Source organism: uncultured Polaribacter sp., assembly GCF_947495205.1.
Classification (GTDB): domain Bacteria; phylum Bacteroidota; class Bacteroidia; order Flavobacteriales; family Flavobacteriaceae; genus Polaribacter.
Window position 1 is genome coordinate 1 of the sequence record NZ_CANLXV010000002.1, and the last position, 57,671, is coordinate 57,671.

The 57,671-nt window shown below is 30.8% G+C and carries 49 protein-coding genes, 4 tRNA genes, 1 pseudogene and 1 riboswitch (1 of these 55 running past the window's edge); of the genes and pseudogenes, 18 read left to right on the plus strand and 36 right to left on the minus strand.

The annotated features are described in order from the left end of the window. Window positions 1-210 (plus strand): annotated as a pseudogene (locus Q0762_RS02145) (transposase); the annotation flags it as partial. 296 nt (window positions 211-506) lie between these two features. Here Q0762_RS02145 and odhB read toward each other — a convergent pair. Both odhB and Q0762_RS02155 read right to left on the minus strand, forming a co-directional pair. Continuing rightward, on the minus strand, window positions 507-1,724 hold the full coding sequence (odhB, locus tag Q0762_RS02150) for a 2-oxoglutarate dehydrogenase complex dihydrolipoyllysine-residue succinyltransferase (protein ID WP_298763172.1): 1,218 nt from the start codon (window positions 1,722-1,724) through the stop codon (window positions 507-509). A 161-nt stretch (window positions 1,725-1,885) separates the two neighbouring features. Then, entirely contained in the window at window positions 1,886-4,621 is a 2,736-nt protein-coding gene (locus Q0762_RS02155; RefSeq protein WP_298763174.1) for a 2-oxoglutarate dehydrogenase E1 component, read from the minus strand. 186 nt (window positions 4,622-4,807) lie between these two features. On the opposite strand from Q0762_RS02155, the gene Q0762_RS02160 reads away from it, so the two are divergent. The 3 genes from Q0762_RS02160 (at window position 4,808) to Q0762_RS02170 (ending at window position 5,083) form a co-directional block, all read left to right on the plus strand. Beyond that, a tRNA-Asn gene (locus tag Q0762_RS02160) sits at window positions 4,808-4,881 on the plus strand. Between the two features lie 22 nt (window positions 4,882-4,903). Continuing rightward, window positions 4,904-4,975 (plus strand) — tRNA-Gly (locus Q0762_RS02165). 22 nt (window positions 4,976-4,997) lie between these two features. Then, window positions 4,998-5,083: transfer RNA gene (locus Q0762_RS02170), tRNA-Leu, on the plus strand. Window positions 5,084-5,318: 235 nt separating this feature from the next. Here the strand turns inward: Q0762_RS02170 and Q0762_RS02175 are convergent. The 9 genes from Q0762_RS02175 to pdxA form a co-directional block, all read right to left on the minus strand. Further along, complete coding sequence (locus tag Q0762_RS02175) at window positions 5,319-6,029, minus strand: LytTR family DNA-binding domain-containing protein (protein ID WP_298763176.1); 711 nt, start codon at window positions 6,027-6,029, stop codon at window positions 5,319-5,321. Between the two features lie 12 nt (window positions 6,030-6,041). Then, window positions 6,042-6,359 (minus strand): Hpt domain-containing protein, encoded by a 318-nt coding sequence (locus Q0762_RS02180; protein WP_298763177.1) that lies wholly within the window; start codon window positions 6,357-6,359, stop codon window positions 6,042-6,044. A gap of 3 nt (window positions 6,360-6,362) precedes the next feature. Continuing rightward, window positions 6,363-6,812 (minus strand): Lrp/AsnC ligand binding domain-containing protein, encoded by a 450-nt coding sequence (locus Q0762_RS02185; RefSeq protein WP_298763178.1) that lies wholly within the window; start codon window positions 6,810-6,812, stop codon window positions 6,363-6,365. 85 nt (window positions 6,813-6,897) lie between these two features. Beyond that, window positions 6,898-8,238, minus strand: a complete 1,341-nt coding sequence (accC, locus tag Q0762_RS02190) for an acetyl-CoA carboxylase biotin carboxylase subunit (protein WP_298763179.1) — start codon at window positions 8,236-8,238, stop codon at window positions 6,898-6,900. A gap of 81 nt (window positions 8,239-8,319) precedes the next feature. Continuing rightward, window positions 8,320-8,802, minus strand: coding sequence for an acetyl-CoA carboxylase biotin carboxyl carrier protein (accB, locus tag Q0762_RS02195; RefSeq protein WP_298763180.1), 483 nt, complete (start codon window positions 8,800-8,802; stop codon window positions 8,320-8,322). A 26-nt stretch (window positions 8,803-8,828) separates the two neighbouring features. Then, window positions 8,829-9,824, minus strand: coding sequence for a beta-ketoacyl-ACP synthase III (locus tag Q0762_RS02200; protein WP_298763181.1), 996 nt, complete (start codon window positions 9,822-9,824; stop codon window positions 8,829-8,831). A 154-nt stretch (window positions 9,825-9,978) separates the two neighbouring features. After that, window positions 9,979-10,173: a 50S ribosomal protein L32 gene (gene rpmF / locus Q0762_RS02205; RefSeq protein WP_036826951.1), complete on the minus strand. Its 195-nt coding sequence runs from the start codon at window positions 10,171-10,173 to the stop codon at window positions 9,979-9,981. A gap of 1 nt (window position 10,174) precedes the next feature. Beyond that, a complete protein-coding gene (locus tag Q0762_RS02210) occupies window positions 10,175-10,717 on the minus strand; it encodes a DUF177 domain-containing protein (RefSeq protein ID WP_298763184.1) in 543 nt (180 codons plus the stop codon). Between the two features lie 84 nt (window positions 10,718-10,801). Continuing rightward, window positions 10,802-11,839 carry a 4-hydroxythreonine-4-phosphate dehydrogenase PdxA gene (pdxA, locus tag Q0762_RS02215; protein WP_298763186.1) on the minus strand — a complete coding sequence of 346 codons (1,038 nt, stop codon included), beginning with the start codon at window positions 11,837-11,839 and terminating at the stop codon, window positions 10,802-10,804. Between the two features lie 58 nt (window positions 11,840-11,897). Here pdxA and Q0762_RS02220 point away from each other — a divergent pair, with 58 nt between their 5' ends. Next, a complete protein-coding gene (locus Q0762_RS02220; RefSeq protein WP_298763188.1) occupies window positions 11,898-12,485 on the plus strand; it encodes a riboflavin synthase in 588 nt (195 codons plus the stop codon). Window positions 12,486-12,501: 16 nt separating this feature from the next. On the opposite strand, the gene Q0762_RS02225 is transcribed toward Q0762_RS02220, so the two are convergent. The 3 genes from Q0762_RS02225 to Q0762_RS02235 form a co-directional block, all read right to left on the minus strand. Next, complete coding sequence (locus Q0762_RS02225; protein WP_298763189.1) at window positions 12,502-12,699, minus strand: PID-CTERM protein-sorting domain-containing protein; 198 nt, start codon at window positions 12,697-12,699, stop codon at window positions 12,502-12,504. A gap of 168 nt (window positions 12,700-12,867) precedes the next feature. Continuing rightward, window positions 12,868-12,941, minus strand: a tRNA-Ile gene (locus tag Q0762_RS02230). Between the two features lie 60 nt (window positions 12,942-13,001). Continuing rightward, window positions 13,002-13,973, minus strand: a complete 972-nt coding sequence (locus tag Q0762_RS02235; protein WP_298763190.1) for a polyprenyl synthetase family protein — start codon at window positions 13,971-13,973, stop codon at window positions 13,002-13,004. 127 nt (window positions 13,974-14,100) lie between these two features. Between Q0762_RS02235 and Q0762_RS02240 the strand changes: the two genes are divergently transcribed. The 5 genes from Q0762_RS02240 to Q0762_RS02260 all read left to right on the plus strand — a co-directional run bounded on the left by Q0762_RS02240 (window position 14,101) and on the right by Q0762_RS02260 (window position 21,151). Beyond that, window positions 14,101-14,700, plus strand: a complete 600-nt coding sequence (locus Q0762_RS02240) for a TetR/AcrR family transcriptional regulator (protein WP_298763525.1) — start codon at window positions 14,101-14,103, stop codon at window positions 14,698-14,700. A gap of 7 nt (window positions 14,701-14,707) precedes the next feature. Next, window positions 14,708-16,039 (plus strand): TolC family protein, encoded by a 1,332-nt coding sequence (locus Q0762_RS02245; RefSeq protein ID WP_298763191.1) that lies wholly within the window; start codon window positions 14,708-14,710, stop codon window positions 16,037-16,039. A 7-nt stretch (window positions 16,040-16,046) separates the two neighbouring features. Continuing rightward, window positions 16,047-17,213 carry an efflux RND transporter periplasmic adaptor subunit gene (locus Q0762_RS02250; RefSeq protein WP_298763193.1) on the plus strand — a complete coding sequence of 389 codons (1,167 nt, stop codon included), beginning with the start codon at window positions 16,047-16,049 and terminating at the stop codon, window positions 17,211-17,213. A 38-nt stretch (window positions 17,214-17,251) separates the two neighbouring features. Next, entirely contained in the window at window positions 17,252-17,560 is a 309-nt protein-coding gene (locus Q0762_RS02255; RefSeq protein ID WP_298763195.1) for a four helix bundle protein, read from the plus strand. 126 nt (window positions 17,561-17,686) lie between these two features. Next, complete coding sequence (locus tag Q0762_RS02260) at window positions 17,687-21,151, plus strand: efflux RND transporter permease subunit (protein WP_298763196.1); 3,465 nt, start codon at window positions 17,687-17,689, stop codon at window positions 21,149-21,151. Window positions 21,152-21,233: 82 nt separating this feature from the next. Here the strand turns inward: Q0762_RS02260 and Q0762_RS02265 are convergent, their stop codons facing one another. Then, a complete protein-coding gene (locus Q0762_RS02265) occupies window positions 21,234-26,411 on the minus strand; it encodes a choice-of-anchor D domain-containing protein (protein WP_298763197.1) in 5,178 nt (1,725 codons plus the stop codon). A gap of 162 nt (window positions 26,412-26,573) precedes the next feature. On the opposite strand from Q0762_RS02265, the gene Q0762_RS02270 reads away from it, so the two are divergent. Next, on the plus strand, window positions 26,574-27,053 hold the full coding sequence (locus tag Q0762_RS02270; RefSeq protein WP_298763199.1) for a regulatory protein RecX: 480 nt from the start codon (window positions 26,574-26,576) through the stop codon (window positions 27,051-27,053). 168 nt (window positions 27,054-27,221) lie between these two features. Here the strand turns inward: Q0762_RS02270 and Q0762_RS02275 are convergent, their stop codons facing one another. The 11 genes from Q0762_RS02275 to Q0762_RS02325 form a co-directional block, all read right to left on the minus strand. Beyond that, the gene (locus tag Q0762_RS02275) at window positions 27,222-27,797 is read right to left on the minus strand and encodes a bifunctional precorrin-2 dehydrogenase/sirohydrochlorin ferrochelatase (protein WP_298763201.1); all 576 of its coding nucleotides are present in this window, start codon (window positions 27,795-27,797) and stop codon (window positions 27,222-27,224) included. A gap of 10 nt (window positions 27,798-27,807) precedes the next feature. Further along, window positions 27,808-28,626: a uroporphyrinogen-III C-methyltransferase gene (gene cobA, locus Q0762_RS02280; RefSeq protein ID WP_298763202.1), complete on the minus strand. Its 819-nt coding sequence runs from the start codon at window positions 28,624-28,626 to the stop codon at window positions 27,808-27,810. Between the two features lie 2 nt (window positions 28,627-28,628). Beyond that, window positions 28,629-30,731 carry a HEPN domain-containing protein gene (locus Q0762_RS02285; RefSeq protein ID WP_298763203.1) on the minus strand — a complete coding sequence of 701 codons (2,103 nt, stop codon included), beginning with the start codon at window positions 30,729-30,731 and terminating at the stop codon, window positions 28,629-28,631. An 82-nt stretch (window positions 30,732-30,813) separates the two neighbouring features. Further along, window positions 30,814-32,061: a GTP-binding protein gene (locus tag Q0762_RS02290; RefSeq protein WP_298763205.1), complete on the minus strand. Its 1,248-nt coding sequence runs from the start codon at window positions 32,059-32,061 to the stop codon at window positions 30,814-30,816. Window positions 32,062-32,137: 76 nt separating this feature from the next. Next, window positions 32,138-33,043 (minus strand): sulfate adenylyltransferase subunit CysD, encoded by a 906-nt coding sequence (cysD, locus tag Q0762_RS02295; RefSeq protein WP_298763207.1) that lies wholly within the window; start codon window positions 33,041-33,043, stop codon window positions 32,138-32,140. Between the two features lie 112 nt (window positions 33,044-33,155). Then, window positions 33,156-33,770 carry a phosphoadenosine phosphosulfate reductase family protein gene (locus Q0762_RS02300; RefSeq protein ID WP_298763208.1) on the minus strand — a complete coding sequence of 205 codons (615 nt, stop codon included), beginning with the start codon at window positions 33,768-33,770 and terminating at the stop codon, window positions 33,156-33,158. Then, window positions 33,770-34,033 (minus strand): DUF2061 domain-containing protein, encoded by a 264-nt coding sequence (locus Q0762_RS02305; protein WP_298763528.1) that lies wholly within the window; start codon window positions 34,031-34,033, stop codon window positions 33,770-33,772. The genes Q0762_RS02300 and Q0762_RS02305 overlap by 1 nt, the downstream gene beginning before the upstream one ends. Window positions 34,034-34,255: 222 nt before the next feature. Beyond that, entirely contained in the window at window positions 34,256-34,669 is a 414-nt protein-coding gene (locus Q0762_RS02310; RefSeq protein ID WP_298763210.1) for an Rrf2 family transcriptional regulator, read from the minus strand. A gap of 24 nt (window positions 34,670-34,693) precedes the next feature. Continuing rightward, window positions 34,694-35,857 (minus strand): aminotransferase class I/II-fold pyridoxal phosphate-dependent enzyme, encoded by a 1,164-nt coding sequence (locus Q0762_RS02315; protein ID WP_298763212.1) that lies wholly within the window; start codon window positions 35,855-35,857, stop codon window positions 34,694-34,696. 74 nt (window positions 35,858-35,931) lie between these two features. Then, window positions 35,932-39,333, minus strand: coding sequence for a bifunctional aspartate kinase/homoserine dehydrogenase I (thrA, locus tag Q0762_RS02320; RefSeq protein ID WP_298763531.1), 3,402 nt, complete (start codon window positions 39,331-39,333; stop codon window positions 35,932-35,934). A 56-nt stretch (window positions 39,334-39,389) separates the two neighbouring features. Next, entirely contained in the window at window positions 39,390-40,664 is a 1,275-nt protein-coding gene (locus Q0762_RS02325; protein ID WP_298763214.1) for an O-acetylhomoserine aminocarboxypropyltransferase/cysteine synthase family protein, read from the minus strand. A 196-nt stretch (window positions 40,665-40,860) separates the two neighbouring features. Further along, a riboswitch (SAM riboswitch) is annotated at window positions 40,861-40,985 on the minus strand. A gap of 463 nt (window positions 40,986-41,448) precedes the next feature. Between Q0762_RS02325 and metK the strand changes: the two genes are divergently transcribed. Next, complete coding sequence (metK, locus tag Q0762_RS02330) at window positions 41,449-42,705, plus strand: methionine adenosyltransferase (RefSeq protein WP_298763216.1); 1,257 nt, start codon at window positions 41,449-41,451, stop codon at window positions 42,703-42,705. Window positions 42,706-42,861: 156 nt separating this feature from the next. Here metK and Q0762_RS02335 read toward each other — a convergent pair whose 3' ends face one another. Then, window positions 42,862-43,563 carry a crotonase/enoyl-CoA hydratase family protein gene (locus Q0762_RS02335; protein ID WP_298763218.1) on the minus strand — a complete coding sequence of 234 codons (702 nt, stop codon included), beginning with the start codon at window positions 43,561-43,563 and terminating at the stop codon, window positions 42,862-42,864. 128 nt (window positions 43,564-43,691) lie between these two features. Between Q0762_RS02335 and Q0762_RS02340 the strand changes: the two genes are divergently transcribed. After that, window positions 43,692-44,999 carry a voltage-gated chloride channel family protein gene (locus Q0762_RS02340; protein ID WP_298763219.1) on the plus strand — a complete coding sequence of 436 codons (1,308 nt, stop codon included), beginning with the start codon at window positions 43,692-43,694 and terminating at the stop codon, window positions 44,997-44,999. Here the strand turns inward: Q0762_RS02340 and Q0762_RS02345 are convergent. After that, the gene (locus Q0762_RS02345) at window positions 44,994-45,962 is read right to left on the minus strand and encodes a BT_3928 family protein (protein ID WP_298763221.1); all 969 of its coding nucleotides are present in this window, start codon (window positions 45,960-45,962) and stop codon (window positions 44,994-44,996) included. The two genes, Q0762_RS02340 and Q0762_RS02345, sit on opposite strands and share 6 nt — an antisense overlap. Window positions 45,963-46,092: 130 nt before the next feature. Beyond that, on the minus strand, window positions 46,093-46,632 hold the full coding sequence (locus Q0762_RS02350) for a DUF1599 domain-containing protein (protein WP_298763223.1): 540 nt from the start codon (window positions 46,630-46,632) through the stop codon (window positions 46,093-46,095). A gap of 84 nt (window positions 46,633-46,716) precedes the next feature. Between Q0762_RS02350 and Q0762_RS02355 the strand changes: the two genes are divergently transcribed. From Q0762_RS02355 to cdaA, 3 genes are all read left to right on the plus strand, one after another. Further along, window positions 46,717-47,298, plus strand: a complete 582-nt coding sequence (locus tag Q0762_RS02355) for a TIGR00730 family Rossman fold protein (protein WP_298763224.1) — start codon at window positions 46,717-46,719, stop codon at window positions 47,296-47,298. 1 nt (window position 47,299) lies between these two features. Beyond that, window positions 47,300-48,121, plus strand: coding sequence for a dihydropteroate synthase (gene folP, locus Q0762_RS02360; RefSeq protein ID WP_298763225.1), 822 nt, complete (start codon window positions 47,300-47,302; stop codon window positions 48,119-48,121). A 356-nt stretch (window positions 48,122-48,477) separates the two neighbouring features. After that, window positions 48,478-49,254 (plus strand): diadenylate cyclase CdaA, encoded by a 777-nt coding sequence (cdaA, locus tag Q0762_RS02365; protein WP_298763226.1) that lies wholly within the window; start codon window positions 48,478-48,480, stop codon window positions 49,252-49,254. Window positions 49,255-49,305: 51 nt separating this feature from the next. Here cdaA and Q0762_RS02370 read toward each other — a convergent pair whose 3' ends face one another. Genes Q0762_RS02370 through truA form a run of 3 tightly spaced genes read right to left on the minus strand, consistent with a single transcriptional unit; the run spans window position 49,306 to window position 52,485 of the window. Beyond that, window positions 49,306-49,941: a hypothetical protein gene (locus Q0762_RS02370; RefSeq protein WP_298763228.1), complete on the minus strand. Its 636-nt coding sequence runs from the start codon at window positions 49,939-49,941 to the stop codon at window positions 49,306-49,308. Window positions 49,942-49,989: 48 nt separating this feature from the next. After that, entirely contained in the window at window positions 49,990-51,756 is a 1,767-nt protein-coding gene (locus Q0762_RS02375) for an ABC transporter ATP-binding protein (protein ID WP_298763229.1), read from the minus strand. 3 nt (window positions 51,757-51,759) lie between these two features. After that, window positions 51,760-52,485 carry a tRNA pseudouridine(38-40) synthase TruA gene (truA, locus tag Q0762_RS02380; RefSeq protein ID WP_298763231.1) on the minus strand — a complete coding sequence of 242 codons (726 nt, stop codon included), beginning with the start codon at window positions 52,483-52,485 and terminating at the stop codon, window positions 51,760-51,762. Window positions 52,486-52,547: 62 nt separating this feature from the next. Here truA and Q0762_RS02385 point away from each other — a divergent pair, with 62 nt between their 5' ends. Beyond that, on the plus strand, window positions 52,548-53,045 hold the full coding sequence (locus Q0762_RS02385; RefSeq protein ID WP_298763233.1) for a metallophosphoesterase family protein: 498 nt from the start codon (window positions 52,548-52,550) through the stop codon (window positions 53,043-53,045). A gap of 4 nt (window positions 53,046-53,049) precedes the next feature. On the opposite strand, the gene Q0762_RS02390 is transcribed toward Q0762_RS02385, so the two are convergent. The 4 genes from Q0762_RS02390 to Q0762_RS02405 all read right to left on the minus strand — a co-directional run bounded on the left by Q0762_RS02390 (window position 53,050) and on the right by Q0762_RS02405 (window position 57,058). Next, window positions 53,050-54,819 (minus strand): ATP-binding protein, encoded by a 1,770-nt coding sequence (locus tag Q0762_RS02390; RefSeq protein WP_298763235.1) that lies wholly within the window; start codon window positions 54,817-54,819, stop codon window positions 53,050-53,052. Between the two features lie 12 nt (window positions 54,820-54,831). Then, window positions 54,832-55,518, minus strand: coding sequence for a hypothetical protein (locus Q0762_RS02395; protein ID WP_298763237.1), 687 nt, complete (start codon window positions 55,516-55,518; stop codon window positions 54,832-54,834). 179 nt (window positions 55,519-55,697) lie between these two features. Beyond that, window positions 55,698-56,363: a response regulator transcription factor gene (locus tag Q0762_RS02400; RefSeq protein ID WP_298763238.1), complete on the minus strand. Its 666-nt coding sequence runs from the start codon at window positions 56,361-56,363 to the stop codon at window positions 55,698-55,700. Between the two features lie 263 nt (window positions 56,364-56,626). Next, window positions 56,627-57,058 (minus strand): DUF4293 domain-containing protein, encoded by a 432-nt coding sequence (locus Q0762_RS02405; protein WP_298763239.1) that lies wholly within the window; start codon window positions 57,056-57,058, stop codon window positions 56,627-56,629. Window positions 57,059-57,257: 199 nt separating this feature from the next. On the opposite strand from Q0762_RS02405, the gene rho reads away from it, so the two are divergent. Further along, window positions 57,258-57,671 carry the 5' portion of a transcription termination factor Rho gene (gene rho / locus Q0762_RS02410; RefSeq protein WP_298763240.1) on the plus strand. It continues 1,281 nt past the right edge of the window, so 414 of the gene's 1,695 nt are visible here — the first part of the coding sequence; the start codon lies at window positions 57,258-57,260; its stop codon lies beyond the right edge, outside the window.

Sequence of the window (57,671 nt, forward strand, 5' to 3'; positions counted from 1 at the left end):
CAATTGCAATTAGCTAGAATAATCACTAAAGAGAGAGCAACTCGCTTAGAGGGTAGTTTTGGAAAAGAAAAAGAACATTATCATTTAAAGAAGATAAAAGCCAAGACAAAGAAAACTGAAATTCTCTGGATATTCTTTGGAATACATACTGCAAACTGTCTTGAAATTGGCAGAAGAATGCAAAAACAATCTTTAGAAAAAGTAGCCTAAACATTAATCTTAAAAAGATAAAAGTATAGGATAAATACGCCCTGATTTTACTGAGAACCTAAAATAAATAGCGAAAAAACTAAAAACCATCTAAAATTTATAAATTTTAAATGGTTTTTTTTAGAATTGTTATTTATAAGTCTGCTACTTCTGAAAGTGCTTCTCTATGCTTAAATTTTTAAAAATATTTATCATAATAGATCCTTAAATAAGGAAATTAAAGTTAATAAAAAAAATCTACAAAAAAATCCCAAGCAAAAGCTTAGGATTTAAACATTTTTTAGAGACGTTACTATCTACATTTCTAATGCCCCCGTTGGGTTGTTATTCATTAATAATTCTACAGGATTTTCTAAAGCTTCTTTAACAGCAACTAAAAAACCAACAGATTCTCTACCATCTACAATTCTATGATCGTAAGACAAAGCAACATACATAATGGGTTGAATAACCACATTTCCAGCTACTGCCATTGGTCTGTTTACAATATTATGCATTCCTAAAATACCACTCTGTGGTGGATTGATAATTGGAGTAGACAACATAGAACCAAACACACCACCATTGGTAATCGTAAAAGTTCCACCAGTCATTTCATCTATAGTAATTTGCCCATCTCTTGCACGAATAGCCAAACGTTTAACTTCGCTCTCTACACCTCTAAAAGATAAATTTTCTGCATTTCTAATTACAGGAACCATTAAGCCTTTAGGGCCTGAAACTGCAATAGAAATATCTTGAAAATCATGCTTTATTTGAAAATCTCCATCTATCATAGAATTTACATCAGGATACATTTTTAAAGCTCTAACAACAGCCAATGTAAAGAAAGACATAAACCCTAAACCAACACCATGTTTTGCTTTAAAGTCTTCTTTGTATTGAGAACGTAAATCGAAAATTGGTTGCATATTAACCTCGTTAAAGGTTGTTAACATTGCTGTTTCGCTTTTTACAGCTACCAAACGTTCTGCAACTTTTCTACGTAACATAGACATTTTTTTACGCTCTGTACCACGTGTTCCGTTTGCAGGTTGTGTTCCCATAGAAGGTACCGCTTTTACAGCATCTTCTTTAGTTATTCTACCATCTTTACCAGTTCCCTTTACAGCGTTTGTATCAATCCCTTTTTCCGCCAAAACTTTTTTAGCAGCAGGAGAAGCAGTTCCTGTAGCATAAGTATCTTTTTTAGGCTCTTCGCTTTTCGCTTTTGGCTCTTCACCTACTGCTACCTGCGACTGCTCACTGCTTTCTGCACTTCCTTCTGGTTTTGCAGCACTAGTGTCTATTAAACAAACTACTTCACCAACAGCAACAGCATCACCTTCTTCGGCTTTTAATGTAATAATTCCACTTTCTTCTGCTGGCAATTCTAAAGTAGCTTTATCAGAATCTACTTCAGCAATTGGTTGATCTTTTTCAACATAATCTCCATCTTCAACTAACCAAGTTGCAATTTCTACTTCTGTAATTGATTCTCCCGGAGAAGGAACTTTCATTTCTAAAACACTCATGGTTTCTTAATTTACTTTTGCTAAACTTATTTTAGCATTTAATTATTTTATTACTTATTTTTTGGGCGTTTTAACAGGCTTTCCACTAAATCTTTTTTCTGATTCCTGAATTAAAATTCAGGAATCAGAAAAAAGGATACCGTTTCAATCCTTAACGCAACTTACTCAGATTCATTAAAAACACTATCTATTACTGCTTTATGACGCTTTTTAAATCTAGTACTAGAACCAGCTGCAGGCACTGCATAATATTTACGAGAACATACATTTAATTTTACCAAATCAAAACGTTCTAACATAAAACTCCAAGCACCCATATTTCTAGGCTCTTCTTGAGCCCAAACATAATCGGTCACATTAGAATATTTATCTATAATTTGCTGTAACTTATCTAAATGTAAAGGGAATAACTGTTCTATTCTTACTAAAGCAACATCTTCTCTTTCTAACTTATCTCTTTCTTCTAAAAGGTCATAATAGAATTTACCCATACAAAACACTAATTTCTTTACATTTTTAGGGTTTAATGTATCGTCTATTACTTCTTGAAACTCTCCTGTAGCCAAATCTTCCATAGAAGAAATTACTTTAGGATGACGCAATAAACTTTTAGGTGTAAATACAATTAAAGGTTTTCTATAATCTCGTTTCATTTGTCTTCGTAACAAATGATAAAAGTTTGCTGGTGTTGTACAGTTTGCAACAGTCATATTATCTTCTGCACACAATTGTAAATAACGCTCTATTCTTGCAGATGAATGCTCAGAACCTTGCCCTTCATAACCATGAGGCAATAAAACAACTATTCCGTTTTGTAATTTCCATTTGTCTTCTGCAGCAGAAATATATTGGTCAAACATAATTTGCGCACCATTAGAAAAATCTCCAAATTGTGCTTCCCAAATTGTTAATGTATTTGGGTTTGCCATTGCATAACCGTAATCAAAACCTAAAACCCCGTATTCAGATAATAAAGAATTGTAAATATACATTTGTCCTTTATTATCAGGGTTTGTGTTTAACAGATTAATTCTTTCTTCTGTAATTTCATCTCTTAAAATAGCATGTCTATGAGAAAAAGTTCCTCTTTCTACATCTTGTCCAGAAATACGCACATTAAAACCTTCCTCCATTAAAGAGCCATAGGCTAAATTTTCTGCCATTCCCCAATCTAATTGATTGGTTTCAAAAGCCATTTTGTCTCTAGTTTTTAAAATACGTTCTGCTTTTCTTAAAAACTTTGCACCTTCTGGAACGGTAGAAACAACTTTTGCTATATTTTTTAATCCATCTAATTTATAAGAAGTATCAACTTTTTCTAACATTGTAGAAAGGTCTTCTCTATCAAAACCTTCCCAAGTAGATTGCATAAATTCTTTTACTTTTGATGTTTCTACTTTTTTAGATTCATCAAACTCTCTTTCTAACATTCCTTTAAACTCGCTAGTAATTTCAGATACGTAACTTTCCTCTATACTTCCTTCATTTAACAATTGTGCAGCATATAACTCTTTTACATTTTTATGTTTAGAAATGGTTTTGTACAGTTTTGGTTGTGTAAAACGAGGCTCATCACCTTCATTATGTCCATATTTTCTATACCCTAATAAATCTATAAAAACATCTGTTTTAAAACGCATTCTAAATTCTAGCGCCATTTGCATAGCGTGGCAAACAGCCTCTGTATCGTCTGCATTTACATGTAAAACAGGAGATAATGTTACTTTACCCACATCTGTACAATATGTACTAGAACGAGCGTCTAAATAATTGGTAGTAAAACCAACTTGGTTATTTACTACAATGTGTATGGTTCCTCCAGTTTTATAGCCATTTAATTTTGCCATTTGCACTACTTCGTAAGCTATACCTTGGCCTGCAATTGCTGCATCTCCATGAATAACTATTGGTAAAATTTTACCAGAATCGCCATTATATTTTCTATCTATTTTAGCTCTTGTAATTCCTTCTGCAACTGCTGCAACAGTTTCTAAGTGAGACGGATTAGGAACTAAATTCATTTTTATCTCATTACCATCTCTATAGGTTTTACTTAAAGTTAAACCTAAATGGTATTTTACGTCACCATCAATATCATCGTCTTCAAAGTCTTTTCCTTCAAATTCGCTAAATAAATCTCTAACTGGTTTTTTAAAAATATTTACCAATGTGTTTAAACGCCCTCTGTGGGCCATTCCTAAAACACATTCTTTTACGCCGTATATCTCAGCAGCATCTCTTAAAGCAACACTTATACCTGGAATTAAAGCTTCTCCTCCTTCTAAAGAAAATCTTTTTTGACCAACATATTTAGTTTGCAAAAAGCTTTCAAAGGTAACTGCCTGATTTAATTTAGATAAAATATATTTTTTTGCGTCAGTAGAATATTTAGGGTGATTGTAATTTTCATTTAAACGATTTTGCCACCATTTTAATTTTTCTGGGTTGCGCATATACATATACTCCACACCAATAGAATCACAATAAATAGTTTTTAAATGACTAATTATTTCTGATAATTTAACTCTACCAATTCCTAATACCTCACCAGCAGAAAATTCTTTATCTAAATCTTTTTCATTTAAGCCAAAGTTTTCTATTGCTAAAGTTGGTTGGTACTGCCTTCTTTCTCTAACAGGGTTCGTTTCTGTAAATAAATGGCCGCGCGTTCTGTAGCCATTAATTAAGTCTACAACTAAAAATTCTTTTTTTACTTCTTGCGGAATTTCGACTGACTCGTCTTGGTCTGTTAAAGAATAATTTTCATTAGCTAAATCATATCCCTGGAAAAAACTTCTCCAACTTGGCTCTATGGCATCAGGGTTAACTAAATATTTATCATATAAATCGGCTATAAAGCCGGTGTGTGCTGCGTTTAAAAACGAAAATTTATCCATATTATTATCTCTGCTTTATTATAAGCTTATAGGAACGAACAAAAATACAATATTTGTAATAAAAGTAAGAATTTATTTCTGCAATAAATAAAAAATAAAAAAAATAACATTTTTTCATTTTTTATTTGGTCATATGTAAAAAAGTTTTATATTTGCACTCGCAAAACGGAAATAACCGTTGCAAACTCCTCTTTAGCTCAGTTGGTTAGAGCATCTGACTGTTAATCAGAGGGTCCTTGGTTCGAGCCCAAGAAGAGGAGCAAGTTCATAATAACATTGACTGCGAAAGTAGCTCAGGGGTAGAGCATCACCTTGCCAAGGTGGGGGTCGCGGGTTCAAATCCCGTCTTTCGCTCTATTATGAAACACATACCAATGCTGAAGTGGTGGAATTGGTAGACACGCTGGACTTAAAATCCAGTGAGCAGTAATGCTCGTATGGGTTCAAGTCCCATCTTCAGTACTAAAACCGTAACATTTATTTGTTACGGTTTTTTTTATTTAACCACATAAAAAAAGCCAAAACAAAGTTTTGGCTTTATGTTGTTATAATCTATAAATTCCCCAACTTAAGATTATTTAACTATTATGATGTATTTACCCCTAAATACAATGTAAATATATTTCTATTACTTCTAAAAAAAGAGAATTTTCGATGTACTGCAATAATTAATCGATAAACAGAACTAATTATAAGATTAGAGTAAATTAAGCCTTCTTATTAACTCTGGCTTATTAGATCTACTAATAGGAATTACATGTTTTTGAATTAACACCGTATTATCTTCTATATCTATAATTTCTGTTGTATTGATTATAAAAGATCTATGTATTCTTAAAAATAATTTTGAAGGTAATTTTTCTTCTATTTTTTTTAATGTTGAATGCACAATATAATTTTTTTTCTCAGTTTTAATATTTATGTAATCTCCTTTAGCTTCCACCAAAAGAATTTTAGGAATATCTATTTTTACCAAACGTTTTTCTACATTTACATATATATAATTTGCATTCTCTTTTATATTTGTATCTTTTATATTTGTACTTGACTTCTTATCATTTACCGGTTTCAATAGTTTTTCTAAAGATTTTTTAAACCTATCAATTGTTATTGGTTTTAATAAATAATCTACTATACAATCGTACTCAAATGCTTTTAACGCAAACTCTTTATCTGATGTTGTTAGTATTATTTTAGGTGGATTTTTTAGTGATCTGATAAAATCAAAACCAGAAAATGTTGGCATGTGTATGTCTAAAAAAATTAAATCTACTTCAAAAGAGTTTAAATATTTAATTGCCTCTATGGCAGAAGAAAATTCTTCTTGTACATTTAATTTGTTATTCTTGCACATCTGCTGAACTATTAATCTTGCAGCGGCATCATCATCTATAATAATGCAATTCATGTTAGTAGGTTATTATTTGGCATTTAAATATAGTGCAATTCTATTTAAAATTAACAAAAAATCTTTATATTTTGTTGTATTGTTTTTTTTAATCTCCATTTCAAAAATAGAAGCAAGTTCATAACTTTTTGGCATACCTAACATAGCTATTTTATGTTTTACTTTATGCGTATAAAAAGACACTTCATTAAAATTATTTTCCTTAAAACTTTGCACTATACTCTCTAGTTCTAAAGGAAATTCTACTTTTAATATAGCAATCATATTGTTTTTAAAGTCTTCATCTCCTCCAGAAATTTCTTCAATATAAGATAAATTAGGTTTTTCCAATGGCTAAATTTTAATTTGACGTTTTATTTGTTGTTCTAATGAAATAAACGTTTCTGTTCTTAATACTCCTTTAATAGGTAATACCTCTTCATTTAAAATACGCATTAAACTTTTATTACTTTTACATAAAACTTTGATAAAAATATTAAAATTTCCTGTAATGTAATGGGTTTCTATGATTTGAGGAATCTCTTTTAACCTTTTTATTGTTTCAGAAATAGGGCTAGTAGATTCTGTAAAAACACCAATAAATGCGGTTGTAGTATATCCTAAAGAATTAGAATTAACTACCATATGATAGCCTTCTATTAAATTAGTTTTTTCTAATTTTTTTAATCTTTGATGTATAGCTGCTCCAGAAATACCAACCTCTCTTGCAATACTTAAAACAGGGGTTCTTGCGTCTTCTATAAGTTTATTTATTATTATTTTATCAATTCCATCAATTTTCATAAGCCATTCTTTTTGTATAAAGATAAAAAAAATAGAGAATACAAATTGTATTCTCCATTTTTACTTTTAAAATAAAACTTATATTTTAAGACTGCATTGTAAAATCTTCCATAAATTTTGTGGTATAGTTTCCAGCAACATAATCTGGATGATCCATAAGTTGTCTATGAAATGGAATTGTAGTTTTTACACCTTCTATTACAAATTCATCTAATGCTCTTTTCATTTTATTTATGGCCTCTTCTCTTGTTTGCGCAGTTGTTATTAACTTTGCAATCATAGAATCGTAGTTTGGCGGAATCATATAACCGGCATAAACATGTGTATCTATTCTAACACCATGCCCACCTGGTGCATGAAAGTTTGTTATTTTACCTGGTGCTGGCCTAAAATTATTATGCGGATCTTCTGCATTAATTCTACATTCTATTGAATGCATTTTAGGATAATAGTTTTTACCCGAAATTGGCACACCTGCAGCAACTAAAATTTGCTCTCTAATTAAATCATAATTAACTACTTCTTCTGTAATTGGATGTTCTACCTGTATACGGGTATTCATCTCCATGAAGTAAAAGTTTCTATGCTTATCTACAAGAAACTCAACTGTACCTGCTCCTTCATATTTAATAAACTCTGCCGCTTTTACTGCAGCATTCCCCATATCTTCCCTTAATTTATCTGTCATAAAAGGGGACGGCGTTTCTTCTGTAAGTTTTTGATGACGTCTTTGAACAGAGCAATCTCTTTCAGATAAATGGCAAGCCTTACCAAATGAATCTCCTACAATTTGAATTTCTATATGTCTTGGCTCTTCAATAAGCTTTTCCATATACATATCATCATTACCAAAAGCAGCTTTAGACTCTTGTCTTGCAGAGTCCCATGCATCTTTTAAATCTTCTGATTTCCAAACAGCACGCATTCCCTTACCACCTCCTCCTGCAGAGGCTTTTAGCATAACAGGATATCCTGTTTCCTCTGCTAATTTTTCGCATTCTTCAAAATTTTCTATAACACCTTCACTTCCTGGAACACACGGCACACCTGCAGCTATCATTGTAGATTTTGCATTGGCTTTATCTCCCATTTGATCTATCATGTCTCCTGTTGCTCCAATAAATTTAATATTATGTTCTTCACATAATCTAGAAAATTTAGCATTTTCAGATAAGAAACCGTATCCTGGGTGAATTGCATCTGCATTTGTAATTTCTGCAGCCGCTATTATATTTGGCATCTTTAAATAAGATTCTGAACTTGCAGCAGGACCTATGCACACTGCTTCATCCGCAAATCTTACATGTAAGCTTTCTGCATCTGCTATTGAATAAACTGCTACAGTTTTTATACCCATTTCTCTACAGGTTCTAATTACACGTAATGCAATTTCCCCTCTATTGGCTATTAATATTTTTTTAAACATAATTTAAGAGTTTTAAATGATGAATTTTTGAGTTACAACCTAGTAATTAATTAAATACTTGGCTCTAAAAATAAACTCTTATTATGATGGATCTACTAAAAATAATGGTTGATCAAACTCTACTGGTGTAGAATCATCTACTAAAACTTTAACAATTTTTCCTGAAATTTCAGATTCTATTTCATTAAATAGTTTCATTGCTTCGATAACACAAACTGTATCTCCTGTTTTAATTTCTTTACCAACTTCTGTAAAATTTGGTTTATCTGGAGCTGGTTTTCTATAAAACGTACCAATAATTGGAGATTTTATAGTTATATACTTTGATTCTTCTTTAACTGGTGGTGCTACTGTATTAGTTACTTCTACTCCTGGTTGCGCTGCAACAACGGGCGCTTGCATTTGTGGCATACCTTGTAAAGGTGCTGCTTGTACTATGGTAGTTTCAGTTTTTTCTGAACCTGTTTTAATTGTAAGTTTAATATCTTCCATCTCCAACTTAACCTCGCTTGCACCAGATTTAGCCACAAATTTTATAAGATTTTGAATTTCTTTAATATCCATTTTTCTTATTATTTAATTGTTTGTATTTATGAATTGTATGCCCACTTAAGATATGCAGCTCCCCAAGTGAAGCCACCACCAAATGCAGCAAATATTAAATTATCTCCTTTTTTTAATTCTTTTTCATAATCAGCTAAAAGTAAAGGTAGCGTTGCAGAAGTAGTGTTTCCATATTTCTCTATATTCATCATAACTTTTTCTTCGGAAACCCCTACTCTATTTGCTGTAGCCTGTATAATTCTTCTATTTGCTTGATGTGCTACCAACCACTGTATGTCTTGTTCTGTAAGATTATTTCTAGTTAGCATTTTTTCTGCAACATCTGCCATATTTGACACTGCATATTTAAAAACTGTTTTACCTTCTTGATAAACAAAATGTCTTTTTTCTGCAACGGTTTCTTTAGTAGTAGGCATAACAGAACCACCAGCCTCTATTCTTAAAAAGTCCCTACCAACTCCGTCACTTCTTAAAAATTCGTCTTGTAAACCTAAACCTTCTGTATTTGGTTCAAATAATGCAGCACCTGCTCCATCTCCAAAAATTATACACGTTGCTCTATCTGCATAATCTATTATAGAAGACATTTTATCTGCTCCTATCAGCAGTACTTTTTTATATCTACCTGATTCTATATAACTAGTAGCTGTAGACATGCCATATAAAAAACTAGAGCACGCAGCTTCTAAATCGTAACCAAAAGCATTAATAGCGCCAATTTCTGAAGCAACATAGGCTGCAGTACAAGCCACCGGTAAATCTGGTGTTGCTGTTGCCACAATAACTAGGTCTATTTCTTTCGGATCTAAATTTCTTTTTTTTATTAAATCCTCAGAGGCTTTAATAGCCATATAAGAAGTTCCTAAACCTTCGCCTTTTAAAATTCTTCTTTCTTTAATTCCTGTTCTTGAAGTAATCCATTCATCATTAGTATCTACATAAGTTTCTAACTCTTTATTGGTTAAAACGTAGTCTGGAACATACTTTCCTACAGCTGAAATTGCAGCAGTAATTTTACTCATAATTATTGTGTATTATCCTATTATAAGGAGTTTCAAAAGTAATGAAAATTATTTCACTTTTTCCTTTAAAAATCATGAAAAACATTAAAATATGGCGTAAAAACGCAAAAAAACCCTCAAAAATGAGGGTTTTATAACATTTTAAATGTATTTCTTATGCTTCTGCAGCTGCAGATTCTAATACTACTTGACCTCTGTAATATAATTTACCTTCGTGCCAATGTGCTCTGTGATATAAGTGTGCTTCACCCGTAGTTGGGTCTGTAGCAATCTGCTGTGAAGCAGCCTTATAATGTGTTCTCCTTTTATCTCTTCTAGTTTTAGATATTTTTCTTTTAGGATGTGCCATTTTATGTCTTTTTTTCTGTTATTAAACTCTTTAATTTATCCCATCTAGGGTCTGTTGGTTTTTCTTCAACAGGTTTTTCTTTTTTTATTTGTAATTCTTCTAATCTATTTAGCGCTTCAGACTCCATTGTACCATCTAAAACTTTAGGATGCACTCTTTTATTTGGAACCGCTAGCACAATCATTTCATAAATAAACTGCGCCACACTAAATTGATATGCTTCATGAGGAAGTATTAAAATCTCTTCATTGTCATCATTAAATTCTGAACCAAATTTTACTACCAAAGGCATTTTTGTAACAATTTCTTGATCAAAATTTTCATTTGTAACATCACACGGAATGTTTACCGTACCAGAAACTGCAAAATTCAACTCAAATAAGGTGCTTTTTTTTACAAAATCTAATGTTACTTTTAATGAAGTTTTTTCAAACTCATCATAATTATATAATTCAAAGAACGTATTATCTATATCGTACTCAAATAAATGTTTTCCTTCTTTTAATCCTACAAACGGTATGTTGAATTGTTTCAAGTCTTTCATTATCAAACATCAATTGAGCGTGCAAAGATATAAAAAAATGTCTTTCTACACGTTTTTCTTTAAAAAAAAGAAAATATTTTATTTTTATTTTACTTTTAACGGGTTTGCTGTAAGTTCTTGGTAGTCTTTTCTAGTTTTAAAAATCTGTAAAGCACTAAATAAGGCTTCTTTAAAAGAAGATGGATTTGCAGTATTTTTACCTGCAATGTCAAAACCTGTACCATGATCTGGAGATGTTCTTATATGACTTAAACCTGCAGTAAAATTAACACCATTACCAAAAGACAAGGCTTTAAACGGCGCTAAACCTTGATCATGATAGGTTGCTAAAACACCATCAAATTGTTTATAGGTTTCAGAACCAAAAAAACCATCTGCTGCATAAGGCCCAAAAACAAGCTTACCCGTATGCTTTATTTTATCTATTGTTGGTTTTATGATAGCATTATCCTCTTCTCCTATTACGCCATTGTCTCCACAATGTGGATTTAAACCTAAAACTGCTATTTTAGGTTTTGCAATACCAAAATCTTGTTTTAAAGAAGCATACATAATATTTACTTTATCTTCTATAAGCTTTGGCGTTATGGTTTCAGAAACTTTAGAAATAGGAATATGACCAGTAATTAAACCGATTCTTAAATTGTTCGTCATTAAAATCATAAGACTTTCTCCGTCTAAATTTTCTTCTAAATATTCTGTATGACCAGGAAAATTAAACGTTTCAGATTGTATTGTTTCTTTATTAATAGGTGCAGTTAAAACAACATTTACATCATTTTCTCTAAGAGATTTTACGGCAGCAGATAAAGATTTTGCTGCATATTCTCCAGAAATCTTTGTTGCGCTACCTAATTCAATAGCTACATCTTCTTTCCAGATGTTTAAAACATTAATTCTATTGTGATTAATTTGACTTAAAGAAGTAATACCATTTACAGGTATGTCTATTCCCAAAGCTTTTTTATGGTATGAAATCGTCTTTGTATTTCCAAATAAAACAGGCGTACAAAAATCTAACATTCGTTTATCTTCAAATGTTTTTAATATTACCTCTATCCCTATTCCATTTAAATCTCCTATAGATATCCCTACAATTATTTTATCAGTTTTATCTGCCATAACTATTGTATTCTTCTTATTTTTGATATAAGTACAAAAGTAACTAAAATTTAAAGAAATGTTTACGGGAATTATAGAAACACTTGGTGAAATTACAGATATAAAGAAAGAGCAAGAAAACTTGCACCTAACAATTAAGAGTGCCTTTACAACGGAACTAAAAATAGACCAAAGTGTAGCTCATAATGGCGTTTGCTTAACAGTAGTTGCCATAAATGATAACGAATATACAGTTACTGCTATAAAAGAAACTATAGATAAAACTACAGTTGGGAATTTTAAAATTAACGATAAAGTTAATTTAGAACGTGGTATGAAATTAGGAGATCGTTTGGATGGACATATTGTTCAAGGTCATGTGGATGAAACAGGTAATTGTACTAATATTGTAAATCAAGAAGGAAGTACTGTATTTACCTTTACTTATGAATCTGACAAAAATAATGTTACTATAGAAAAAGGATCAATTACCGTAAACGGAGTAAGTTTAACGGTGGTAAACTCAAAAGAAAATGAATTTAGCGTAGCTATAATTCCGTATACTTTAGAGCATACAATATTCAAATACTTATCAAAAAAAGATACTGTAAACTTAGAATTTGATGTTATTGGTAAATATGTGAGTAGATTAACAAAAAAATCTTAAGACACTCTTCTTATTTTTATTGCTTAAGCTTAGCTGCACCGTATATTAATCCAGAAAGAAATAAAAATAAAACTCCGCCATCTAAAGGCAATCCTGGTGGTGGCGGTGGTGGCACTGGAGGTGGCACCATTTGACCTGTCACAGTCGAAATAAATAACAGTAATAGAAAAAATGTTAGGGTATTTTTTTTATTCATCATATTTAAGTTTCCCAAAGTTAATATTTTAAAGTTACACTAAACTCGGGGGAGTAAATAATTAGTTTTTACAAACAGTTTCAATTTTAATCGGACCAAAATTAAATAAATCAATTCTTGAATTTCAAAAATACATTTTTTTTTAAAAAAGAGATATCTTTTCCTTAAAAACTAATAAAAATAAAGTGGTCCCACTTGGGCTCGAACCAAGGACCACCTGATTATGAGTCAGGTGCTCTAACCAACTGAGCTATGGGACCAAATTTATTGGGTGCAAATGTAATACTTATTTTAAAATATGACAATAAAAAATAAAAAAGTTACACAGATCTGTTCATTAACCATAATCCAAAGTTTTTTAGATTGGTCTTACTCTCTTGAGAAATATCCATATTATCCAATGTAGCAAAGGCTTTCTCTGTATAATTTTCTATTTTATTTTTTACTAATAATGGAATATCATTTAACTCAAAAATTCTTCTTACGTCTGCTATTTTAACAGTATTTTCCTTTAATTTTTTACGATATAAATATTTTAATTTGCCTTGATCTTCTTCATTGGCTACTTCTAAAGCCTTTAAATACAAATATGTTTTTTTATTTTCTATAATATCTCCTCCTACTTGTTTACCAAAAGTTTCTGGATTACCAAAGGTGTCTAAAAAATCGTCTTGTAATTGAAAGGCTAAACCTAAATTTAAACCAAAGTCATAAATTAAGTTGGCATTTGTTTCTGAAGTTTCTGCAACAATTGCTCCCATTTTTAAGGCAGCAGCAACCAAAACAGATGTTTTTAAACGAATCATATTAATGTATTCATTAATAGTAACATCACTTCTTGTTTCAAAATCTACATCTAATTGTTGGCCATCACAAACTTCTAAAGCCGTTTTACTAAAAAGTTTTGCTAATTTTTGAAAAACATCTGGTTCAAAGTTCTCAAAATATTGATATGCTAAAATCAACATTGCATCACCAGAAAGAATCCCTGTATTTATATTCCATTTTTCATGAACCGTTTTTTTACCTCTTCTTAAAGGTGCATCATCCATAATATCATCATGCACCAATGTAAAATTATGAAAAACTTCTACAGCAAGAGCTGCAGGTAGCGCTTTCTTAAAACTTCCTGAGAAAATATCTGCGGCCATTAAAGTTAACACAGGACGAATTCGTTTGCCTCCTAATTTTAGAATATAATCTATTGGCTCATATAAATTTTTTGGTTCTTGAATCCACTCTTTCGACTCTAAATAGGTCAAAAATTTTTTTTGATAATGTAAAATATCCAAATTTTTAATTTTTATGTAAAAATAAAAGTAAACAATTTTATGGTTTGAAATGAAATGTTAAAAAAACAATAAAACTTTGGAAACTATTTTTGTTTCTAAAGTTTCCTTATGTACTTTTGCCGTATTAATGAAGGATAAAATATTAGAAATATCGGCAGAACTTTTTTTAAACTTAGGTTTTAAAAGTGTTACTATGGATGAAATAGCCAATAAACTAGGTGTTTCTAAAAAAACTATTTATAAGTATTTTAAAAACAAAACTAGTTTGGTAGATTGTGTAACCAAACACCTATTCCGTAAAATTTGCTTTGGTATAGACTTAATTCATCAACAACAAAAAAACCCAATTATAGAATTGTTTGAAATAAAACAGTTTGTAATGAAGAATTTAAAAAACGAAAAATCTTCTCCACAATATCAACTGCAAAAATACTACCCAAAAATATTTACTTGGCTTAAAAAAGAGCAATTTAATATAATGCACAATTCTATTCTAGAAAATCTAAAAACCGGAATTGATAATGGATATTATAGAGAAAATACAGATATAGATTTTACCGCCAGAATTTATTTTCATGGTTTAAATGGCATTAGAGATGCAGATATGTTTCCGTACGAAAATTACCCAATGAAAAGTTTAATGAATAGTTATTTAGAATATCATATTAGAGGTATAGCAACAGAAAAAGGCTTATTAGAATTAAAAAAACAACTAACAGAGAAATAAATAAAGTATGAAAAAAATAGTATTACTAGCACTTTCATTACTTTTTTTTAGCACGATAAAAGCGCAAGAAAAAAGTATGAAATTATCTCTAGAAGAAGCTATAATATTTGCACTAGAGCATAGCTACAACACAAAAATTGCTAGAAACGACATAGCCTCTGCTAACGAAAAAGTATGGGAAACCACGACTATTGGTTTGCCACAAATAGACGGCCAAGTAGATTACCAAAACTTTTTAAAACAACCCATTTCTGTTGCAGACATTAATGGAGACGGTATAGATGAAGAGTTTGTTTTTGGAACCAAACAAAATTTAAATGCCGCTGTAACGCTTAAGCAATTATTATTTGACGGCTCTTACCTTGTTGGACTACAAGCATCTAAAACATTTTTAAAAATATCTAAACAAGCAGAAGAAAAAACAGAAATGCTAACTAGAGAAGCTGTAATTAATGCTTATGGAAATGTTTTAGTTACAGAAAAAAGCATATCAATCTTAAAAAACAACATTAAAATTTTAGAAAAAAATTACAATGATGCTAAAAAGATATATGAAAACGGCTTTAATGAAGAAGAAGATGTAGAACAATTAGAAATTACACTGGGTAATTTAAAAAACCAATTAAACAGTGTAATACGTATGCAAGAAATTGCTTATCAAATGTTAAATCTTGCTTTAGGAAACCCAATTAACACAAAACTAATTTTAAAAGATTCTTTAGATTCTCTTGCAGAAACAAACATTCAATTAGAGTTAATTGCAGAAGATTTTAACTTTACAAATCATGTAGATTTTAAAATTGCAGAAAACGATATAGAAACCAAACGTTTAATGGTTAAACTAGAGCAAAGTAAAGCTTTACCAAGTTTGTACGCTTTTATAAATTATGGCACACAAGCTTTTTCTAACTCGTTTACTTTTTTTAATAATGAACAACGTTGGTTTCAATCTTCTTTAATAGGGGTTAGTTTAAACGTTCCTATTTTTAGTAGTTTTGGTAGAAAATCTAGAACTGCACAAGCTAAAATTGCCTTAGAAAATTCTGATTTAAGATTAGAAGAAACCAAACAACGCCTTAACTTACAAGCTAAAAAAGCAAAAAGCGAATACCAGTTGAGCATAGAAAACTACAGTACTTCTAAAAGAAATGTAAACTTGTCTGAAAGAATAGAGAAAAAACAGCGTGTAAAGTTTTTTGAAGGACTGTCTTCTAGTTTTGATTTACTACAAGCTCAAAATCAATTGTACACACAGCAACAAAATTATATAGAATCTATGTTGAATGTAATTGCAAAAAAAGCAGCATTAGAAAACGCACTAAACCTACCTATTAAATAAATTTAAGATGAAAAAAATATACCTACTTCTTATTACTACTCTTGTTTTAATTTCTTGTGGAAAGGAAAAAGAGGCTACTGTAGCAGAAATAATTGCTACAAAAGATATTAAAGCAATTCGTAAAAAGAAAACTGAATTAGATACCAAACAGCAAGAAATTTCTGATAAAGTAAAAACGTTAATTGCTGCAATAGACCAATTAGATACCTTAAAAAGAAATCCGTTAGTAACTGCTTTAAAGGTAAAAAAAGAAGTTTTTACACATTATTTAGAATTGCAAGGAAATGTACAAACCAAACAAAATGTACTTGTATATCCAGAAATGCCAGGAACTTTAGAGCGTGTTTTTGTAAAAAAAGGCCAAAAAGTTGCTAAAGGCCAAATTCTTGCCAAAATTGATGATGGTGGTATGGCACAACAAGTAGCACAATTAGAGGCTACCACAGCTTTAGCACAAACTACTTTTGAACGTCAAAAAAGATTGTGGTCACAAAAAATTGGTTCTGAAATTCAGTTTTTACAAGCAAAAACGCAATACACAGCTCAAAAAAACACGTTAGCACAATTAAAAAAGCAATTAGATAAAGCTAACATAAGAGCACCTTTTACTGGTATTGTAGATGATATTATTAAAGAACAAGGTACTGTTGTTGCACCAGGACCTGGATCTGAAATATTTAGAGTTATCAACCTAAATAATATGTATATAGAAACAGATGTACCAGAAAATTATATTGGCAGTGTTACGAAAGGGAAAGATGTAGCAGTAGAATTTCCTGTTTTAGGAAAAAAAATAAATACCAAAATAAGACAAGCTGGTAATTTTATAAATGCAACCAATAGAACATTTAAAATTGAAATTGGGATTCCTAATAAAGACAAAAGCATAAAACCAAACTTAACTGCAAAGTTAAAAATTAACGATTACTCTAGTGCAGAAGCTTTTTTAATTCCACAAAGTATTATATCAGAAAATGCAGCTGGAGACCAATATGTTTATGTGATAAAAAACATCAACAAAAATATTGGTTTTGCAAAACAAGTTGTTGTAAACACAGGAAAAACCACAGGAGACAAAATAGAAATTTTAAATGGTGTAAAGGTTGGAGATCTTTTAATTGAAGCTGGTGCAAGAAGTGTAAAAGATGGGCAAAAAATAGAAATTAGTCAGTAGACTTTAGACAATAGTTTGTAGACAGAAGTAAATAGAGAATGGGAAAAACGAAAGAAATTAAGTTCAAATTTGAAGATTTAACTCTTTATCAAAAATCCTTAGATTTTATTAATCTTGTTTGCATTACTTGCAATCGTTTTCCTTCAGAAAAAAATTATCGTCTAACTTCTCCGTTTATTAGAGCAGCAAATTCTATTGCCCTAAAAATTACTAAAGGCTCAGGAGATACAAATCCTCAATTTTGTAGATTTTTAAGAATCTCCTTAGGATCAATAAAGGAATGTGTTGTTTGCTACACCATTGGAAATAATCATAATATATTACTTCTATCGAAAATCAACAATTAAGAGAAAAGTTAGAAGAGTTGTCTAAAATGACAACAGGATTGATAAAATATTTAAAGAACAATTAACCTTAAGACAAAAGGAACTTAACAGTAGTTCTAATGTCTAAAGACTAAAAACTATCATCTAATGAAAAAAAAGAAAACAGATAAGGAATTTAAACTCTCATCGTGGGCTATTTCTAACAAAACCACCATGTATGTTTTAATTTTCTTAATTCTTGCCTTAGGAATGTCGGCTTATTTTAGCATGCCAAGAGAAGATTTTCCAGAAATTAAAGAAACTAAAATTTACATTAGTACTATTTATCCTGGTAATACAGCAGAAGATATAGAAAAACTAATTACAGATCCTTTAGAAGACCAACTAAAAGGTTTAAGTGGTTTGGTAGAAATTGTATCAACTTCTCAAGAAGATTACTCCATGATTATTGCAGAGTTTGAAGATGATATGGATGTTGAAGTTGCCAAACAACGTGTAAAAGACAAATTAGATACAGAAAAAGCTTCTGAAGATTGGCCAACTTTTAACGGCGCAAAAGTAGATCCAAATGCTTTTGATTTAAGTATTTCTGAAGAAGTACCATTTTTAAATATTAACATCTCTGGAGATTTTCCGCTTCAAAAATTAAAAGAATTTGCAGAATATTTACAAGATGATATTGAAGATATAGAGCAAGTTAAACAAGCAGATATTAGGGGCGTACAAGACAAAGAGGTAGAAATTGCTGTAGACATTTATAAAATGATGGCAATGCAAGTTAGCTTTAATGATATTGTTGGTGCCATACAAAACGGTAACAGAACCTCTTCTGCTGGTAATTTAATTGCTAGCGGACAAAGAAGAACCATTCGTATTTTAGGTGAAATAGAAAATCCAAAGGAATTAGAAGATTTTGTAATAAAATCAGAAAAAGGAAGTGCTATCTATTTAAAAGATGTTGCCACAGTAACTTTTAGAGAAAAAGACAAAACTACGTTTGCGAGAAAAGAAGGCAAACAAGTAGTTATGTTAGATGTTAAAAAGCGTGCAGGAAAAAACATGGTTGCTGCAGCAGACCAAGTAAAAGTAATTGTTGCAAAGGCTAAAGAAAATTATTTCCCTTCTAATTTAGAAGTATCAATTACCAACGATTTATCTGACAAAACAATTGGTCAAGTAGATGATTTGGTAAACAACATTATTTTTGGGATTATTTTGGTGGTAACCGTTTTAATGTTCTTTTTAGGCTTTAAAAACGCATTATTTGTAGGTTTTGCCATACCAATGTCTATGTTTATGTCTTTAATGATTTTAGGTGCTATGGGTTATACCTTAAACACCATGATTCTTTTTGGACTTATTATGGGACTAGGAATGTTGGTAGATAACGGTATTGTAGTAGTAGAAAACGTTTATCGTTTAATGGATGAAGAAGGTTTATCTAGAGTTGAAGCAGCCAAAAAAGGAATTGGCGAAATTGCCTATCCAATTATAATTTCTACTGTAACCACAGTTGCAGCATTTGTTCCTTTAGGCTTATGGCCAGGTCTTTTTGGGCAATTTATGATTTATTTCCCAATTACACTTTCTGTAGTTTTAGGCTCATCATTAGTTGTGGCAATTTTCTTTAATTCTGTTTTAGTTTCTCAGTTTATGACTACAGAAGACAAAGACATGCCCATTCGAAAAATTATTATAATTTCTGCAATTATTGGATTGATTGGCGCTTTAATTTTAATTTTTGGTGGCGCATATAGAGGGTTAGGTTCTGTAATGGTATTTACTGCAATAATGCTTTGGGTTTACCGCTTAATTCTTAGAAAAGCCGCAAACTACTTTCAGAAAAACACTTTAGTACGTTTAGAAAACTTTTACGAAAAAATGTTAAAAGGTGCTTTAAAAACCTGGAAACCTTATGTAATTACTGGTATTACATTTTTAATGTTATTTGCTGCTTTTGGTGGTTTTGATTGGTCTGTTAAAAAACAACGAACCAAAATTGAGTTTTTTCCAGACAACAAACCAAATCAAGTAGTGGTTTATATAGAATATCCACAAGGTACAGACATTACAGAAACCAATAAAATCACTAAAGAAATAGAACAAAAAGTTGCCAGCGTTTTAAATGAAGACATTTATATGGATGGTGATTTTAATTACTTGGTAGAAAGTTCTGTCTCTCAAGTTGGTGAAGGCGCAGGAAATCCGCAAACAGATGGTGGCTCATCTGCAGAAATGCCACATAAGGGAAAAATTACAGCTTCTATGCGTCAATACAAATACAGACGTGGACAAGACAGCGAGGTTTTACGCCAAAAAGTACAAGCAGCCTTAACAGGTATTTATCCTGGAGTTTTAATTTCTGTAGAAAAAGATGCAAATGGACCGCCAACAGGAGCTCCTATTAATGTAGAATTGGAAGGAGATAATTATGAAGAATTAATTGTTGCTGCAGAAAAAATGCGTGTTTTTGTAAACTCAAGAAACGTACCTGGTGTAGACGAATTAAAAATTGACGTAAATAAAGACAAACCTTCTATGAAGGTAATTGTAGATCGAAAAAAAGCAGGAGAATTAGGCGTGGCAACTGGGCAAGTTGGCCAACAATTGCGTAATGCTATTTTTGGTGCAAAAGCTGGTATTTATAAAGAAGATGGAGACGATTATGATATAAATGTGCGTTTTAATGAAGCTACTAGATATGATAAAAATGCGTTATTCAATCAGAAAATAACATTTAGAGACAATACAGGGCAAGTAAAAGCGATACCAATTGCTGCCATAGCAACACAAAGTAATAGCTCTGGTTTTAGTGCCATAAAACATAGAGATACCAAACGTGTAGTTACTGTTTATTCTCAATTAGCACCTGGTTATATAGATGCAGCTGCTGTGGTAAATCAAATTAAAGCAGAAATGAAAAATTATGATGGAATTTCTGATGACATAAAGATAGATTATACAGGGCAAATTGAAGAGCAAAATAAGCAACAAGCCTTTTTAGGTGGTGCTTTCTTTAAAGGTTTGGGATTAATCTTTTTTATATTGATTTTCCAGTTCAACTCCGTATCAAAACCAACTATTATTATGATAGCTATTTTCTTGAGTTTTATTGGCGTTTTTGGTGGTATTGTGTTAACAGGAAGTTCTTTTGTTATTATGATGACAATGATGGGAATTATTTCTCTTGCAGGAATTGTAGTAAATAATGGAGTTGTACTTCTAGATTATGCACAACTTTTAATTGATAGAAGAAAAGAAGACTTAAATATTGATGAGAAAGACTATTTACCTTTAAATGAATTGTATAACAGTGTTGTAAAAGCTGGTAAAGCTCGTTTAAGACCGGTTTTATTAACAGCTATTACTACTATTTTAGGATTAATTCCGTTAGCAATTGGTTTAAATATTAATTTCTTCACTTTATTTAGTGAATTTGATGCAAATATTTACATGGGTGGAGACAATGTAATTTTCTGGGGACCTTTAGCATGGACCGTAATTTATGGATTGTTAATCGCTACGTTTTTAACGCTAATTGTGGTACCAATTTTATTCTACTTAATTACAAAATTTAAAATGAGATTAAAAGGACAGTTAAAATCAAATTAATACAAAATTGATTATAGTTTATAAAAAAAGTGTTGAGAATTAAAATTCTCAACACTTTTTTATTTTCCTTAAACTTTTAATCTTAATTTTTAATAATCTTATTTATAATTACTTCTCCAGAGATAAGAGATGTTTTTAAGATGTAAATCGCATTAGACTTTAATTTATTTGAAGCTAATTTTATTTTAGATGAAACCTGCTTGTGATTCATAATTTCCTTTCCTAAAATATTATAAACTACTACGCTTTTCATTAATGAAGTATTTGAAGTACTAATTACTAAAGAGTTTTTATTATTCTCTATTTCTAACAAAGTATCCAGAACTAAATCTTCAGATGATAAAACCACCTTAGCACTTTTTTTGATATTTAAAACAAAACGGTTATTAAACGTACCTTTTTCAGTTATACTGAAAGTATAATCATTATCTCTTAAATTATGATTTACATTTAATAAATTATCTACTAAAGTTATATCATAATCTTTAACTCCTTCTAGATGATCTATACTAATTGTAAATTCTCCAGAGCCACTTGTAGTGAAACCTAATGGAATTTCATCTAATTCTTTTAACTCAGATTTTCCCTGAATAACAAACCTTTTGTCGTCTATTAGAGAATAAAAATTTGCATTTGTACCGCCATCTAATTTTTCGCCATCATACAATCTATCTACGCCATCAGTTGCTTCTTTTAAATATCCAATCAAAATTTGATTAAAAGCATTATCACCAGATAAATTAAGCCAAATTTTATCTTCTTTTTGGTTTTCACTTTTATAAAAATTAGTATTTCCTTGCCCCAATCTCATACTATTATTAAAAGTAATTGTAGCAGAAGGATTTAATGCTTGCGCAAAAAACCCTTGTCCAGATGCAATAGCACCTGTTGGAGCTATACAACCAGCGCAATTTGCTGTACTTCCTGTTCCGTTCCAAGAAACATAATCATCTTGTGTAAAATTTGTAGTTGTGCTTGCATCTGTATTATGTGTCCAAAAATAAATTGTACCGCTAATTTCTGGGTTTGAAGACATAAATAAACTAGCATCTATTGCAGATGGATATGGGTTTCCTACTAAATTCCAATTATCGGTTGCACCATTAAATACAGCTTCTCCTAGATTTAATGGAACATTAATAACACCATTATTAAAAGGCGAACCAGAAAATTGCACTGAATAAGAACCTGGATAAGAAACCCCAGTTCTTGGTCCTTGAGCAATATAACCAACTCCTGGAGTCATATTTGTTGATGCATTGGCAGCAGACCAAGATTGTGTACTTGCTATAAAAGAATAATAAGCACCTGCATCTGCTGCTATTTGTGCTAGAGTTGAGTTTACAAGAGGAGAAGCCCAATATGTATAAACAAATCTTGATTGTAAATTTTGCGTATTTCTATTTGCAATAAAATTACCAGTACCTGCTATGGAAGAAATATCTGAAACCTGAACCAGATTACCGCCATCTTCTACTATAATAGTTCCGTTATTTAAGATATTATTTTGTACTCTTAAATATTTGTCGGAAGGAATTGTAACAGTAGCTCCTGCATTAATTTCACATTCACAAGCATCAATACTAGGCAATGCTGTCATATCTAAATCGCTATTTACAATAATTTTTACGTTTTCAGCGGGCGTAACTCCTGTCCAAGCTCCATTCCAAGTCGCTAGAGATTCTACGTCTCCAGTAATTCTTACATCATCTATAATCCATAACTCATTTGTAGAGTTATTTCTTATTTCAATTTTTACTTTTAAGGTTGGAGATTGTGGTAAAGAAGAAACTTTAATTGTACTATAACCATCTGTAGTTCTATTTCCTCCACCAGATGGCGCAAAAATTGTAGTTGTATTATCACCATCATATAGAACACTTGCCTCAGCTGTACCACTGGTAAAAGACCATCTTGCATTATTATTTCCATTTATAGTTACTTCTTCAGAATAAGTACTACCATTATCTGTACTCACCAATATTTTTACGTTATCTCCTGTATCTGCTCCATTTCCACTTGTACCTGCAAAAGATGCTAACTTTAAAGAAAGTTCTAAATTAGAAGCAATGGTACTATCAAAAGTTGCAAATTCTACAACAGCTGTTGCATTTCTTACTTGTAAACCTCTACTTCCTTCAGAAAACAAATTATCTACAGGAAAAAGACTACCAGATCCCAAAGAAATAGCTGTACCTACAGATGTATAAGTTAACTCAGGTATTGGTGGTACTATTTCAAAATTTTGACTAAACAGCGTTACCCCAGAAATAATGGCACAAGGTATTGGCCCAGTAGCTCCATTACCCTGTATTGCAAATGTAAAAGTACCTTCATCTGCATCATCACTTAAAATAGTAACTAATGCATTTCTGGCACCTGAATTACTTGGGTTAAAGGTAATTTGAAATGTAGTACTACTACCACTTGGAATTGATAAATTAGCATTAGAAGTAACACTAAAATCAGATGAATTTGCACCAGATATTGTTGGGTTTTGAGATAATGTTAATGTACTTGTACCCGTATTTAGTATTGTAAATGTCTTTACAATTGCTCCCGTAGAAACATTTGCAGAACCAAAAAAAGTATTGTTTGCACCAGAAGTTGTTACTGTGCCATCTGCAATATCTAAAGAATTTCCTTGTAAAATAATTTCTGGCCCATTTATACATGTTAATGTGTGAGAACCTAAATTAGAAACATTATTAATTGTTGTACAAGACCACTCTGTATCTGTTGTAAAAGAATCTGTTCCATTTGTATCTCCAGCTCCAACAGTATCTATTCTAACTAAAGAAACACCTTGTGTACCACAAGTTCCTGGCCAACTTGTTACTAAATCAACACCTATTTGCCCTATTACATCAATTAAGACTCCAGATTTTCTTAATGCTACAACATCATTTCCACTAAATTCCATTACACCTCCAGTAACCGATAAATCTGCGGTAACTCCTAAATCTTCTGCACTATTTTCTATTACAAATGTACTTTCTGAAGCAATTGTGCCAGATAATGTTTGTGTTTCAGAAACAGAGGTTGCGCCATTTACATAAGTAACAATTTCATAATTAGATAAATCTACACTTGCATTTGTTGGATTGTAAATTTCTAAAAATTTATTTTGACTTGAACCTTCTATATATTCTGAAATAAATAATTCTGTACCACAAGCAACACTAGAGTTGGTTGTACCCTCTCCACTAATCGTAAATGTGTAAGTTCCTTCATCTGAATCATCATTTAAAATAGTAATAGTGGTAGTTCTTATACCATCTGCACTTGGATTAAAAGTTACCTGAAAACTTGTGCTACTACTTGTTGCTACTGATAAACTTGGATTAGATGTAATTGAAAAATCTGAGGCATTTCCTCCTGAAATTGTTGGATTTCCAGACAATGTTAAAGCTGCAGTTCCTGTGTTTTCAATAGTAAATGTTTTAACTATAGTTCCTGAAGTTGTATCTACTAATCCAAAATCTGTGTCATTTACTAAAGAAGTTGAAGCAGAACCACTTGGTATAGATGCAGAATTACCAACAACATCAATTTCTGGAAAAGTAGCATTCGTACAATTTATGGTATGTGATCCTAAATCTGAAACATCATCTATAGGCAAACAAGACCATTCTGTATCTGTGGTAAAACTATTAGTTCCGTCTGTATCTCCACTAATAACATCAGGATTTCTTATAAGTGTAACCTCTAGTGCCCCACAAGTACCTGACCAACTTGTTCCTGGATTTGCACCAATTTGCCCAATAACATCTATAATTACACCAGAGTTTCGTAACGCTACAACATCATTTCCATTAAATTGCATTACACCGTTTCCAGTAGATAAATCTGGAACAACAGTTAATGTCTCTTGAGTATTACCAATTACGTATGTACCTTGTGCTGCAATTGTACCAGAAAGTGGTAATGTGTTTGAAACAGTTGCAGAACCATTTACGTAGCTTACCAAATCATAACTAGATAAGTTTATTGCAGCATCAGTTGGATTGTAAATTTCTAAAAATTTATTATTAGAAGATCCCTCTATGTATTCTGAAATAAATAATTCTGTACCACAAGCTGGTAATCCAGAACCACTGCTTGTAATACCAGCACCACTTATATTAAAGTTGTATGTTGCTTCATCTGCATCATCACTTAAAATTGTAACTGTTGTAGTTCTAACACCGTCTGCTGTAGGATCAAAAGTGATTTCAAAAGTTGTGCTAGCTCCTGGTGATAAGGTTAAACTTGGATTATTTGTTATAGAAAAATCTGCTGCATTACCTCCTGAAATTGATGGATTTGCAGCTAAAGTTAATGTTGCTCCACCTGTATTTTGAATTGTAAAAGTTTTTACAACTGTACCTGAAGCCGTGTCTACATTTCCAAAATTTGTGTCATTTGCAGGTGATGTTGAAGTAGCGCCACTAATTATTGAAACTGAATTTCCTAAAATATTTATTTCTTGATTTATAGAAGCTCCAGAAAATTTATCTTCAGCAGCTGTCCCGCCCCAAATTTCTGTTGCAAAAGCAGGATTGTCAATAAAAGGATTTCTATTGCCTTGGGCAGTCTCTAGAATATTATTTCTATTTGTTTCATATTGAGAAACCGGGTCTTGTGCATTCCAATCTAACAATAAATCTATCATGTTAGCGTCTATAGTATTAGTTGTACCAATAGCCACTCCACTTGGTAAGCATCTTGTACCATATCTTAAATACATATACATCATCATTCTTGCAACATCTCCTTTCCATTCATCTCCAGGGTACCAACCTGCACCAGTAACACCTGCAGCACCAGTGCCTGTAATAAACTTTAAATTACCTCTATTGCTATTTTGGATAACATCAGACGCTCTTAAATGATGCACATCTGCTCCTGGACCTGAAGTACCTAAATTAGGATTCCCTAAAGATCTTGGGTACGTATGCTCTCTGTTCCAGTCTGTTCCTGCATTTCCACCATTGCTATTTACATTTCTTGTTCTATCTGTAATGTGGTTTCCATCTGCATCATTAGAACCATAAATTAATAATACTTTTGTATTATCATTAGGATCTAAATCTGTTTGTTGAATTACTGTCCAACCATACGACAAGAAAGTTGTATGTGTGTTTATTACTTTTGTTGCTAACTCATCTCTTAAAGAAGTTCCTGTAAGATTTAAATTAACATCATCATAATAGGTTGGAATTTGAGAAAAAAGAATATTGCTTAAAAGCAAGCATACTATTAATGCTAGTTTTTTCATAATGGGGGATATTTTGCTCCAAATATAATTAATAAATGTTAATGTTTTTAACGAAAAAAAATGTTTTTATGTTAAAAATAGGTTTAATAAAGTAAGATTTGTGGAAAAAATAGCTGAAAATAAAATTATGTAGGATTTATTCTTCTTTGTATGTTTGATACAATGTTTAACAAAAAACGAAAAGTTTTTAGCGTAGCTGAAATCAAAAGAAAAATAGAGCAATATTGTATCTATCAAGATCGCTGTCACAAAGAAGTGGAGCAAAAAATGCGGGATTATAATTTAATACCAGAAGCTAAAGAAATGATTCTTTTAGATTTATTAAAAGACAATTTTTTAAATGAAGAACGTTTTGCGAAGAGTTTTGCTAGAGGCAAATTCCGAATTAAAAAATGGGGAAAACAACGCATTGTTAGAGAACTAAAATTTAAAGAAATTTCTGCATACAATATTAAAACGGCATTAAAAGAAATTAATGAACAGGAATATATCAAAACCATTTACACCATTACAGAAAACAGAAATGCTGTTATTAAAGAACCTAATATTTACAAACGAAAACGCAAACTAATTGATTTTTTAATGCGAAAAGGTTTTGAAAGTGAATTGATTTATAAGGTAGTTGAAGAAGTAACTTCTTGATTTTTTTTTACAACAAAAATATAACTTCAAGCAGTATTTAGAAATTAAAATTCATATTTGTAGAAATTCCAAAATGTTCACAAGAACACATTAGGGAAATGAAATCCCATCTTCAAGCAAGGTTTAAATTACACTTGAAATAACAAGCTTGAAAATAACTTTCTAAATCTATTTATTTACCAAACTCTTGGTAAACTCATTTAATTTCTCCACTTTTTCTTCAAAGTCTCCTTTAATAGTTTTTCTGTATTCATTTAGGTTTTTCACTAAATCGTCTACATTTTCTGGAATTACGTCTTCAAAAAACTGTCGTAATCTTTTTGCTGTTGTTGGAGATTTTCCGTTGGTAGAAATGGCAACTTTTACGTTTCCTTTGGTTACAATGCCACCCATATAAAAATCGCAATATGGCGGATTATCAGCAACATTTACCAATTTTGCTTCTGCCCTACAATCTGCCCAAACTTGTACGTTTATATCTGGTATATCTGTAGTTGCTACAACCATATGCCTTCCTTGAAGATACTTTTTCTGATACACATCTTTTACTAAAGTTACGCAGCCTTTTTTAGCCAATTCTATTGTACCTTCTCTAAACATTGGTGATACCATTAATACCTTAGCATCTGGACTAGATTTTAGCAAAAAAGTCAATTTTTCTTCGGCAACAAAACCACCACCAACTATTAAAACATTTAAGTTTTTAGCTTTTAAAAAAATAGGATATAAATTATTGCGTTCCATAAAAAAGAATTTAAAGCAAATTTACAGATTTTAAAGTTTCTTTTTCTAAACTATTTAAAATTGCTCTATGGTTTACTACTTCACCTAAAACAATAATTGCAGGATTGGTTAATTCTTGTTTAGCAACAATATTTTCTATAGTATTCACAGTACCAATTCCTATTTTTTCATCTGCTCTTGTACCGTTTTGAATAATAGCAACAGGCAAATTATTTTTTTGTTCTTTTTGAAATAAAGCTACAATTTCTGGTAATTTTGCCATTCCCATTAAAATTACCACGGTTGCATTAGATTTTGCAGCTAAAGCAACATCTGCAGATAATTTATGTTTTTTTGTAGTACCTGTAATTACCCAAAAACTTTCTGCACTTCCTCTTTTGGTTAACGGTATATTTTGATGTGCAGGAACCGCTAAAGAAGATGAAATTCCTGGAACCATTACTGTTTCAATACCAAAATTAGCAGCAAACTCCATTTCTTCTGCACCTCTGCCAAAAATAAAAGGATCACCACCTTTTAAACGCACTACATGACCGTGTGTTTTAGCTCTGGCTACAATTAATTCGTTAATTTGCTCTTGCTGATAACGGTAACAACCTCTTCGTTTTCCTACAAAAATTAATTCTGCATTTGGATTTACAAAGTCTAGTAATTCTTCATTTACTAAAGCATCATACAAAACTACATCAGCATTTTTTAAAGCTTTTATAGCCTTAAGTGTAATTAAATCTACATCTCCAGGACCAGCCCCAACTACAGTTAATCGGGGCTTTTTGTCACTAGAAATGTTAGTCAAATCTACACTTTTTATTTTATCAGTATTCTTCATAATTAGACAGTTTCTGCTGCCATAGCAGTTGCGCTTTCTCTGTACAATCTTACTTTTTGTAAAAAATCTTTAGCATCATTAATATATTTTGTTGCAAATTCTTTTGTTGGTGCAGCTGCATTTATTTGATAAATTAAATCAGAAAAAGAAGTATCTAAACTAATTTTTCCTGATGCAATATAAAACTCATCAAACTGAGAAATAATACCTGCATGAGTATTTGTTTTCTTGTTTTCTGCCAATAACATTGCTTTTGCAGAATTTACTATAGATTGGTATGCATAATAAATTGCGCCAGAATACACCTTGTTTTCAAGAGCTTCTTTGGCATTGTCTATTTTCTCTTCGCTTTCTAAAAATAAAGTTGCAATTAAATCAATTACCACACCAGCACATTCTCCAATACCAATTGCTTTTACGTATTTTTCTTCTTCACCCCAATCAATAAAATCTTCTTGGGTTAAATTGGTTGCATCTTGCAAATCACTTAAAAGGTTGTAAAAATATTTTTCACCTTTTTCTTTGTAATAATGTACAAATTCTAATCCGTTTGCATTTGCTTCAAAATCGTTTAAAATTCTGCGCAATGCTTCTGGGCCTCTTCTACTTGGTACTTTTACTACTTTATCTGCAAAAACGCCATTTCCATCTCCTAAATTACCACCACCTAACAATACTTGTAGCGCTGGTGCAACTAATTTATCTGGAGTTCTAACTGTCATTCCTTGAAAACCAATGTTTGCCATATTGTGCTGTCCACAAGCATTCATACAACCACTAATTTTAATAACTAAATCTTCACTTTTTAAATACTGTGGGTATTCTGCAGCAATAACTCTTTCTAGTTCTTGTGCAATACCTGTGCTACTTGCAATACCTAAATTACATGTATCTGTACCAGGACAAGCTGTAATATCTACCGCTTTGTTATAACCTGCTTCTACAAAACCTAGTTTTTCTAATTCTTGATAGAAAAATGGTACTAATTCTTCTTTTACAAAAGGAATAACAATATTTTGGCGTAAGGTTAATCTTAATTCACCTGCAGCATATTGGTCTACTAAATCTGCCAATAATCTTGCTTTGTCTGTATAAAAATCTCCTAGTAAAACTTTAACACCAATAGCCACATAACCTTTTTGTTTTTGCGGTATAATATTGGTAGATTTCCATAAATTAAATGCAGTTTCATCTTTAATTTCTACTGAAGGTGTTGCAACATTTACAGGAATTGAAGCTACATAAGCATCTGAATCTATAGCAACAGTTTTTAATTCTATAGCTTTTTGTTCTTTAGCGATTAACTCTTTAAAAGCCTCTAGACCAATATCTTTTAGCAAAAATTTCATACGAGCTTTAGCTCTACTTTTACGTTCACCATATCTATCAAAAACACGTAAAACGCCTTCCATTACAGGAATTATTTTGTCTGATGGTAAGAAGTTGTATAAAGTTTCTGCATGTCTTGGTTGAGAACCTAAACCACCTGCAACCATTACTTTAAAACCTCTTACACCATTTTGTAATTTGGCAATAAAACCTAAATCATGCAAATAAGACAAGCCTGTATCTTCCTCTGTAGAAGAAAAAGAAACTTTAAATTTACGGCCCATTTCTTGACAAATTGGGTTCCTTAAAAAGAATTTGAATAATGCATCTGCGTAAGGAGAAACATCAAAAGGTTCATTAACATCTATACCAGCAGTTTCACTTGCTGTTACGTTTCTAACTACATTACCACAAGCTTCTCTTAATGTAACATCATCTTTTTCTAAATCTGCCCAAAGTTGTGGTGTTCTTTCCAGAGACACGTAATGTATTTGAATATCTTGACGTGTTGTAATATGCAATCTACCTCTAGAATATTCATCTGAAACAGCAGCAATTCTGCGTAATTGATTGCTTTTTAATTTACCATAAGGTACTTTTATACGAATCATTTGCACGCCTTCTTGACGTTGCCCGTAAACCCCTCTAGCCAAACGTAAACTTCTAAACTTTTCTTCGTCTATTTGTAAATTTTTGAATGCAGCAATTTTATCTGCTAACTCAATAATATCTCTTTCTACAATTGGATTTTCTATTTCTGTTTCAAAACTTCTCATTTCTTCTAGTTTTAATATTGAAAGTTTTTAAAGTTAAAAAAGCTGAACTTTTTTACTTTTAACTCGCTAACTTTTTGCTTTTCTATTTTATAAAACCTACTCCTACAGTATTGTTTGTTTTCGGATTAATTAAAATAAAGGACCCATTAGATTTATTATTGCTATACGCATCAAAAGCTAAAGATTTACTTAATTTTATTTGAATATCTCCTATTTGATTTAAAACCAATTCAGATGGATTTTCTTCTATTCCAGAAAAATCTGTTTTAATAATACTTTTTAACTGTGTTATTTTTGCTTGGGCATCATTTACACCGTGTTTAATGTAATATTTTTGTGATGCTTGCAATGGTTCTTTATCCATCCAACAAATTGTTGCTTCTAATTGTTTTGCTATTGTTGGCTCTTCTGTTACTTTTACCAACATATCTCCTCTGCTTACATTTACGTTGTCTTCTAAAGTAAGACTTACAGAACTTCCTCTTTTTGCTATTTGGTATTCTTTATCGAAAAAATTAATACTTTTTATTTTCGATTTTGTTTGTGATGGCAAAACTGCTACTTCATCTCCTACTTCAAAATCTCCACCATAAATTTTACCTGCATAACCTCTATAATCGTGATATTCTTCTGTTTTAGGTCTAATTACAGTTTGTACAGGAAAACGGGTTTGCGAGGCATCATTAATATCTTCTGGTTCTAACCTTTCTAAATGATGCATTAGCGTTTCCCCTTTGTACCATTCCATGTTTTCAGACTTATCAACAACATTGTCTCCTTTTAAAGCTGAAAGTGGAATAAAAGTTAAATTTTGTCCTTTATATTCGCTTTTGCTTGCTAAATATTCAATTTCTCCTTTGATTGCGTTGAATTTTTCTTCAGAAAAATCTACTAAATCCATTTTATTAACAGCGATTACCACATCTTTAATACGTAGTAAATTATTGATAAAAAAATGTCTGTAAGTTTGTTCTACAACACCATTTCTAGCATCAATTAAAACAATAGACGCTTGCGCTGTAGAAGCGCCTGTTACCATATTTCTGGTATATTCTATATGACCAGGCGTATCTGCGATAATAAAACTTTTAGATGGTGTAGAAAAATAGATATGTGCCACATCTATGGTAATTCCTTGTTCGCGTTCTGCTACTAAACCATCTGTTGCCAAAGAAAAATCTAAATAATCAAAACCTCTTTGACGACTTTTTTCTTCTATTGCTTCTAATTTATCATCAGTTAGTGATTTTGTATCGTATAATATACGACCGATTAAGGTACTTTTACCATCATCTACACTTCCTGCTGTTGCTATTTTTAATACTTTCATTTTTTGGTTGGTGGTTTTTGGTTTCTAGTTGATGATTCTTTACAAAAAAACATCAACAAAAACTAATAACTAATTTTTAGAAATACCCTTGTTGCTTTCTTTTTTCCATTGCTGCTTCAGAACGCTTGTCATCTATTCTTGCGCCTCTTTCTGAGATTGAAGAATCTCTAATTTCTTCTACTACTTTTGCAATATCAACTGCATCAGACAAAACGGCTGCTGTACAACTCATGTCTCCTACAGTTCTAAAGCGCACCATTTTTTCTACTACAACTTCTTCTTCATCTCTAAAAACAACAGCATCATCTGCAGACCAAATCATGCCATCTCTTACAAATATTTTTCTTTTATGAGCAAAATAAATTGATGGTATTTCTATATTTTCTTGTTCTATGTAAGACCAAACGTCTAATTCTGTCCAATTAGAAATTGGAAAAACACGTACATTTTGTCCTAAATCTATTTTTCCGTTTAACATATCAAACACTTCAGGACGTTGATTTTTTTCATCCCATTGACCAAAATCATCTCTTACAGAAAAAATTCTTTCTTTAGCTCTCGCTTTTTCTTCGTCTCTTCTTGCGCCTCCAATACAAGCATCAAAACCAAATTCTTCTATTGCATCTAGTAAGGTTTCTGTTTGCAACATATTTCTACTTGCATACCTACCTGTTTCTTCTTTTACTCTGCCAGAATCTATATTGTCTTGTACATTTCTTACAATTAATTCTACACCTAATTCTTTGGCTAATCTATCTCTAAATTCTATAGTTTCAGGAAAATTATGTCCTGTATCTATATGCATTAATGGAAAAGGAATTTTAGCTGGATAAAATGCTTTTTGCGCTAAACGTACTAAAGTTATGCTATCTTTTCCTCCAGAAAATAATAACACTGGTTTTTCAAATTGTGCTACTACTTCTCTAAAAATAAAAATTGCTTCGCTTTCTAGAGCATCTACTTGTATTATATTTTGACTCATAATTATGTCTTTTAGATATTCAAACCACATTATCTGTTATCCTACCCTAACCTTCTTAAAATTGAAGGGAACTCTTAATTGGATATTTTAAGAGTATAAAATTTATATTATTTTAAATATGTAATCCACACTCTCTGTTTCCTTCTACCTTAGTAGGATCAAAGTAAACAAATTCGTTTGGTAATTTTTGTGCTTCTAAATAAGCATCTAATTGTGCATCTGACCAATTGTAAAAAGGGCTTACTTTTAGCACACCATCTTTACTTTTAGATACAATATCTATAGAATCTCTAAATGCAGTTTGTCCTTTTCTTAAATTTGTAAACCAAACATCTGGTTTATGCTCTGCCATAGCTCTTGAAAAAGGCTCTAACTTAACCTGCTCTGTAAAAATTGCATGTTTAGGATCTTCTATAGAAGGCACTCCTAAAACTACATTTCTATGTGCAACCGTTTGTTTTGGCGTATATAGCTTTACATTTAACTTTAATTTCTGAATAATTTCTTCTGCATGTTTATAGGTTTGAACGGTATTGTAACCTGTATCGCACCAAATAACTTTAATATCTTTTTTTACTTTGGTTACCGCATTTAAAATAGCCACTTCGTAAGGTCTAAAATTTGTGGTAATCACTGGGTTTACGCCCACAGTAATAGCCCAAGAAATAATTTCTTCTGGACTTTTACCTTGTAATTCTTTATTTATTTCTTCTAAATTAAGGCTCATTATTTTCCCCATTTTATGGCATTCCATATTCTTTCGTGAAAGAAATACAAAACTAGTTTTGTTAAAAAATCTACAGATGCTATAGAGGTTGCTAATAATATTTCTCCTGTTATAAAATAAGAAACAATTAGTGTATCTATAGTACCTATTAATCTCCAGCTTAACGCTTTTACAACACTTCGTAAAGGTTTTTCAGAGCCCCTAATCTCATCGAAACCTTTACCTCGTGTCTTTTTACTAAAAATGATTTGATCTAAAATCATAATAATTAAATAATTCAAATACCCTATAAGTTTAATAGGGATTACAAACGTACATTATTTTTTATACTTAAGTCGTTAAAAATTGCTAATAATTGGCATTACCCTACAGATTTAATAGATTAATAATAAAAACAAAAAAATATTATGAATATGACATCATAATCTACCTATTAAAACCAATAGTTATTAAATTACTTTCAAAAAAGAAATCAGATTATCTATTTAGCAATCACACAAATCTGCTAAGGTTGTATTTTTAAAAATTTGTAGTGTATTATCTCTAACTTTTGCCATTAGTTTATGTACCGCGCAAGCAGCCTCATCTGCGCAATCATCACATTTTTCATAAAAATTTAAACTTACACAAGGTACCATAGAAATTGGTCCTTCTAGAATACGCATAACTAAAGTCATTTGAATTTCTCTTGGCTCCTTTAATAAGTAATACCCACCACCTTTGCCTTTTTTAGATCCTAAAACACCGTTTTTACGCAGTGTTAAAAGAATACTTTCTAAAAATTTTAAAGAAATATTTTCGCTTTTAGAAATAACAGCAATAGCAATTGGCGTGTTTTTTTCTTGCTTACCTAAAAAAGTAAGCGCTTTAATTCCGTATTTTGTTTTCTTTGAAAGCATTTTACAAAACTACAGAATTTTATTTTAGTCTAAAGCTTGTTTTAAATCTTCTATAATATCTGCCACATTTTCTAAGCCCACAGAAACTCTAACCAAACCTTTAGTAATACCAACTTCTAAACGATCTTCTTCAGACAAACGCCCATGAGTAGTAGAAGATGGATGTGTTACAATGGTTCTTGTATCTCCTAAGTTTGCAGACAAAGAGCACATTTTTATTTTATTTAAAAACGTTCTTCCGGCTTCTATACCACCTTTAATTTCAAAAGCAACAATATTACCACCTAACTTCATTTGCTTTTTTGCAATTTTGTACTGTGGATGTGATTTTAAGAATGGATATTTTACAAATTCAACATTTTCTTGCGATTCTAAAAACGCTGCAACTTTTAATGCGTTTTCACAATGTTTTTCTACCCTAACTGCTAAAGTTTCTAAACTTTTAGACAAAACCCATGCATTAAAAGGAGACATTGCAGGTCCTGTATTTCTGGCAAATAAATAAATTTCACGTAACAAATCTGCCTTACCAACAATTATACCTCCTAAAACCCTACCTTGGCCGTCTATTAATTTTGTTGCAGAATGAATTACCAAATCTGCACCAAATTTAATAGGTTGTTGCACATAAGGTGTTGCAAAACAATTATCTACAATATAAATTAAATTGTGTTTTTTAGCTATTTTACCAATTAATTCTAAATCTAAAATATCTATAGCAGGATTTGTAGGGGTTTCTATATAAAGAATTTTTGTGTTTTCTTGAATTAAACTTTCTACTAAAGCTACCTCATCAACCTTAAAATAAGACGTTTCTATATTCCATTTTGGTAAATATTTAGTAAACATGGAATGTGTAGAACCAAAAACAGAACGACAAGAAACAACATGATCTCCTGCATTTAATAAAGCTGCAAAAGTTGAAAATATGGATGACATACCTGTAGCAAAGGCATAACCTGCCTCTGCACCTTCCATTTTTACTATTTTTTCTGTAAATTCTGTAGTATTTGGGTTGGTAAATCTACTATATAAGTTTCGCTGCTTTTCTTCTGCGAAAGAAGCGCGCATTTCTTCTGCATCATCAAAAACAAAACTAGATGTTAAATATAATGGTGTTGAATGCTCAGAAAATTGTGTTCTTTCTGTTTGATTTCTTATGGCTTCTGTTTCGAAATGTTTGTTCATTTTAGTTGATAGTTGTTGGTTATTAGTTGTTGGATTTTGGTGCTAACTAACAACCAAAAACCATCAACCAAAAACTAATTATTATGTTTTGCTAATCTTAAGATATCTCCAAAAACACCTCTTGCTGTTACACTTGCTCCTGCACCTGCTCCTTGAATTACAATAGGTTGCTCTCCATAAGATTCTGTGTAAATCTCAAAAATTGCATCCGATCCTTTTAAAGAACCTAATGGTGTGTTTTTTTCTGTAGAAACTAACTTTACCTCTAAAATACCTTTATTTTTTGATAAATCGCCACTTAATTCTCCAATATATCTTAAAACATGATTTGCTTTTTGCGCTTCTTTTATTTGTTGATATTCATCATTTAACAAATCTAACTTTGTTAAAAAATCTCTAGCAGACCCTTCTCTTAAATGTTCAGGAATTAAATTTTTAATAGCAACTTCATCCAATTCATTTTCTAATTCTAATTCTCTTGCTAAAATTAGTAATTTTCTAGCTACATCATTTCCTCCTAAATCTTCTCTTGGATCTGGTTCTGTAAAACCTTTGTCTATGGCTTCTTGTAGCACTTTAGAAAAAGGTTCGTTTTTTTCAGAAAAATTATTAAATAAATAACTTAAACTTCCTGAGAAAACACCTCTTATTTTTGTAATATTTTCTCCAGATTCATGCAATAATCTAATGGTATCTATTAAAGGTAAACCTGCACCAACATTGGTTTCATACAAATACTGCTTTTTATATTCTTTTAATTTTGCCCTTACCTCTTTATAGAAATCAAAAGACAAGGTATTTGCAATTTTATTACAAGAAACCAAATCGAAACCAGCCGCTATTAATGGAATATAATTGGCAACAAAGTCTTCATTTGCAGTATTATCTACCGCAATTAAATTCTCAAAATGATGTTCTTCTGCGTACGCCGTAATGTCTGATATCGAACAGTTTTCGTTACCAGATTCTAGTAAATCTTGCTCCCAATTTTTGTCAACTCCGTTTTTACGAAGCAACACTTTTTTAGAATTTGCAACTGCAAAAACATTTAGCTGCAATTTTCTTCGCTCTAAAACAGAAGGTGTATTTTCTATAATTTGATCAATTAATGTACCACCAACCAAACCTTTGCCAAAAATGGCTATATTTATTTTCTTTGTAACACCAAAAACCTGACCGTGAATTACATTAACTGCTTTTGGTAATTCTTCTTTTTTAACTACTAAACTTACATTTTTACCAGTTACAGTATTGTTGAATAAAACAGGTACAATTTGGTTTTTAATTAGTGCGTTATATGGCAAATGAAATTCACTTAAATCTTGCCCAATGATAGAAATTACTGCCACATTTTTTACTACAGAAATCTGATTTACATCTTGTGAATAAAAATCGTTTTCAAACTCATTTTCTAAAGCTAAAACTGCTTCTGTTGCCCTATCTGCATCTATAATTAAACCAATTCCTCTTTCTGATGAACCTTGAGAAATTATACTTACACTGATGTTTTTATTACTTAATACCTTAAAAATTCTAGCATCTACACCAACTTTACCCAACAAACCTCTTCCTTCAAAATTTAAAAGTGCAACATTGTCTAATGTTGAGATAGATTTGATGCCCTTTGTAGAAGATTCTGCCGTAATTAATGTACCCTGATCTTCTTTTTGAAATGTATTTAAAATTCTAAGATCTATATTTTTTTCTAAAAGCGGAATAATAGTTTTGGCATGTAAAATAGTAGCACCAAAATTTGCCAACTCATTTGCTTCTGAGAAAGATAATTGTGCTATTTTTTTTGCATCTGCAACCAAATCTGGATTTGCAGTATAAATACCGCTAACATGCGTATAGTTTTGCAACTCTTCTGCATCTAGGTAATTTGCCAATAAAGCTGCAGTATAATTACTTCCATTTCTACCCAAAGTTGTAGTTTCTCCTTTTTTATTAGCCGCAATAAAACCGGTTACAACAGCTATAGCATTGTTGTTTTTCTTAAAATATCGATTTGTGTTTTCTTTAGAAACAGCAGTAATAGGTTGTGCATTACCAAAATTATCATCTGTAATTATTAATGCTCTTGCATCTACAGCTTTTGCATTAATACCTTCTTTTTCTAATAAGCTTGCTAGTAATTTTACAGATAACAATTCGCCTTGTGCTAAAACTTCATCTTTTATTTTGTTACTATAATCTCCTAATAAAAAAACTCCTTCGAAAATGGTTTGTAATTTGGTAAATTCTTCATCAAAATTTATAGCATTAATTGGTGCTTTTTGGTCTTTTTTAAATGCTTCAAACTTTAGTTTATACTCTTTTTTACTACTGGCAAGATCTAAAATAGCCTCTAATTGATTTGTAGCATTTCCTCTGGCAGAGGCTACAATTGCTATTTTATCTCCGTTTTTATATTTATCAACTATAATTTCTATGGCATTTTGTAATCCTTGACCATTTGCTAATGATTTGCCACCAAATTTTAAAATTTTCATTTTATTTTCTCTGTAATCTTTATTAAAAATAGGTCCAATAATTTTTTCTAACTGGTCATATTCCATTAAAAAAGCATCATGCCCATGTACCGAATTTATTTCGTTGTAGGTAACATTGTCTTTTGTTAGGGCCAGTTTTTTATGTGTTTCTCTATTTTCTTCTGCCGTAAAAAACAAATCAGAATCTACACCTATAATATGTATGTTAGCAGTAATTTTATCTAAGATATTTTCAGATTTTTCTCCTCCAACAGTTACATCAATAGTTTTTAATAATTGATTCATTAGTTTATATGAAGATAGTTGGTAACGTTCTTGCAAAGATTTACCATGATGCAACAACCAACTTTCTACATTAAAAATATCTGAATCTTCTCTTTTAGAACGCTTAAAACGTTCTTTAAAAGATTCTGGAGTTCTATAACACAACATGGCGTGCATACGTGCATCATGAACGGGATTGCTAGAGTTTACCAAAAATTGTTCTTGAATTTGGCAATTGGCAATTAACCAATCTGTAGATTTCCAATCGGTTGCAATTGGCAAAAAATGTTGCGTAAACGAATTGTTTAACACCATCATTTCCCATGCAATTCCACCTCCTAAAGAGCCACCAATTAAGGCAAAAAGTTTATCAATTTTTAAAATGGATAAACCTTCTAAGAATATTTTTGCAATATCTCTAGCTATAAAATCTTTATAATTATCAATTAAAAATCCATCAAAACCATTTCCTGGAATGTTAAAAGAAAGAATTGTATACGCATTCGTATCAATTGCCTTTTTTTCTCCAACAATAGCTAACCACCAACCTTGCTCGCCAGCAACATCACTATTACCAGTAAGCGCGTGATTTATTAAAACAATAGGCGCTGTGCCTAAAGGTAAACCAAAAACTTGATAGCTTAAATTTAGTTCAGAAATAATTACACTAGCTTCTGTAGTGAAATTTTTTATTTTGATATGTTTCAAAGGATGTTTCAGATCTTACTATTTTATTACAAGAGGTTTTAAAACCCCTTGTAATGTAAAATTATGGTTTATATTTCAGAAAAAGCTGCTTTTAAATCTGCTTTTAAATCTTCTAAATCTTCTATACCAACAGATAATCTAATTAAATCTTGAGAAACACCAGCACTTGCTTGTTCTGCTTCATCTAATTGTTGATGTGTTGTACTTGCAGGGTGAATAATTAATGATTTTGTATCTCCAATATTAGCTAGTAAAGAGAATAATTTAGTTTTATCTGCAATTGTTTTTGCCGCTTCAAAACCTCCTTTAGGTCCAAAAGTTACTATTCCACTTTGCCCTTTTGGTAAATATTTATCTGATAATGCTTTGTATTTATTACTAGCCAGACCAGGATAATTTACCCAAGCAACCTCTTCTTGTTGCTCTAACCATTCTGCCAATGCCAACGCATTTTCTGAATGTTTTTGAATTCTCACAGGCAAAGTCTCTAAACCTTGAATAATATTAAACGCGTTTGTTGGACTTAATGCGCCACCAAAATCACGTAATCCTTCTAATATTAATTTAAAAACAAAAGATGCTGCACCTAAAGTTTCGTAATATTTTAAACCATGGTAACCTGCAGATGGCTCTGTAAATTCTGGAAATTTACCGTTTGCCCAATTAAAAGTTCCTGCATCAATAATTGCACCTCCTAAAGAAGTTCCTTGACCAGCAATATATTTGGTTAAAGAATGAATAACCAAATCTGCACCATGTTTAATTGGGTTTAATAAAGATGGCGTTGCCACTGTATTGTCTACAATAAAAGGTACTTCTGCTTTTTTAGCCTGTGCAGATATTGCTTCTAAATCTAACACATCTAATTTTGGGTTTCCTAAAGATTCTACAAAAATAGCTCTTGTATTTTCTTGTACAGCTTTTCCAAAATTTTCTGGGTCAGAAGCATCTACAAACGTAGTTGTAATTCCAAATCTTGGTAAAGTAACACTTAACAAATTATAAGTTCCTCCGTACAAACTGCTTGATGCTACAATATGATCTCCAGCCTTTAAAAGCGTCATTAAACCTGTAGAAATTGCTGCAGTTCCAGATGCAAAAACTACTGCACCAATACCACCTTCTACGGCTGCCAAACGATCTTGTAAAATTTGATTTGTTGGATTGTTTAAACGCGTATAAATAAAGCCTAATTCTTTTAAAGAAAACAGGTTTGCAGCATGTTCTGAATTGTTAAAAACATAAGCTGTAGATTGGTAAATAGGTACTGCTCTAGCGCCTCCATTTGTTGTTACATCGTGTCCTGCATGCAACGCGTTGGTTGCTAATTTGTGTGTACTCATTTTTCTATTTTTTTTGAGTTAATTAAAGCTCCTGTTTTACAGGAATTCCATTTTTAAAAAGCACCAAAACTATGTATTTTGATACAATTTGAGATTAAAACAAAAGCCAAATACATCAATATTATTTTAAATTGATGGACTTACTAGAAAAATGTTATTAAGAATGTAACAATTACAAAGAATAGTAATTGTTTTTGAGTTATCTATCCAATTTCTGATAAATGAATCTGAAATTAAGTAGAATTTAGCACCTTCTTTTCCTCACAAAAAGGGTTGCTAAGGCTTCAACGGGTCTATTCCCTCTGCCTTTCTTGATAACATTTCAATAAGTTATTGAACTTTGTGTATGCAAATATAGTTATAGAAAAAATTAAAATCCAAATAAAACTTCACTTTTTTAATCTAAAAAAAAGTAACTAAAATAAACACCAAACACTTTTAAACCTGTTTGAGTTAAAGTAAAAGCTACTCTAATAATATTTAATTGATAACACCATCAGAAATAATTATAACAAAAAAATATTTGTATTTCATTTTAAAACGTAACTTTGCAATTCATTAAGAGGAAAAATTTGAACTGATTGCAACCTCTCGTGCAGAATTTGTTTCTGTACCCTTTACTATTTTTAGGATACTTCTATTTTAAGATTCTAAAACAAGTTTAGGACAAAATGCTAAAGCAGTAAGTATCTACTTCTTTTGGCGACCAACGCAATCTATTTACTTTTTTCTAGAAATTCAATTGAATAAAAATTGAAAATATTTAATATAAAAGAATAATTTTATGTCATATTTATTTACCTCAGAAAGTGTTTCTGAAGGACACCCAGACAAAGTTGCAGATCAAATCTCTGATGCTTTAATTGATAATTTTTTAGCTTTTGATAAGTCTAGTAAAGTAGCTTGTGAAACTTTAGTTACAACTGGGCAAGTAGTGTTAGCAGGTGAAGTAAAATCACGCACATATTTAGACGTTCAAAAAATTGCTAGAGACGTAATTAACAAAATTGGTTATACTAAAGGTGAATATATGTTTGACGGCAATTCTTGTGGAGTTTTGTCTGCAATACATGAGCAATCTCCAGATATTAATCAAGGTGTAGACCGTTCTTCTCCAGAAGAACAAGGTGCAGGAGACCAAGGTATGATGTTTGGTTATGCAACGGATGAAACCGAAAACTACATGCCACTAGCATTAGAACTTTCTCATAGATTGTTAATAGAATTGGCTGCATTAAGAAGAGAAAATAAAGATATTACCTACTTAAGACCAGATGCTAAATCTCAAGTAACTATTGAGTATTCTGATGATAATGTACCACAGCGAATAGATGCAATTGTAATTTCTACACAACATGACGACTTTGACAAATCTGAGAACGTAATGTTATCTAAAATTAAAAAAGATATTGTAGAAATATTAATTCCTAGAGTGGTTGCTAAATTGCCTGCACATCTTCAAAAATTATTTACAGATAGTATTACCTACCACATAAACCCAACAGGAATTTTTGTTATTGGTGGTCCTCATGGAGATACTGGTTTAACTGGTAGAAAAATTATTGTAGATACTTATGGTGGTAAAGGTGCACATGGTGGTGGTGCTTTTTCTGGAAAAGACCCAAGTAAAGTAGATAGATCTGGCGCTTACGCTACAAGACATATTGCCAAAAACTTGGTTGCTGCTGGTCTTTGTAAAGAAGTTTTAGTACAAGTTTCTTATGCTATTGGTGTTGCAAAACCAACAAGTATTAATGTAGAAACTTACGGTACAGCAAACGTGAATTTAACAGATGGAGAAATCAGTAAAAAAGTAGAAGCAATTTTTGATATGCGTCCTTACTTTATAGAACAACGTTTAAAATTAAGAACACCTATTTATTCTGAAACTGCGGCTTATGGGCATATGGGAAGAACACCAGAAGTTAAAACGGTAACATTTACAAACCCAATGGGAGAAACCGTTTCTGAAGAAGTAGAAACCTTTACTTGGGAAAAATTAGATTATGTAGATAAAATTAAAACTGCATTTTCACTATAATTTTTCGAAAATACATCTAAAAAAGCCTTTAAATATTTACTTTAAAGGCTTTTTTATGTGTATTATTTTAAATGTAAGTTAGCGTACAATTTAAAACTGAATAATCAGTTTCAAGTAGATTTCTATTGCAAATAAACTAAAAGACTCAAATATACTTTAAGAATTTACAGAAATATCACTCTCTAAATCTAATTCAATTGCATTTTCTAAATCTTGTAAATGCTGTTTTCTAACTTTAAGTTTGGTTTCTGCATGTGCTTTTTTGTTTAATTTCGAAAACATTTGTGCTACTTTAATTGCAGTGGGTAATAAATGTGTTTGCTCAACTACCAAATCCAGAAAACCAGCAGCTATAGCTTGTTCAGGATTGTAAATTTCTGAATTAATTACACTTCTGTTCAAATACACTTCACTTAAACGCGCTTTTGCAATTGCAATTCCTGCATGGTGCATGGTCATACCAATTTGCACTTCGTTAAAACCTATTTTAAAATCGCCTTTTACACCAATTCTATAATCTGCAGAAAGCAATAAAAAAGCACCTTTGGCTATTGCATGGCCAGAAGAAGCTATAATAATTGGTTGTGGAAAAGACAACATTTTTAAAGATAATTGCGAGCCTTTTGTAACCAAATCCTTTGCAGCTTGTGGTGATTTTGTCATCACTTTTAAATCGAAACCAGCAGAAAAAACACCAGATTTACCAGTAATAATTACCACCTTATTTTCTTCGGAAGCTTTATCTAAAGCAACATGCAATCCTTCAATTACTTCATGAGAAATTGCATTTACTTTTCCGTTATCTATAGTAATTATTGCATGTTTTTCTTCAGATTGATAGGTTACCAGTAAATTCATACGATCTATTTTTTTTGATTTTGCTACAAGATAAATTAAAAAACTCAAATGTCATTCTGTAGCATCAATTCCGCAGATAAAATACTGCTTTGTTTTTATTTGTTTATTTTTGTCCATCAACCCAAGTTATGGATAAAATCAAACGTTTATTTTTCGCTATCGAACAAAGCTTTTCGTTGCTTTTTCTTTTAAAATGGACGTTTATCTGCTTGCTTATTGGTGCTTTTTCAGGTAGTGCATCTGCCGTTTTTTTATGGTCTTTAGAATGGGCTACACATTATAGAGAAAACAATATTTGGATTATTTGGTTATTACCCATTGCAGGCTTTATAATTGGTTTATCTTATCATTTATATGGTAAAAGTGTTGTAAAAGGAAACAATTTAATTTTAGATGAATATCACGAACCTAAAAAAGTGATTCCTTTTAAAATGGCGCCTTTAGTATTTATAGGTACCATACTTACTCATTTATTTGGTGGTTCTGCTGGTAGAGAAGGAACTGCCGTACAAGTTGGTGCTGCAATTGCAGACCAGTTTACCAAACTTTTTAAACTTTCTAAATTTGATAGAAAACTTATTTTAATTTGCGGAATTAGCGCTGGTTTTGCTTCTGTATTTGGCACACCTTTAGCGGGTGCTATTTTTGCTTTAGAAGTATTAATTATTGGTAGCATGCGTTTTGATGCTATTATTCCTAGTTTTTTAGCCGCAGTTTTTGCCAATTACTTTTGTGATGTTTGGCAAATTTCTCATCATACACATTATAGTATTTCTGAAGTAGTACATTTAACACCTTCTGCTATTTTCTGGGCGCTATTGGCAGGTATTATTTTTGGTTTGGCAAGTATGTTATTTTCTAAATCTACGCATTTTTGGGGTAAATTATTCAAAAAACATATTTCTTATGCACCTTTAAGACCTGTAATTGGCGGAATTGTAATTGCTGTTGCTGTTTATTTTATGGGTACAACAAAATATATTGGTTTGGGTGTACCTACCATAGTAGATGCATTTAACATCAACTTAAATTCTTATGATTTTTTACTAAAAATATTGTTTACCTCTTTTACATTGGGCGCAGGTTTTAAAGGCGGCGAAGTAACACCATTATTTTTTATTGGTGCTACTTTAGGCAATGTATTAATTTGGTTTATACCCTTGCCAATGCCATTATTAGCAGGAATGGGTTTTGTAGCTGTTTTTGCAGGCGCAACCAACACACCAATTGCTTGTACTATTATGGGTATTGAATTATTTGGTATAGAGTCTGGCGTTTTTATTGCGCTGGCTTGTACAACTTCTTACCTGTTTTCTGGTCATTCTAGTATTTATACTTCCCAATTTATTGGTAGCCCAAAACATGCATTTTTTAAAGATGAAAAAGGTTTAAAACTTACAGAAATACCAGAAAAAAGAAAAAAGAAATCTTTATAATTCTACATCCTCTGCATCTACCCAATTTTTCTTTTGAGTAACTGTTCCTTTATTTAAAACCATAATTCCTGGGTTTGCACGAATCATAGTTTTTAATGTGGTTTCATCACAAAAAAGAAAATCAAACGCTAAATTGTGTTCTTTTTTTGCTGCTAATAAATCATCTGTAAAAGATGCAGAAACACCATAAACAGTATAACCTTTTGCTATGGCTTTATCTGTTATATTTTTAATCTTGGCAAAACCTTCTTTATTTGCTTTTTCTAAATTGTAAACAATTACCAACATTACCTTTTCTTTATCTAAAAGTATTGGTGCCAAGTCTTCTTGCTCGTTTTCTAGAACAAAATCATGCACTGGCGGAATAGAACCATCTGCTGGATATTGCATTCCTTCTTGCAAATTCTTGCCTATAGCATAAGCTCTAAAATCTACAATTGGCAAATGCGTTAACACATGTTGTACAATAAACAGAAAAACAAATAAAGATAAAAAGGTAATTACTTTTGGTATTTTACCGGCAAAAATTGGTTTAATTACAGCTACCTTTATTACTAACAAAAGAATTAATGCAATAAGAATTATGTTTTTATAAAAAGTTTCCCAAGGTGTTAATTTTATGGCATCTCCAAAACAACCACAATCTGTAACTTTGTTATAATACGCAGAATACCATGTTAAAAATAAGAATATTAACGTAATAAAAAACAGACTCCAAACGGTTACTTTAGGTTTGTAACCAACCAAAATCATAACTCCTAAAAGAATTTCTGCAATAATTAACAATATTGCAAAAGGTAATGCATAAGGCACTAAAAATTCCATATTTAAAACACCTTCAGAAAAGTATTCTTGAAATTTATATTGGGAACCAATTGGATCTACCAATTTTACAAAGCCCGAAAAAATAAACAAGGCACCTACTATTATTCTTGAGAGTTGTACTAGTATTTTCAAAATCATGTTTGTATTATTATTTACTTATTTGCAATGCAATATTTTTGTTTGATATTTTTAAAGTTCTTTACGTAAGCAATCAAAAACTAAAATAATTATAGCCTAAGAATTAGTAAACTTTAAACCCAAAAAAACGCTACGCCAAATGTATCATTGCAAAAACCGCATAATTAATCATATCTTGGTAATTTGCGTCAATACCTTCAGAAACAATAGTTTTTCCTTTATTGTCTTCAATTTGTTTTACGCGTAATAATTTCTGCAAAATTAAATCTGTTAAGCTAGATACACGCATATCTCTCCAAGCTTCGCCATAATCATGGTTTTTATTTAGCATTAAATCTTTGGTTATTTTAATATGCTTATCATAAAAAATAGTGGCGTCTTCAACATTTAAATCTGGGTTTTCTACTACACCTTTTTCTAGTTGAATTAAAGCCATAATGGAATAATTAATGATTCCAATAAATTCAGATTTTTCACCTTCATCTACCTTTCTAACCTCATTTTCTTGCAATTGCCTAATTCTAGTTGCCTTAATAAAAATTTGATCAGTTAAAGAAGGCAAACGTAAAATTCTCCATGCACTTCCATAATCGCTCATTTTTTTAATAAACAAACTTCTACATTCCCCTATAACAGCATCATATTGCTTTGCAGTATCTTGCTTTTTCATAAATTAAAAAAGTATTTCCCCAAAAATACTAAATACTCTAGGCTTTTCTTTTATTTTTACAAAAGAATTTTAAATACTAATCATTTGAAAAGAGTTGTTGTTTTTTGTGGGTCTAGCCTTGGTTTTAATACTATTTACAAAGAAACTGCTATTGAATTAGGTAACTATTTTGCTAAAAACAATATTGGCTTGGTTTACGGAGGTGGTAAAATAGGAATGATGGGCGCCATAGCAGATACAATTCTAGATCAAAACGGAGAAGTTATTGGTGTAATTCCTAAATTATTAGAAAAAGAAGAAGTTATACATCCTGGTGTTAAAGAAATGATAGTTTGCGACAAAATGAGCGATCGAAAAGTAATTATGAGCAAATTAATAGACGGTTACATTACACTTCCTGGAGGTTTTGGCACGTTAGATGAACTTTTTGAAGCACTTACCTTAAACCAATTACAGATAGAACAAAAACCAATTGGCTTATTAAATGTAAATGGTTTTTTTGATGCAATGCTGCAACAAATAGATAAAATGATTGATGAAGGTTACATAAAACCCATAAATAAAAAATTGCTAATTGTTGCCAATTCAGTAGAAACATTAATGCAGCAAATGCGCAACTATACAGCACCAAAAATTAGCCATGTTATAAATAAAGTTGTAAAATAAAATGACAATAAATTGTAAAGGCACACTTGTAGATTTAAGCACACCCAAAGTAATGGGTATTTTAAACATTACACCAGATTCTTTTTATGACGGTGGTAAATATAAAAACGCCTCAGACATATTAAAACAAACCGAAAAAATGCTCTCAGAAGGTGCAACATTTATAGATGTTGGCGCCTACTCTTCTAGACCAGGAGCAAAACACATTAGCCAAGAAAAAGAATTGCAAAGAATTTTGCCTGTAATTAATTTATTACTAAAAAATTTTCCTGATATTATACTTTCTGTAGATACTTTTAGAAGTAAAATTGCGCAAGAAACCGTACTTGCAGGTGCAGCAATTATTAATGATATTTCTGGTGGAAAAATGGACGAAAACATGTTTAAAACTGTTGCAAAACTGCAAGTACCTTATATTTTAATGCACATGTTAGGCACGCCACAAAACATGCAGAAAAACCCAGTTTACAAAGATGTAAACAAAGAAATTATAACGTTTTTTGCAGAACAAATCTTTAAATTACACCAACTAAAACAAAACGATATTATTATAGATATGGGCTTTGGTTTTGGCAAAACAATTGCACACAATTACGAGATTTTAAAAAACTTAGCACTATATAAAAGTTTAGACGCACCAATTTTAGCAGGTATATCTAGAAAATCTATGTTGTACAAAACCTTAGATATTTCTGCACAAGAAGCCCTAAACGCAACAACCTCTGCAAATACTATTGCGCTTTTAAACGGCGCAAATATTTTACGCGTGCACGATGTTAAAGAAGCCACAGAAGCCATAAAAATTGTAAATCAAGTATTGTAGTTTTTTTTGAAGCAAAATCGCGCTTTCCGCTATATCTTTTTGTCGTACCTCCAAAAAGGATGTCGCTTCAATCCCGGCTAGATTGGTTTGCTAGCTATTGGTATAATCAGCTGCAAAAGGCCACATCAAACTACAAATAGAAATCTTAAAAACCAATTCGTAAAGAAATCTAAAAGTATAACCTTTTTGCAAAAAAATTAATACCACAACATTTTAACCTTTCAAACATATGCAAGAAAAGGTAGGTAGAATTAAAACAAAATACATTCTTCTATTTTCAAACTCAGAAATCAATTTTTCATATTGTGCTCCCAAATAATTATTAGTACTTTAGCCTAAAATGTTACCTCATTTCCATGTTCGATTTTATTGAATTTTCTTTATTAGACGTTTTAGACATATTGTTAGTAGCAACATTACTCTATTACACCTACAAACTTTTAAAAGGAACAGTAGCCATTAATATTGTAATTGGTATTGCATTTATTTTCTTAATCTGGAAAATTACACAAGCTCTTAAAATGGAAATGTTAAGTGGTATTTTGGGTTATTTACTCTCTGGAGGTGTTATTGCGTTAATTATTGTATTTCAACAAGAAATACGTAAATTTTTATTAATGATTGGTACCACAAACTTTACCAATAAGCGTAATTTTTTAAAACAACTTAAATTTTTACAAACAGAAATTAATTCAGAAATAGATACAGAGACAATCTTAGAAGCCTGTAAAAAAATGGCTACTTCTAAAACAGGTGCTTTAATTGTTATTGAAAGAACCAATAGTTTAGATTTCTTAATTAATACTGGTGATAAAATGAATGCTCTTTTAAACGAGGCACTTTTAGAAAGTATTTTCTATAAAAACAGCCCTTTACATGATGGTGCTTTAATTATTAGAGATAATAATATTGTAGCAACCAGAGTTATTTTACCTATTTCTGATAGTACAAAAATTCCTGCAAGATTTGGTTTAAGGCATAGAGCAGCAATTGGTGTATCAGAAAAAACAGATGCAGTTTGCTTATTAGTATCTGAAGAAACTGGAGAAATTTCTTATATAAAAGACGGTGGCTTTGTGCTTTATAAAGATATTATTGAGCTTAATGAGAAATTTAAAAAAGATTTAATGTAAAAAAAGGTTCTCAAATGAGAACCTTTTAAATTATTAAAAGTGCGCTAATTATTACTTACCAGCAGCAGTCAACTTAGATTTTATCGTAGCTATTACACTATTATATTTTGTTAATTCAGCCGCATTTAAACTAGATGATAACTCTTTACCTTTTGCTAATAACTCGGCTCCTTTAGGCGCCAACTGAGATATTTTTAAGGTGTTACCTTTTGCTGCAATATAATCTTTTGCATAAGCTGCATATTCTTTTAAATTTTCTGTAACTGCAGGATTAGAAAATGTAGGTATAGTAACTCCTTCTAATTTAGAACTTACCATATCTTTTGCTCCTTCAACTGCAGTATTCGCTGCGTCTTTTGCACTATCTACTGCAGTATTTGCTGCATCCTTTACATTGTTTACAGCAGCATTTGCTGCATCTTTTGTTGCGTCTACTGCACTATTTGCTGCATCTTTTGCGCCATCTACTACAGCATTTGCTCCGTCTTTTGTTGCATCTACAACTGTTTTGGTTGCATCTTTTGCACCATCAACCACAGCATTTGCTGCATCTTTTGTTGCGTCTGCAGCTTCACCCGCTGTTTCTACTGTAGCGTCTTTTAAGTTTTTTGCCCCTTCTGTAGCTTTTTTACATGACGTAAATACTAGTGCTGAAACTACAAAAATTGATAATACTGTTTTTTTCATCTGTTAATTTGTTAATTAGTTTTTGAATAACAAATGTAACTAAAAATACTAAGAAGCTACATCTAAACTAAATTGCTTATTGTAAAGGTTTTTATAATAACCGTTTTCTTTCTCTAAAAGTACTGCATGTGTTCCTTCTTCAACAATAAGACCTTTATCCATTACAATAATTTTATCTGCTTGTTTTATAGTGGCTAATCTATGCGCAATTACAATAGAAGTTCTATCTTTTGTTATTGTTTCTGTTGCGTATTGTATCATTTGTTCTGCATGTGCATCTACAGAAGAAGTGGCCTCATCTAAAATTAAAATACTTGGTTTGCTTACATATGCTCTTAAAAAAGCAATTAATTGTCTTTGACCAGATGATAACATTGCACCACGTTCTTTTACGTTATAATGATAACCACCTGGAAGCGTCATTATAAAATCGTGAATTCCTATTTGCTTAGCTGCTTCAATTACAATTTCTTCTGTAATAGAGCTATCTTTTAAAGTAATATTATTTAAAATTGAATCTGAAAACAAGAAAACATCTTGCAAAACAATGGCAACTTGATTTCTTAACGTATCTAATTTATAATTATCTATAGCCAGATCATCTACAGAAATTGTACCGCTGTTAATTTCGTAAAAACGATTAATTAAGTTTATAATTGTTGATTTTCCTGCGCCTGTTGCACCAACAATAGCAACTGTTTGTCCACTTTTTACCTCTAAATTTATTCCTTTTAACACTTCCTCTCCTTCTACATAACTAAACCTAACATCTTTAAAACTAATATTTCCTTTTAAGTTGGTTGCTTTAATTGTTCCATTCTTAGAAATAGCACTTTCTGTATCAATAATTTTAAAAACACGCTCACCAGAAACAATACCCATTTGCAATTGGTTAAACTTATCTGCAATTTGTCTTAAAGGTCTAAATAGCATTTGTGCCATTTGTACAAATGCCATTACAGTTCCTGGACCAGGAACCTGGTTACCAATTACCTGTTTACTACCAAACCAAACAATTAAACCAATACCAATTGATGATAAAATCTCTGCAATGGGAAAGAAAATAGAAAAATACCAAATGGTTTTTACGTAAGCTTCTTTGTGCTTATTGTTTATTTCTTTAAAATTCTTGTATTCTATTTTTTCGCGATTAAATAATTGCACAATTTTCATTCCTGTAACCCTTTCTTGCACAAAACCATTTAAATTGGCTACTTGATTTCTAACTTCTTGAAAAGTAGCTTTTATAGCTTTTTGGAAAACTTTAGTCGCATACAAAAGTATTGGTAAAACAGCAACGGCAACAAAAGCCAACTTCCAATTTAAAATAAACATTACTATAATTACTGCAAACATTTGTAGCACATCACTAACAATTGTAAAAACACCAGAACTAAAAAATGCTGCTATTGTTTCTATATCGCTTACTACTCTAGTTACCAATTTACCAACAGAATTCTTATCAAAATAAGACATTCTAAATTGTAGAATATGACGAAATATTTTAGCTCTAATATCTCGTATAATATGTTGCCCAACCCAGTTTGCGTAATAAATAAAACTAAATCTAAATAAAACTTCTAATAATAAAACCCCTAGCATTAACATTACATTAAAAACTAAACCATCTAAATCTTTATTTGTAATATAAATATCTACAGTTTCTTTTAAAATTATAGGCGTTAATAGAGCCACACCTGCTAAAGTAATGGTTGAAGCTGTCGCGATAAAGAAGTTTAATTTGTACTTTTTTGCAAAACTCATTAATCGCAAAAAAATTTGCATATCAAAAGCATTTCCGGTTTTATTTGCCAAAATCTAATATTTTATTTGTGTTAAAAACAAGCCTTTTGCGGGCACAGATAAACCTGCGTTTCCTCTATTTTTACTTTCTATAATTGCTCTAAACTCTTCTACTGTAATTTTACCTAAACCAACATCTACTAAAGTGCCAACTATGGCTCTTACCATATTTCGTAAAAAACGATTTGCCGAAATATAAAAGGTTAACAAATTTCCTTCTTGTTTCCAAACTGCTTCTGTAACATCGCAATTAAAGGTATATACTTCTGTTTTTACTTTAGAAAAAGTTTGAAAATTGGTATAATCTAATAATAAGCGTGCAGCAGCATTCATTTTTTGTAGATCTAATTGTTGTGAGTGAATTTGCCATGAAAAATCTAACAAAAAAGGATTTCTACCTAACCAAATCCTATACTCATAACTTCTAGACAAGGCATTAAAACGTGCATGATATTCATCTGCTACCAAAAAAACTTTGGCCACTGTAATATCATTTGGCAAAATAGAATTCAGTTTAAAAATAACATCTCCTTTTAGTGCTTTGTTTACATTAAAATGCGCAAACATTTGTATTGCATGTACACCAGTATCTGTTCTTCCTGCACCTACCACTTCTATTTTTTCTTGCAAAATAGTACTAATAGCATAATTCATTTTTTCTTGAACAGATATTGCATCTGGTTGAATTTGCCAACCATGATAATTTTTTCCGTTATAAGATAGTTCTATAAAATACCTCAAAAATTTTGTTTTTGTAGTATTCAAAATTACGGAATTTATTTTGTTATTAGTATTTTTGAACTGTGAAGAAAATCTTATTATTATCCGACACACATAGTTATATTGATAACCAAATTTTAAAATTTGTAAAACAAGCGGATGAAGTTTGGCATGCTGGTGATATTGGCGATTTAAAAGTTACTGATGCTATAAAAAAGCTAAAACCTTTACGTTGTGTTTATGGCAATATAGATGATAAAGATGCACGGTTAGAGTTTCCTTTAGACTTAAGATTTAATGTTGAAAATATTTCGGTTTGGATAACTCATATTGGAGGCTACCCTAATAGATACAAACCTAGAATTAAAGAAGAGATAGAAAAAAAACCACCAAAACTTTTTATTTGTGGACACTCACATATTTTAAAGGTTCAATATGATAAAAAACTAAATTTATTACACCTAAATCCTGGAGCTGCAGGTAACCATGGTTTTCATAAAATAAGAACTATGTTACGCTTTGAATTACACAAGGGAGAAATAAAAAATTTAGAAATTATTGAGTTAGCAAAACGCGGGTAATATATTACCTTTCCATTACAGGAACTTGTAAAGTTATACTTGTACCTTTACCTATACTTGAGTTTATAGAAAATTCCCCTTTCATTAATAACACTCTTGATTCTATATGGCTTAAACCCAAACCAACGTTCTCTAAAGGTTTATTTTTATCGAAACCAACACCATTATCTTTAATTTTAAGATGAAGTTGATTATTGGTTTCTGTTAAATAGATAGATGCCTTTGAAGCCTTACTATGCTTTAAAATATTATTTAAGCATTCTTGTGTAATATTATACATCTTAATTTCAAAGTTTTGCTGATACCTTCTAATATTACTAATATCAGAATCTAGAGCTAAGTTTGAATTAGAATACTTACTAACCAAATCATTTATAGCCGTTTTTAGACCAAATTTTAGAAGCACAGAAGACACTAATGTGTGAGATAAATCTCTAATTTTTTTAGAAGCTTCTGTAATTATAGTTTGAGATTTTGTGATTTCAACAGGTATTTCTTTATTGAAATATTGTTTAGCTGCAATTAAATGCAGGTTGGCAGAAGAAAGTAAAGCACTTACACTGTCGTGCAAAGTTTCTGCAATTTCTTTTCTTTCTGTTTCTTTACCATCAATAGTTGCATTTAAAACTCTATCTCTAACTTCTGCTTTTAATTTTTCTAACTTTTGATTTTGCAATAAGTGCGTTTGAGAAAGTTGTAATCTTAAGTTTTTTTGTTTTAATTTATAAATATGAAGAAAATAAAGTAAAAACAAAATTATTAATAAACCTGCTGCTGCATAAATAAAAAAATTAGTTTTTTGTTTTAATCTTTTATTTTCTTCCTCTTTTTTAACTACATCAATATTGTACTTTGCATTTACTTCTTCTACGGCTCTCCTTACTTCTTTATCTCGTAAACCATTTTCTATTTCATAAGATAGTTCTTGGTAATCATAAGCTTCATATTCCTTTAAGTTTCGCATAGCCCAGGCCAAATTGTAATATAAGCCTGCTTTTACCACTACTGCTTTCTGCGAATTATCATTCTTAATAATGTCTATACCTAATAAATAGGTTTCTTTTGCTAATTCAAAATTATTTTGAGACAAATAAATACTCCCTAAATTATTAAGTGCAAGCGTTTCACTTAATTTACTATTTGTTTTTTTATTTATTTCAATAGCTTTTTTTGCATAATCAATAGCCTTCTCGTAAATAGAATCTAATTGATAAATACCCGATAAACTGGCAAATGCTATAGCTTTATACTTTAAAATTTCTTTATCAAATACATTGGTTTCTTCTACTTTCTTGTAAAAACGTTTGGCACTATCTTTTAAAGATAGCTTGTGAAAAGAATTGGCTATTCTTAAATTTAATTTTACCTCATTTTTTTTTGTAAAATTAAAATCTAAATTATTATCGGGTTTATAATTTTTTAAGCCAGCTAATGCTTCTTTATAGGTGTTTAGGGCTTTATCGTGATTATTGCTTTTGCTATAAATATCTGCAATTAAAATTTTTAAATCGAATAAATTATCGTCTGTATTCGATTTATCAAATAGTGCTAAAGCACTTTTTAAAGCCTTTGCGTAATTTTCTTTCTTATAATCTTTCTGAACCTCTTGAAATCCTTTAAAAAAAACAGAATCTCTTTTAACCAGAAAAAATGAAGAAGTTTCTAAGATAGAAACTTCTTCAATAACATATTTATTTTTAGGGGTTGCATTTAAATGAAAACAATAAAGTAATGCATAAAATATGTATAATATAGTTATTTTTCTTATTTTCAATGATCTAAAAAATTAATCTTCAACTTCTTCTCCATTACCAACTAAAATTCTTGGCTTTCTTCTCTTTATTAACTCTTTAGCTAATATAGTCTTAGCGCTAGTATCATCAGTATGGTTTATAAAGTCTATTTTTAAAACTTCACCTTCCAATTTCGTTAAATTTCTAGAGAAAGAAGTATTGGTTGATTTTCCTTTTTCTAAATGAATTTCATAAATGTTATCATCTTCATTGTAAACAAAATCTACAGTTACTTGAGGTGAAACATTAAAAGCTAAGTTAACTGAACCTTCTTGCCCGCTACTTACACTATATTCTTTTAACATTGAGTTGGATTTAGCCAAAGTAATATTATCATCTTCAATAGATATATATGGCTTTTTATCTGTGTTGGTATCAATAAAACTTACGCTTAATTTATTACCATCTATAAATAATTCTTCTGATTGTTTTTGAAACGATTCAAAATCAGATTCATATAAATGAAATTCATTTACATCTTGATTTGTAACTTTATCAACTTTAACGTTACTATTGGTTTCAAACTCTGTAGAGTAAGCTCCAGAAGCATCTCTTTTAACTTTAAAAGTTTTTAGTAATGCTGCATTTTCATTTGGAACAGTTAAAGTTTCATCATTTGAACAAGAAGATAAAGCAAATGCTGATGCAATAAACAAAGTTACTAATTTGGTAGTTTTCATAATAATTGGCATAAAAGGGTTTAAAAATTTATATATTTAAAGGGGATTTTATAATATCATGTTTTTAATTAATAGGAAAAAGCATGTACGCCGTGTTAAACTAATTTTCGGGGGTAACATTAAATTTTTAGGGGATAGATTTTACTCTAAATTTAATATTTTCGGGGGAGGCAATTAAGTTATATTAACTTATACTTAGTTGCGTACACTGCTAATCCTATTGATGTTTTTACATTTAATTTTGTTTTTAACTTTTTTCTATGTGTTTCTACTGTATGAGCACTAATATTCATTTCTTTGGCAATATCATTAGTACTAAATTCTTCAGTAATAAACCTTAAAATTTTTATTTCTGAATCTGTTAACGATTCTATTTTTTCTAATCCTATTTCTTTATCAATCTTTTTATTTAAGTCAGAGTAGTTTTTTAATAATGCACTTTTAATATTACTACTAAAATACTGCTCTCCTCTGTATACTGCTTTTATTGCTGGTAAAATATGCTCTCCTGCACAATCTTTAGAAATATAACCATACCCACCATATTTTAAGACCTCTTCTACAATTTTCACCTCGTCATAACTAGAGAGTACAATAATTTTTTGTTTTCCTCCTTTTTTATAGAAGTACCTTAAAACATCAATACCTTCTATTTCTGGCATCGTAAGATCTAAAATTAGTACATGCGCTGTATTTTTTCTTTTAGAAAACCAATCTATAACTTGTTTACCTGTTAAAGAGTAGCCTTTTACTTCTATATTCTTATCAGTATTTAAAACAGCTATTAATCCTTCGATTATTATCTTATGATCGTCTGCTATATGAACGTTTATTATTTCTTTCATGCTAACACTACAAATTTAAATTAGATTATTACATTACACAATCCCTAAATTTAGGGATATTTGCCATCCCTAAATTTAGGGATGGTAAATCGATAACTTGCTATATATCAACAACATCGACATTGATTTTTTTTTTTTTGAAATTTTAACGATTTTTCAAAAACGCGAGAAAACGGAAAATTGCTTAGATTTTGCATAAAAATAAAAAAACCGAGATTAAATCTCGGTTTTCTTTCGCACTAAATATAACTAAGATGTTAGTATTATCGTAATCTATCTGCAGATTTTACAAGATCTTCATCCTTTTTAATAGCTTTATTTGCCAAAACAATAAGCAAAACCGCTATAATTGGTATAAACATCCCAATACCTTTCTCCGAAATAATAATTTCTCCAGGTAAAGTTAGAGATACATAAATCAATAATCCTAATAAAATAAGGTTTATCAAAATTGCTAAACGACCTATAACAAATTGTAACTTTCTATTATTAAATAAAAAAATAGCTACAAAAGCTAAAATCGCAGAAATTATAAACAAAACAGGAATTACTTTAAGACTTAATACATTACTATATAACAAGTCTATTGCAAAAACGTTTTTTTTTACAGAATCCCATAAATCGAAAACAAAAATTAAACCTCCAGAAATTGCAGAAGCAAATAATAAATAGAGTGTTTGTATTCTCTGTATCATCTATAATATCTTATAAAACAAAAGTACTATATTCTTTTTTAAAAAGAAAAGGAACAACTAAAAAAAAATGCATATATTTGTTACATATTAAAACCGCACATTAATTGTTTGTAGTACTATACAGACAATAACAAATCAAAAAAAACATAAGAATCTTTATAATACTTAAGATTTATACTTATAACTTAACACCTAAAGAATGTTCGAAATTTCTGAACTAAAGGCAAAAAATCTTGCTGAACTTCAAACTATTGCAAAAAGCATAGGGCTTACTAAAACGAGCCAATTAAAAAAATTAGATTTAGTGTATCAAATTTTAGATACACAAGCTGCAAACCCAACCAAAGCCAAAGTAGAACCTTCTGCAAAGAAAGAAACAAAGGCAAAAGAAGAAAAACCTAAAAGAAAGCGTGTTGTTAAAAAAGCACAGCCTGCAAAAGAGGAAACAAAAGCAGCAGAAATTAAAGATACTAAAGATGTTTCAGCAAAAGAGAAACCAGTAACTGCTGCACCTGCAAAAAAAGCTCCCGTTAAAAAAGAAGTCAAAAAACAGGTAGTTGAAGAGGTTATTAAAGAGGAAGTTGTTGCAAAAACAGAACAACCCGCTAAAAAA

Excerpts from the sequence above, each read along its gene's own strand:
- cysD (WP_298763207.1), bottom strand. The coding sequence starts at position 33,043 with ATGAGTCAAAATATAATACAAGTAGATGCTCTAGAAAGCGAAGCAATT.
- Q0762_RS02345 (WP_298763221.1), bottom strand. The coding sequence starts at position 45,962 with ATGATTTTGAAAATACTAGTACAACTCTCAAGAATAATAGTAGGTGCC.
- odhB (WP_298763172.1), bottom strand. The coding sequence starts at position 1,724 with ATGAGTGTTTTAGAAATGAAAGTTCCTTCTCCGGGAGAATCAATTACA.
- Q0762_RS02245 (WP_298763191.1), top strand. The coding sequence starts at position 14,708 with ATGAAAAAAATAGTATTACTAGCACTTTCATTACTTTTTTTTAGCACG.
- Q0762_RS02305 (WP_298763528.1), bottom strand. The coding sequence starts at position 34,033 with ATGATTTTAGATCAAATCATTTTTAGTAAAAAGACACGAGGTAAAGGT.
- Q0762_RS02315 (WP_298763212.1), bottom strand. The coding sequence starts at position 35,857 with ATGAACAAACATTTCGAAACAGAAGCCATAAGAAATCAAACAGAAAGA.
- cobA (WP_298763202.1), bottom strand. The coding sequence starts at position 28,626 with ATGAAGAATACTGATAAAATAAAAAGTGTAGATTTGACTAACATTTCT.
- rpmF (WP_036826951.1), bottom strand. The coding sequence starts at position 10,173 with ATGGCACATCCTAAAAGAAAAATATCTAAAACTAGAAGAGATAAAAGG.
- Q0762_RS02260 (WP_298763196.1), top strand. The coding sequence starts at position 17,687 with ATGAAAAAAAAGAAAACAGATAAGGAATTTAAACTCTCATCGTGGGCT.
- Q0762_RS02325 (WP_298763214.1), bottom strand. The coding sequence starts at position 40,664 with ATGAGTACACACAAATTAGCAACCAACGCGTTGCATGCAGGACACGAT.
- Q0762_RS02350 (WP_298763223.1), bottom strand. The coding sequence starts at position 46,632 with ATGAAAAAGCAAGATACTGCAAAGCAATATGATGCTGTTATAGGGGAA.
- Q0762_RS02270 (WP_298763199.1), top strand. The coding sequence starts at position 26,574 with ATGTTTAACAAAAAACGAAAAGTTTTTAGCGTAGCTGAAATCAAAAGA.
- cdaA (WP_298763226.1), top strand. The coding sequence starts at position 48,478 with ATGTTCGATTTTATTGAATTTTCTTTATTAGACGTTTTAGACATATTG.
- Q0762_RS02285 (WP_298763203.1), bottom strand. The coding sequence starts at position 30,731 with ATGAGAAGTTTTGAAACAGAAATAGAAAATCCAATTGTAGAAAGAGAT.
- metK (WP_298763216.1), top strand. The coding sequence starts at position 41,449 with ATGTCATATTTATTTACCTCAGAAAGTGTTTCTGAAGGACACCCAGAC.
- Q0762_RS02155 (WP_298763174.1), bottom strand. The coding sequence starts at position 4,621 with ATGGATAAATTTTCGTTTTTAAACGCAGCACACACCGGCTTTATAGCC.
- folP (WP_298763225.1), top strand. The coding sequence starts at position 47,300 with ATGACAATAAATTGTAAAGGCACACTTGTAGATTTAAGCACACCCAAA.
- Q0762_RS02335 (WP_298763218.1), bottom strand. The coding sequence starts at position 43,563 with ATGAATTTACTGGTAACCTATCAATCTGAAGAAAAACATGCAATAATT.
- Q0762_RS02370 (WP_298763228.1), bottom strand. The coding sequence starts at position 49,941 with ATGAAAAAAACAGTATTATCAATTTTTGTAGTTTCAGCACTAGTATTT.
- Q0762_RS02220 (WP_298763188.1), top strand. The coding sequence starts at position 11,898 with ATGTTTACGGGAATTATAGAAACACTTGGTGAAATTACAGATATAAAG.
- Q0762_RS02275 (WP_298763201.1), bottom strand. The coding sequence starts at position 27,797 with ATGGAACGCAATAATTTATATCCTATTTTTTTAAAAGCTAAAAACTTA.
- Q0762_RS02185 (WP_298763178.1), bottom strand. The coding sequence starts at position 6,812 with ATGAAAATTGATGGAATTGATAAAATAATAATAAATAAACTTATAGAA.
- Q0762_RS02210 (WP_298763184.1), bottom strand. The coding sequence starts at position 10,717 with ATGAAAGACTTGAAACAATTCAACATACCGTTTGTAGGATTAAAAGAA.
- Q0762_RS02340 (WP_298763219.1), top strand. The coding sequence starts at position 43,692 with ATGGATAAAATCAAACGTTTATTTTTCGCTATCGAACAAAGCTTTTCG.
- Q0762_RS02400 (WP_298763238.1), bottom strand. The coding sequence starts at position 56,363 with ATGAAAGAAATAATAAACGTTCATATAGCAGACGATCATAAGATAATA.
- Q0762_RS02395 (WP_298763237.1), bottom strand. The coding sequence starts at position 55,518 with ATGAAAACTACCAAATTAGTAACTTTGTTTATTGCATCAGCATTTGCT.
- pdxA (WP_298763186.1), bottom strand. The coding sequence starts at position 11,839 with ATGGCAGATAAAACTGATAAAATAATTGTAGGGATATCTATAGGAGAT.
- Q0762_RS02255 (WP_298763195.1), top strand. The coding sequence starts at position 17,252 with ATGGGAAAAACGAAAGAAATTAAGTTCAAATTTGAAGATTTAACTCTT.
- Q0762_RS02175 (WP_298763176.1), bottom strand. The coding sequence starts at position 6,029 with ATGAATTGCATTATTATAGATGATGATGCCGCTGCAAGATTAATAGTT.
- accB (WP_298763180.1), bottom strand. The coding sequence starts at position 8,802 with ATGGATATTAAAGAAATTCAAAATCTTATAAAATTTGTGGCTAAATCT.
- Q0762_RS02290 (WP_298763205.1), bottom strand. The coding sequence starts at position 32,061 with ATGAAAGTATTAAAAATAGCAACAGCAGGAAGTGTAGATGATGGTAAA.
- Q0762_RS02250 (WP_298763193.1), top strand. The coding sequence starts at position 16,047 with ATGAAAAAAATATACCTACTTCTTATTACTACTCTTGTTTTAATTTCT.
- Q0762_RS02200 (WP_298763181.1), bottom strand. The coding sequence starts at position 9,824 with ATGAGTAAAATTACTGCTGCAATTTCAGCTGTAGGAAAGTATGTTCCA.
- Q0762_RS02240 (WP_298763525.1), top strand. The coding sequence starts at position 14,101 with ATGAAGGATAAAATATTAGAAATATCGGCAGAACTTTTTTTAAACTTA.
- Q0762_RS02405 (WP_298763239.1), bottom strand. The coding sequence starts at position 57,058 with ATGATACAGAGAATACAAACACTCTATTTATTATTTGCTTCTGCAATT.
- Q0762_RS02310 (WP_298763210.1), bottom strand. The coding sequence starts at position 34,669 with ATGCTTTCAAAGAAAACAAAATACGGAATTAAAGCGCTTACTTTTTTA.
- accC (WP_298763179.1), bottom strand. The coding sequence starts at position 8,238 with ATGTTTAAAAAAATATTAATAGCCAATAGAGGGGAAATTGCATTACGT.
- Q0762_RS02265 (WP_298763197.1), bottom strand. The coding sequence starts at position 26,411 with ATGAAAAAACTAGCATTAATAGTATGCTTGCTTTTAAGCAATATTCTT.
- Q0762_RS02300 (WP_298763208.1), bottom strand. The coding sequence starts at position 33,770 with ATGAGCCTTAATTTAGAAGAAATAAATAAAGAATTACAAGGTAAAAGT.